Genomic DNA, 54,040 nt, shown 5'->3' with positions numbered 1-54,040 from the left:
CGCTGGAGCACGGCGAGGGCGCGCCGGCCCTCGTCGCGGGCGACGAACAGGTGGTCGTGGAAATAGCCGGCCATCACGTTGCAACTGATCCCGGCTTCGGCCAGCGCCGTGGCGAAGGCGGCGGTCAGGCCCACCGCCGCCAACGAGGAGTGCACCGTCAGGGTGATCCAGGCCGCCACGTATTCGTAGGGCAGGCCCAGGCGTTCGGCCTGCCGGCGTTCGAGCACCAGGGTCAGGCCCTCGCGCTCGCGGAAGCTGGCGAGCGGCTCGGCGCCGTTCGGCAGCGCGCCAGCGGCGCAGGTACAGAACACATAGTCGCCGGGATTGAGTTCGGGAGTGAGCGTGCGCAGCAGGGTGCGCAGCGAGGTTTCGCCAGCCATGGTCGGTCCGCGTCGGGTGGATCGGAAAAGTGCTGGCGAGTGTGGCCGCGGGCGGTTTATAAGGAAAACGAATCCTGCTGATCTCTCATTAGGAAAACTGATTTTGTTCGACTACAAGTTGCTCGCCGCGCTGGCCGCAGTGGTGGAGCAGGGCGGTTTCGAGCGCGCCGCACAGGCGCTGGGGCTGTCGCAGTCGGCGGTATCGCAGCGGATCAAGCTGCTCGAGGCGCGGGTCGGCCAGCCGGTCCTGGTGCGCGAGACGCCGCCGCATCCCACCGATCTCGGGCGCCGCCTGCTCAACCATGTGCAGCAGGTGCGGCTGCTGGAGGGCGACCTGCAGCGCTGGGTGCCGAACCTGGATGAGGGCGGTGCCCCGGAACGCCTGCGCATCGCTCTCAACGCCGATAGCCTGGCGACCTGGTGGGCCGCCGCGGTGGGCGATTTCTGCGCCGAGCGGCGGGTGCTGCTGGACCTTGTGGTGGAGGACCAGGAGGTCGGGCTCAAGCGCATGCGCGCGGGCGAAGTGGCGGGCTGCGTCTGCGGTAGCGCGCGGCCGGTGGCCGGCGCGCGTTCGCTGCTGCTCGGAGCCATGCGTTATCGCGGCCTGGCCAGCCCGGATTTCATTGCCCGGCACTTTCCCCGCGGGGTCGAGGCGGCCGCCCTGGCCGGCGTGCCGGCGATCGTGTTCGGCCCGGACGACCTGCTGCAACACCGCTTTCTCAAGGACCTCGGCGTCGAGGGCGGTTTCATCCACCACCTCTGCCCGTCCTCGGAAGGTTTCGTCCGCCTCACCGCCGGCGGTCTCGGCTGGGGCCTGGTGCCGGAGCGCCAGGTGCAAGGCGAGCTGGCGCGCGGTGAACTGGTCGAGCTGCTGCCCGGCCAGGTCATCGACGTACCGTTGTACTGGCACTACTGGCGCAACGGCGGCGAACTGCTCGCGTCGCTCACCGAGCACCTGCTCGCCCGCGCCGGCGACGGCTTGGTGCGGGTGTCAGGCTGATCAGCCGATGACGGTGATTCGTCCGGAGCCGGGCAACGATTCGACGCAGCGCGCGCCGAGCAACCGCGATGGCGTGAAATAGCCGCCGGGACCCTGGTAGTCCAGCAGGTGGCGCACTGCCAGGAGCACGCCGTGCAGGGTCAGGTCGTACACGTTGGCCGTCTCCAGGCGCGCCGTGCGGCGTTCGCCGCGGGCGTTGCGCGCCTCGCCCCAGACCCAGGTGCGCAGGCGCTCGCGGGCCGCCTGGTCGGGGCCGGCGATGCGTTTGTCGACCTGCCCCTTGAGCCAGTCCTGGACCCGTTGCCGACCGAGCAGCGGACGCAGCGGATCGATCAGGCGCATGCCCAGGGCCAGCAGCGGCGGCGCCGGCAGGTAGACCTCGATGTCCGGGATGCCGGTGCTGTAGTAGGCGGTGGCCACGTCGCCCCAGGGAATCGTCACGGCGTGCCGCAGGCCGCGGCCGAAATCGATGTCGCGGCGCTTGTAGCCCAACGGCACGTCGCGCAGGCGGCCATTCTCGCGGATCTTGCCGCCGAACTTGAGGCCTTCGACGCTGGTCTTCGCGGTTCCCGTCGAAAGCCCGCTGCCGGTGACGAAGCCCAGCGCCAGCCGTTGCGCGTCCGGCAGCGCCTCCTTCAGGCAGGCGGCCAGGCAATCGGTGGGGATCACATCGAAGCCCACGCCCGGGCAGACCACGATGCCGGCCTCGCGGGCCTCGGCGTCGCCGGCGTGGGCCTGCTCGAACACCGCGATCTCTCCAGTGATATCCACGTAGTGGGTGCCGGCGGCGCGGCAGGCGGCGATCATCGGCGTGCTGGTGGCGGAGAACGGACCGGCGCAATGGGCCACCACCTTCACCTGGTCCAGGGCTTCGCGGCAGGCCTGCGGATCCCCCAGGTCGAAGACCCGGCACTCCAGCCCGAGCTGACTGCCGAGGGCGTGCAGGGCGGCCGGGTTGCGTCCGCCGAGGAGCGGCGTCAGGCCCTCGCGCTGCGCCTGTTCAGCGACCAGCCGGCCGGTGTAGCCGTTGGCGCCGTAGATCATCCAGTGACTGGCCATGGTGCGTCTCCCAGCGTGCAGGTGGCTTTCAGGTTAGACCTTGTAGCGCGCAGCGCCGCTTCTGTCGCCCAACGCAAGTCGTGCCGGCGGCCCGCAAGGTCGTTGTTCTGGCATGCTGTGCCAGTGGTGGCGCGGCTCCGGGTTGCTAGAGTCGCGGCACAAGAAGAACAACGGGAGAAACGCAATGCGGATTCTGGTAACGGGGGCGACGGGCTTCATCGGCGGGCGTTTCGCTCGCTTCGCCCTGGAGCAGGGCCTGTCGGTACGGGTCAGCGGTCGTCGTGCGGACGCGGTGGAACATCTGGTGGCGCGGGGCGCCGAGTTCGTTCCCGGCGACCTCGCCGACCCGGCGCTGGTCCTGCGCCTCTGCGAGGATGTCGAGGCGGTGGTGCATTGTGCCGGCGCGGTCGGAGTCTGGGGACCGCGCGAACGCTTCCTGGCGGCCAACGTCGGGCTTGCCGAGAGCGTCGTCGAGGCCTGCATGCGGCAAAAGGTGCGGCGCCTGGTGCATCTGTCGTCGCCGTCGATCTATTTCGACGGGCGCGACCACCTGGACCTGAACGAAGAGTACGTACCCCGGCGTTTTTCCGACCATTACGGGGCGACCAAGTACCAGGCCGAGCAACTGGTGCTCAGCGCCCGCGACCTGGGCCTGGAAGTGTTGGCGCTGCGTCCGCGCTTCGTGGTCGGCGCCGGCGACACCAGCATCTTCCCGCGAATGATCCAGGCCCACCGCAAGGGACGCCTGCGGATCCTCGGCAACGGCCTGAACCGGGTCGACTTCACCAGCGTGCACAATCTCAACGACGCGCTGTTCAGTTGCCTGCTGGCCGGCGAGCCGGCGCTGGGCAAGGTCTACAACATCAGCAACGGGCAGCCGGTACCGTTCTGGGATGCGGTCAACTACGTGATGCGCCAGCTCGACCTGCCGCCGGTCGGCGGTCACCTGCCGTATGCCGTCGGCTATGGCCTGGCGGCGCTCAACGAAGGCGTCTGCCGGATCCTGCCGGGGCGCCCGGAGCCGGTGCTGTTCCGCCTGGGCATGGCGGTGATGGCGAAGAACTTCACCCTGGACATCAACCGCGCCCGCGAATACCTCGACTACGACCCGCGGGTCAGCCTGTGGACCGCGCTCGACGAGTTCTGCGCCTGGTGGCGCGCCCAGGGACTCTGATCAGCCGCGCAGCGGGCCGGCGTATTGTCGGCTCGGCGCCTGCGCGGGCAACAGGGAAGGTTCCGCCGGCGGCAGCGCGACCCCGCTGAGCCTGCCGAGGCGCTGTCCCAGCTCCCGCGTCGTCGCATCGCCGGAGCGGGCGCAGGCCGCCTGCATCGCGGCGATCGCATCGCGTTGCTGGAAGTGGATATCCAGCGCTTGTTCCTCGCGTAGTCGTCGGCGCACGGCGCGCATGCAATCCAGCAAGGATTTGTTCAACTCCATGCATCCTCCGGCTCTCGAATCTGCCCGGCAATGCCCAAGCAAGCGACGTGCCATGCGGGCCGCGGACCAGCGCCGGCGTGCGGGGCGGGGAACCGCTGGCGGCCTGCGGCGGTCTGTGCCGGACAGCGTTCGCTCCGTCTTGGGGCGCACGGCTTCGCGGTGGAGCGCCCCGGTCCGGCAATTTGCTTCGAGCAGACGCTGAAGGGGCGGGGCCGAACCGATATAATGCGCCATTCGGCCCTTTCTCCAGGCCTCCGGCAGGATGCCGTTCCCCTTCACAGGTTTTCACCATGCGTAACGATGCTTTCGACGAACTCGACGATGTGCCCAGCCTGACCACCGATGCTGCCGACCGTGATGAATTCGGCCACCACCCGCGGCACGTCTACGAACCGGAGCAGCGCCGGGTCGTCGACACCAAGGAGCGCCGTCCGGCCTCTACCGGCCCGCTCTGGGCCCTGCTCGGGGCGATGCTGATCGCCCTCGCCGGGGTGGGTTGGTGGAGCCACCAGCAAATCAGCCTGATGGAACAGCAGTTGGTGGCGACCCAGGAAAGCTTCGTAAGGATCAGCGAAGAAGCCGCCGGGCGCCTCGACGACATTCGCGGCAAGGTGGTCGCCAGCGAGTCCAGCGTCACCAGCGAACGCGAGGCGCTGCGCCTGCAGGTCAAGCAACTGCAGGAGAAACTCGGCAGCCAGGAACGCCAGCAGGCCGATGTGAGCAACCAGTTCGGCGGCCAGGGCAAACGCCTCGACCAACTGGCCAGCGATCTCAAGGCCCAGCAGGAAAGCGCGGCGCAACTGGTCGCGCAACTGGACGGCAAGCTGCAGACACTGGCCGCCGAACAGGAGAAGCTGAAAGCCCTGCAGGTCGAACTGGGCAAGACCAACGAGCAACTCAAGGCCCTCGGCGGCGATGTCGCGGCGCTGAAGAAGCAGGGCAACCCGAGCCAGACGATCAAGGGTATCCAGGATGACCTGCTGGTATTGCGCAGCCAGCTCGACAACCGCCCGGCCCAGGGCGGCAATACCGCCGAGTTCGACGCCTTCCGCACCCAGGTGATGCGCAACATCAACACCCTCCAGGCCCAGGTGCAGAACCTGCAGCAGCAGCTCAATACCCGCTGACCCCTTGCGCCGCCAGCCGCCCGTCGCACCGGGCGCTGGCGGCGACAGTTCGCCGCGCCCGGCGAAAATCCCCGCTTCCATTGCTCTGGATCAGCGAATCCGCTGCTCCTCCACTCCGATACTGCGTCCTTAAGCGAGCCTTAAGTGAGAGTCGTTTAGATTCTCGGTCACCGGCCAGGGAGGCCATTGGTCCCTTCCTCTGCCTGGAATCCGCCATGAGCGCATTGCAACCGTCCCGTTCCTACCGCATCACCGGTTATTCCCCCGCCATCAGCAACGGCTATCGCCAACGCCTGTTCTCCATGGGGCTTCTGCCCGGCGCGGCGCTGCGCGTGGTGCGCATCGCCCCGCTGGGCGACCCGATCCAGGTCGAGACCCGCCAGACCAGCCTGGCGCTGCGGCGCAAGGACCTCGCCCTGCTGACCCTCGTCCCGCTCGACTGACCCCGCCCGGAATCCCCATGACCGCATTGACCCTCGGCCTGATCGGCAATCCCAACTCCGGCAAGACCACCCTGTTCAACCAGCTCACCGGCTCGCGCCAGCGGGTCGGCAACTGGGCCGGCGTCACCGTGGAGCGCAAGGAGGGTGCGTTCCATACCGTCCGTCACGCGGTACGCCTGGTCGACCTGCCCGGCACCTATTCGTTGACCAGCGTTTCCGCCCAGGCCTCGCTGGACGAGCAGATCGCCTGCCGCTACATCGCCAGCGGCGAAGTGGACGTGCTGGTCAACGTGGTGGATGCGGCGAACCTGGAGCGCAACCTGTACCTCACGGTGCAACTGCGGGAGATGGGCATCCCCTGCATCGTCGCGCTGAACATGCTCGACATCGCCCGTAGCCAGCGCATCCGCATCGATATCGACGGTCTGGCGCGGCGTCTCGGCTGCCCGGTGGTGCCGCTGGTATCCACCCGCGCCGATGGCATCGACGAACTGAAGGCGGCCATCGACTCCCTACAGCTCCCGCAGGCGGCGCTGGCGGTGGATTACCCACCGGCCATCCAGGCGCAGGTCGGCTACCTTCTGGAAACGCGCGCTCCGGCGGCCTCGGCCATCGAGCCGCGCTGGCTGGCGTTACAGGCGCTGGAAGGCGACATCTTCAACGGCCCGGCGCTGGGCTTGCCGCCCGCCACCCTGGAACAGGCGCGCCAGGGCTGCGGCGAGGAGCCCGAGCTGGCGATCGTCGATGCGCGCTACCGACTGATCGGCGAGATCTGTGCGGCGGTCTGCGACCACCAGCAGGCTCAGCCGCACCGGCTGACCCAATGGCTCGACCGGGTCGTCCTGAATCGCTGGCTGGGTCTGCCGATCTTCCTGCTGGTGATGTACCTGATGTTCTTCTTCGCCATCAACATCGGCGGGGCGCTACAGCCGATCTTCGACAAGGGCTCGTCGGCGATCTTCATCGACGGCATCCAGTGGCTGGGTATCCGCTTCGGCCTGCCCGATTGGCTCACGGTGTTCCTCGCCCAGGGCATCGGTGGCGGGGTCAACACGGTGTTGCCGCTGGTGCCGCAGATCGGCTTGATGTACCTGTTCCTCTCGCTGCTCGAGGATTCCGGCTACATGGCACGCGCGGCCTTCGTCATGGACCGCCTGATGCAGGCGCTGGGCCTGCCGGGCAAGTCGTTCGTGCCGCTGATCGTCGGTTTCGGCTGCAACGTACCGTCGATCATGGGCGCGCGGACCCTGGACGCGCAGCGCGAGCGGCTGATTACCATCATGATGGCGCCGTTCATGTCCTGCGGCGCGCGCCTGGCGATCTTCGCCGTATTCGCCGGGGCCTTCTTCGGCCAGGGCGGCGCGCTGGTGATCTTCTCCCTGTACCTGCTCGGCATCGTCGTGGCGATCCTCACCGGGCTGTTGCTCAAGCACACCTTGATGCGCGGCGAGGCCTCGCCGTTCGTCATGGAACTGCCGCTGTACCATGTGCCACACCTTAAGAGCCTGCTGCTGCAGACCTGGTCGCGCCTGCGCGGCTTCGTGGTGCGGGCCGGCAAGGTGATCATCCTGGTCAGCCTGGTGATCGGCGGCCTGAACAGCATCACCCTCGACGGCAAGCCGGTGCAGGGCGACATCGGCCATTCCGCGCTGGCCAGCGTCAGCCAGCGTCTCACTCCGCTGCTGGCGCCGCTCGGGGTGCAGCCGGACAACTGGCAGGCCACCGTCGGCCTGGTCACCGGGGCGATGGCCAAGGAAGTGGTGGTCGGCACCCTGAACACCCTCTACACCGCCGAGCAGATCCAGGGCGAGGCCTTCGACTACGAAGGCTACGACCTGCCCGGGCAACTGCGCGAGGCCCTGGTCGAGACCTGGGACGGCCTGGTCGATACCTTCAGCCTCAGCGTGCTGGCCAACCCGGTGGAGGCGAGCATGGCCGACGGCGACATGGAGACCGGCTCGATGGGCACCATGGCGAGCAAGTTCGGCAGCCCCATCGCGGCCTACAGCTATCTGGTCTTCGTCCTGCTCTACGTGCCCTGCGTGACCGCCATGGGCGCGATCGCCCGGGAAAGCAGCAAGGGCTGGATGGCTTTCTCGGTGCTCTGGGGGCTGAACGTCGCCTACTCGCTGGCGACCCTCTGCTACCAGGTCGCCACCTTCGCCGCGCACCCCGAGCGTAGCGTCCTGACCATCGCCGTGGTGCTGCTCTTCAACCTGATCCTGATGACCTGCCTGCGTCTGTTCGGCCGTGAGCAGGTACTGCAACTGCCAGGCCGAATGGCCGATGCCCCGAGCGGGCAGGGAGGATGTCACTGATGGCGACACTCATGCAGCTCCGCGCCGCCCTGGAAGACGGCCAGGCGCGTGGGCTGAAACAGCTCAGCCGCCAGGTGGACGCGCCGCCGGCGCTGGTGGAGGCGATCCTGGAGCGGCTGATCGCGCTCGGCAAGGTCGAGCGGGTGGCTGCGCAAAGCTCGGGCGGTTGCGGCGGCGGTTGCAAGGGCTGCGCCCAGCGCGATCCGTGCGCGGAGCCGGAGCCGTATTTCCGCCTGCGCTAGACGGGCAAAGCACAGAGCCCGCCACGACAAGCGTGGCGGGCTCTTCCTGGCTGGCGCGATCAGGCCAGGGTCGGATAGTCCAGGTAGCCTTCGGTACCGCCGGTATAGAAGGTTTCCGGGCGCGGCGGGTTCAGTTCGGCGCCCTGGCGCAGGCGTTCGACCAGGTCCGGGTTGGCGATGAAGGGGACGCCGAAGGCCACCGCATCGGCGTCGCCCTTGGCCAGGATGGCGTTGGCGCTGTCGAGGGTGAACTGCTCGTTGGCGATGTAGGGTCCGCCGAAGGCTTTCTTCAGGGCTACGCCGATGCTGTCGTCGGCCTGCGCTTCGCGGGCGCAGATGAAGGCGATGCCGCGCTTGCCCAGCTCACGGGCGACATGGCTGAAGGTTTCCAGGCGGTTGGAATCGCCCATGTCGTGGGAGTCGGCACGCGGCGCCAGGTGTACGCCGACGCGCTGGGCGCCCCATACGGAGATCGCCGCGTCGGTGACCTCCAGCAGCAGGCGCGCGCGGTTCTCGATGGAGCCGCCGTAGCGGTCGGTGCGCTTGTTGGTGCTGTCCTGGAGGAACTGGTCGAGCAGGTAGCCGTTGGCGCCGTGGATCTCCACGCCGTCGAAGCCGGCGGCCTTGGCCCGCTCGGCGCCCTGGCGGTAGGCCTCGACGATGTCGGCGATCTCCTCGGTGTCCAGCGCGCGCGGGGTGACGTAGGGACGCTTCGGGCGCACCAGGCTGACGTGCCCCTCGGCGGCGATGGCGCTCGGCGCCACCGGCAGCTCGCCATTCAGGTAGAGCGGATCGGAAATCCGCCCGACGTGCCAGAGTTGCAGGAAGATGCGCCCGCCGGCGGCGTGCACCGCCTTGGTCACGTTGCTCCAGCCACGGACCTGGTCATCGGACCAGATGCCGGGGGTGTCGGGGTAGCCCACGCCCATCGGCGTGACCGCGGTGGCCTCGCTGAGGATCAGGCCGGCATCGGCGCGCTGGGCGTAGTACTCGGCCATCAGGGCGTTGGGCACGCGGCCTTCATCGGCGCGGCAGCGGGTCAGCGGCGCCATGACGATGCGGTTGGGCAGCTCGAGGTCGCCGAGCACGATGGGATCGAACAGAGTAGCCATGGAACATCCTCCACTAGGGAATAGACGGACAGGGGATCAATCGAGGACCGGCTGCGCCTGGGCGCGGCCGTTTCCGGAAAAGGCGATCAGGGTGGCCAGCAGCGCCAGCGCGGCCAGCGCGGCGGCGGCCAGCGGCACGCGGGTCAGGCCCAGGCCGTGGTCGATGACGCTGCCGCCGACCCAGGCGCCGAGCGCGTTGCCGACGTTGAAGGCGCCGATGTTCAGGGTCGCCACCAGGTTCGGCGCGGCATGCCCGACGCGGACCACGTTGACCTGCAGTGCGGGCACCGCGGCGAAGGCGGCGGCGGCCCAGAAGAACAGGGTGATTTCCGCCGGCAGCAGGGCCTGGCTGGTCCAGCTGAACAGCGCCGAGACCAGCGCCATGGCGGCGAACACCGCGGCCATGGTGGTGCCCAGGCGCCAGTCGGCGAGGCGGCCGCCGATCACGTTGCCGACGGTCAGGCCGACGCCGATCAGCAGCAGGGTCCAGGTCACGCCGCGCGGGCTGACCCCGGTGACTTCGCCGAGCAGCGGCGCGACGTAGGTGAACAGGGCGAACATCGAGGCGGCGAACAGCACGGTGGTGCCCAGGGCCAGCCACAGCGACGGGTTCTTCAGCGCGGACATTTCCTGGCGCAGGTCGACCTTCTCTTCCTCGCGGTCGTTTGGCAGCACCCTGGCCAGGCCGACGAAGGCGACCACGCCGATCAGGGTCACCACCCAGAAGGTCGCGCGCCAGCCGGCTTCCTGGCCGAGCGCGGTACCCAGCGGCACGCCGAGCACGTTGGCCAGGGTCAGGCCGGTGAACATCAGGGCCACGGCGGAAGCGCGGCGGTTCGGCGCCACCAGGCTGGCGGCGACCACCGAGCCGATGCCGAAGAAGGCGCCATGGCAGAGCGCGGTGACGATCCGCGCCAGCATCAGCAGGCCGTAGTTGGCGGCCACCGCGCAGAGCAGGTTGCCGACGATGAAGATGCCCATCAGCGCGAGCAGGGCTTTCTTGCGTTCCAGGCGGGCGGTGGCCATGGCCATCAACGGGGCGCCGAAGGCCACGGCGAAGGCGTAGCCGCTGATCAGCCAGCCGGCGCTGGGAATGGATACCCGCAGGTCGCCGGCGACCTGCGGCAGCAGGCCCATGATGACGAATTCGGTGGTACCGATGGCAAAGGCGGATAAAGCGAGGACGAGAAGAGACGCCGGCATCGGTCGAGCTCCTGGACTGCGAGGTGGTGGGGTGGAAGCGAGTGCTGCTTACAGCTCGTCGCCGAGTTGGTCGAGGAAGGCCTGGATGGTCTCCTCGTTGCGCTTGAAGAAATTCCACTGGCCGACCCGGCGGCTGGTCACCAGACCGGCGCGTTGCAGGGTGGCGAGGTGTACCGACACGGTGGACTGGGAGAGACCGGTACGCTGGTCGAACTTGCCGGCGCAGACGCCGATCTCGAACGGGTGGTCCTGCTCGACGAAGTACTTCTCCGGTTCCTTCAGCCAGCGCAGCATGTCGCGTCGCACCGGGTGGGAGAGAGCCTTGATGATTTCGTCGATGTCCAGTGGCATGGCGGTGGTCCGTTGGCCGTCCATATCGGGTTGGGACGAACTATATATCGGTGTGGGACGATATGGGGATCGATTGCGACGATAGTCGCTATCGACAGGGCTGATGACGATGATCGAAACGACGGTTCCGTCCCTGGGGTAAGCTAGCCCGCATGAACTACCTCGCGCATCTCCACCTCGGCGGCCCGCAACCGGCCCAACTGCTCGGCAGCCTGTACGGCGACTTCGTCAAGGGCCGCCTGCAGGGACAATGGCCGGGCGAGATCGAGCGGGCCATCCAGTTGCACCGGCGCATCGACGCCTTCACCGACAGCCATCCACTGGTGCATGCGGCCAAGCGGCGCTTCCCGCTGGAGCGCCGGCGTTTCGCCGGCGTCCTGCTGGACGTGTTCTTCGACCACTGCCTGGCGCGCGACTGGAACGACTACGCCGACGAACCGCTGCCGCAGTTCGTCGAGCGGGTCTACGGCACTCTGCGCACCGCCTCGCCGCTGCCGGAGCGCCTGGCGCGCATCGCGCCGCGGATGGCGGCCCAGGACTGGCTGGGCAGCTACCGCGAGTTCGCGGTCTTGCGCGAAGTGCTGGGCGGCATGTCGCGGAGGCTGTCGCGACCGCACCTGCTGGACGGTTCCTGGGAAGAACTGGCCCAGCGCTACGATGACCTGAGCGCGGATTTCCGCGCCTTCTACCCGCAACTCCAGGCTTTCGCCCTGAGCCAGCGCTGAGCCTGGCGCAGCGGCCATTGGCCCGGCCGGCGGAATCACCTATCAATTGTTTCAGTCCGAAGCATCCGCTTGATGCACATCAACCGGCAGCGGTCGCGTCGATCGTTCAATGGGGCCGACGTTCAACGCTCTGCCAATGGAGGTGGAAGATGAAACGAATCCTGGTGGCGACCGACCTGTCCTCGCGTTCCGAGCTGGCGGTCATGCGCGCCGCGGCGCTGGCCAAGGCGAGGAATGCCGAACTGACCGTGCTGAACGTGCTCGACGACGACCAGCCGCCGGTGCTGATCGCGCCGCAACGGCTGGCCATCGCCAACCTGCTGGAAGTGAACGGACAGGCCCTGAAGGAGCGCCTCGGCGTCGAGTCCAAGGCGATCGTGCGGGTCGGCGATCCGGTGGTGGTGATCAACGCGGTGGCCGAGGAGATCGGCGCCGACCTGCTGGTGATGGGCGCGCACCGGCACACGCCGCTGCGCGACCTGTTCATCGGCACCACCCTGGAGCGGGTGGTACGCAATGCGAAGATCCCGGTGCTGCGCGCGGCCGGTGCGCCGGAAGAGGAGTACCGCCGGGTGCTGCTGGCGCTGGACTTCTCGCCGACCTCGACGCGCGCGGTGCAGATGGCCGGCCAGCTCGGCTTCCTCGACGCCGCCAGCCTCACCGCGCTGCATGCCTTCGAGCCGTTCGCCAAAGGCATGATGCGTTATTCGGGGATCAAGGAAGACCGCGTCGAGCATTACGTCGACCAGGAGGAACTCAAGGCCAACGTCGAGCTGCGCGACTACGTCGCCGGCCTGGGGCTGGGCCGCGAGGACATCCAGTTGCGCGTCGGCGAAGGCTTGCCGATCAACGTGATCATGACCGAGGTACGCCGCCAGGCGCCGCAGTTGACGGTGCTCGGCACCCAGGGCCTGACCGGCTTCCGCCGCGCGCTGATCGGCAGCGTGGCCGAGGCGGCCCTCGGCGACCTGCCGTGCGACGTGCTGGCGGTGCCGCCCAAGCGCGACTAGGCGGCGCGCCGGGTTTGCGTAGTGGCGGCAGTGCCGAACAGCGCCAGGCGCACCGCCTGCTGGGCCTGGCGGGCCAGTTCGGCGCGGTCCAGGCCCTGGCTGGGGATCGGTTCCAGCAGTTGGATATGCACGCTGCCGCGCTCGCCGCGCAGCAGGCGGCCGAGGTGGCTGAGCAAGTCGTCGTCGCCGATGAACGGCGCCTGCGCATCGGGCACGCCGTCGCGGCGGTAGCTGATCGCCACCGGCTGCACCGCCACGCCGGCTTCCAGGGCGCTGGCCATCAGGCGACCGTGGAAGGTGCGCAGGCTTTCGCCGTTGGTGGTGGTGCCTTCCGGGAAGATCAGCAGGTTGCGTCCGCGGTGCAGCTGTTCGGCCAAGCGCTGGTTGATCAGCCGGCTGTCGCCCGAGCCGCGGCGGATGAACAGGGTGCCGGCCTTTTCCGCCAGCCAGCCGGCCAGCGGCCAGGCACGCACCTCGGCCTTGGACAGGAAGGTCAGCGGCGCCAGGGCGCCGAGCAGCGGGATATCGGTCCAGGACACATGGTTGGCTACCCACAGCATGGGTTGCCGGGGCGCTTCGCCGCTGACCCTGACCTCGAAGGGCAGGGCCGCGCAGAGGCGCGCCAGCCACCAGCGGGTCAGGCGCTGGCGCAACGGCGTGACGTCGGCGCCGGGCAGCCGCTCGCGCAGGCTGACCCAAGCGGCCAGGCCCAGTCCGAGCGCGACCAGCCCGAGCAGGCGGGCGCTGCGCAGCAGCAGGCGCAGCCGCGCCATCAGACCGCTGCCTTGAAGTGGCGGGCGTAGCGCGGGCAGAGTTCGTCTCGCTTGAGCAGGATGAACACGTCGGCGACCTGGAAATCCGGGTCCCAGCAGGGCTCGCCGCAGATCTTGGCGCCCAGGCGCATGTAGGCCTTGAGCAGCGGCGGCAGCTCGGCGGTGAGGTTTTCCGGGACGTCCAGCGGCGGCAGCGGGTTCTTCGGCTCGGCCTGCAGGTAGTCGGTGCACAGGTAGCGTTCGCGCAGCCGCTGCATCACCGCCTTGGCCTGCATACCGCCGTCGCGCATGGGAATGCTGGCGCAGCCCATCAGGTAGCGGTAGCCGCCCTCGTTGAGGACCTCGGCGAGTTCGCCCCAGAGTACCGCGATGGTGGCGCCGTTGCGGTATTCGGGAGCGACGCAGGTGCGGCCGATCTCCAGGACCGGGCCGTGCAGGGCGTCGAGGCCGGAGAGGTGGAACTCCTCTTCGCTGTAGAAGCGCCCGAGGCGTTCGGCGGCGCGATGGTCGAGCAGCCGGGTGGTGGCCACCAGGGCGCCGCTGTCGAGGTCGCGGACGCCGATGTGCGCGCAGTGACGGTCGTAGTCGTCGCGGTCGAGGCCGTCTTCGGCGCCTTCGAGCTTGGCGTCGAACTCGGCGCTGAATACGCGGTAGCGCAGGGCCTGGGCCTCGCGCAGGGCGCGGGCGCCGTTCAGGCGCTCGGCCTTCAGGCGGCGTCCGGCGACGGGTTCGCGGGTAATGGCGGTCTGGGTCATGCCTGGGCCTCCTTGGGCCGGCGCCGCGGGTTGCGGCCGCTCGGCTTTGTTGTGCAAGCTCAGGCTAGGAAGGCGCGGTGTCACCCCTGTGACAGGGGCGTGATGCTTGTATGACATTGTCGCCGGATGTAACGCGCCGTTGTTCAACGCTGGCACCCTCGGCAGGATGCCGGTTCCGACACATTCCACACTGGAGTCCGCCATGTCCTGGCAACGCTTGCTCGGCCCGCTCGACCGCCTGCCCACCGAAGGCTCCCTGGAAGACTGGCACGCCGCCGCCCTGGCGCGCGCCGACGGTCTTGGCACCCTGGAGCGGGCGGTGCTCGGCGGACGATTGGCCGCGAGTCCGGGCCTGGCCTTCCTCGCCGGCTACCAGGCGGCCCTGCGCGCGCTCTGGCCGGCGGCGCCGGAAGGTCTCGGCGCGCTGTGCGTGACCGAGAAGCGCAGCGTGCGCCCGGCGGACCTGCAGACCCGCCTGGAGGGGCTGGTCCTGCATGGACAAAAGGATTTCGTCACCGCTGGCGACAGCGCCTCCTGGTGGCTGGTGGCCGCCCGCGACGAGGCGCCGGGGCAGCCGCCGCGACTGTCGATGACGGTGGTCCTGGCCGGCGCCCCGGGGGCGCGCCTGGAGGCGTTGCCGGCGCTGCCGCTGATGCCGGATGTGCCGCATTCCCGCCTGTTGCTCGACGGTGCCCATTGCGAGCGCCTGCCCGGCGATGGTTGGGACGACTACGTCAGGCCGTTCCGCCTGCTGGAGGATGTCCATGTGCTGGCGGCGCTGGTCGGCTGGCTCTATGGGGTCGGCCATGAATGCGGCTGGCCCTCGCCGCTGCTGCTGCGCCTGGCCGGCATCCTCGGCGGCTGCGCCGAGGTCGCGCGGCATCCGGTCGCCTGCGTCGGCACCCAGGCGGTACTGGCTGGGCTGTTCGAACAGTTCTCGGCGCTGGAGGGGCAACTGGATGCCGCCTTCGCCGCCAACGCCTCGACCTGGGAGGCATTGTGGCAACGCGATCGCGGCTTGCTGGCGATTGCCAACGGGGCCCGCAAAGTTCGCCTGGAGAAGGCCTTGACCCGCCTCGGGCTTGACCCAGGTCAGTGAGGCGCCGCGCCGCAGGCGCTTACCCTGCGCAGCATCCGGCGAGGAATGCTCCTCGGCGCCTGCACAGAGTAGATTTCACCGACCATGCGACGCGAACCGATCGTGCTGTTCGACAACGGCAGCCACCAGTGCCTGTGTTTCGATGACCTCGTCAGCGGCGAAGGGGTCCAGTCCAACCAGTTCCTGATCGTCGACAACGGCCAGTACCTGCTGCTCGATCCCGGCGGCGACCTGACCTACACGCCGCTCTCGCTGGAATTGTCGAAACGCTTTCCGCTGCAGGAGCTGGACTACATCTTCGCTTCGCACCAGGACCCGGACATCATCGCCGCCCTCGACAAGTGGCTGCTGCACACCCGCGCCCGGGTGATCTGCTCCAAGCTGTGGGCGCGCTTCCTGCCGCACCTGACGGCCAACTACCTGGCGGTCAGCCATGGCATCAACACCTACGACCGGGTCATGCCGTTGCCCGACCGCGGCCAGGCGATCGCTCTCGGCGACTGCTCGTTGAAGGCGATCCCCGCGCATTTCCTGCATTCGGTGGGCAACTTCCAGCTCTACGACCCGGTGAGCAAGATCCTTTTCTCGGGCGATATGGGCGCCTCGCTGGTGGACGACGCGGCGCCGGTCAGCGATTTCGCCGCGCATATCCAGTACATGGACGGATTCCATCGCCGCTACATGGCGGCGAACAAGATCTGCCGCCTGTGGGCGCGGATGGTCCGGGACATGGATGTGGAGATGATCGTGCCGCAACACGGGCGGCCCTTCGTCGGCAAGGAAATGATCAGCGCCTTCCTCTACTGGATCGAGAACCTCGAGTGCGGCATCGACCTGCTCGGCCCGGACGACTACCGCATGCCAGGCTGAGTCCGCGCTTCCTGGCGTCATCGAGGCCATGCTAGGGTTGCCCCTCGACCGTCGAGAGGGCCCGCCGATGCCCGCTTTGCCGTTGTCCCGCCGCGCCCTCGCCGCGCTGGCCCTGGTATTCGCCCTCCCTGCCCTGGCCGAAGACTGGCCCGACACCGACTGGCCCCGTGCCCAACAGCCCGCGGGGCCGGCGCTGGAGGCATTCGAGCGCTATGCCTTCGGTCGTCGCGACGATGTTCGTCGTAAAGGCATCCGCACCGACGCGGTAGTGGTGATCCGCGACGGTCGTCTGGTCTATGAGCGCTACGCCGGCCCGAGCCGTGCAGAGACCCCGCACCTTACCTGGTCGGTGAGCAAGAGCCTGCTCGCCACGCTGCTTGGCGTCGCCGAGGGCGAAGGGCGCTTCCAGCTCGACGACCCGGTGGCGCGCTACTACCCGCCGTTCGCCCGTCATCCCGAGGTGACGTTGCGCCACCTGCTGAACTGGTCTTCCGGGCTGGACTGGCAGGAGGACTACGAGTTCGCGCCATTGAAATCCTCCGTGGTGGCGATGCTCTACACCCGTGGGCGTGACGACATGGCCGGCTTCGTCGCCGAAACCCCGCAGGCCCGGCCGCCGGGCCGGCGTTTCCGCTACTCCAGCGGCGACAGCAACGTGCTGGCGGCGGCCCTCCACGGCATGCTCGGCGCGGACTATGCCGAGTACCCCTGGCGCGCGCTGTTCGAGCCGCTGGGCATCCGTTCGGCGGTATGGGAGCGAGACGCCGCCGGCACGTTCGTCGGCTCGTCGTACGTCTACATGAGCGCCCGCGACCTGGCGCGCGTCGGCCTGCTGATGCAGCGCCACGGGCGCTGGCGCGAGCGGCAACTGCTGCCGCTGGCATGGGTCGAGTTCAACCTGACACCCTTCGCCCGCTACCGGCCGAGCGCGGAAGAGGAGGGCGAGGCGGTGCCGGGCGGCCAGTGGTGGTTGAACCGTGCGGTGAAAGGCGCGCCGGCGCCCTGGCCGGACGTCGCCGAGACCGCCTTCGCCGCGCTCGGCCACTGGGGCCAGGCGCTCTACGTGCTGCCCGAGGAGAAGCTGGTGATCGTGCGCTACGCCGACGACCGCGACGGGCGTTTCCGCCACAACGAATTCCTGCGCCTGGCACAGGCGGCGTTCGCCGGGGAGGCGCGGCCATGATCCGTCGCCATCCCTTGCTCTTCCTGTTCGTCCTGGGGCTGCTCGCCGCCCTCGCGTGGGCCTGGCAGAACCGCATCCACCTGGCGGCCTTTCCCGCCATCATCGGCGCCTATACGGCCAAGGAGTACTGCTCCTGCCGCTACGTGATGGGGAACTCCGCGGACTATTGCCGGGCCTATACCCAACAGTACGTGCCGATCAGCGGCTTCTTCGACGACGAAGCCCGCCGCCGGGTGACCGCCCGCGGCCTCGGCAGTACGCAGACGGCCGCCTGGCTGGGCCCGCGCGAGGGATGCCGGCTCATGCCCGAGGCGGACAGGCTGCCGGACTGACCGGCGGCGCATGTCGGGGCGCGGGGCGAGGGACGGCGCCGGCCCGAAGCCGGAGGTGGAATGCCTGTTGTATTGTGTGTCCTGTTGTTGCTCCTCAGCCCTCTGCTGTCGGCGGCGGAATGGCAACTGGAGCCGGATTACTCGCGGATCAGCTTCGTTTCCGTGAAACGCGCGAAGATGGCCGAGGTGCAGCGCTTCGATCGTCTCAGCGGCCAGATCGACAAGCAGGGCGTCGCGCGCATCGTGGTGCCGCTGGGCACCCTGGACAGCGGCCTGGCCCTGCGCGACGAGCGAATGAAGGACAACTTCTTCGAAACCTCGCGCTTCCCCGAGGCCACCGTGGAGAGCCGCCTGGACATGGCCGGCTTCGACGACCTGCGGGTCGGCCAGTCGCGGGTCGAGAAGCTCGACTTCACCCTCGACCTGCACGGCCAGCAGCGCCGCCTGAAGGCCGACGTGCTGGTCACCCGCCAGGGCGAAGGGCTGGTCCAGGTGGCGACCCTGGAGCCGGTGCTGCTGAAGCTGCTCGACTTCGACCTGGAAGAGAAGCTCAAGCCCTTGAAGGAGATGGCCAATATTCCCTCGATCACTCCCGAGGTACCGGTGTTCGCCGTGCTGAACTTCCGCGAAGTGCCGCCGGAACAGTTCTGACGTACCGGCGGAGGGCGGCGCGGGCCTTGGGTTCCACCCAGTGGAACCGCCTTCCGTTGTCCTTCGCCGCGTGCCGCGCTTAGCTGTGACCACGCCCGGCCGGCCTTGCGTCCGGGCCTCCCGCCAACAAGACCGGAGCGCAATCCGGCCAGAGGAGAGACGGCATGGCTCGACATCGACACATCGTGGCCTGGCTCGAGGAGGTCGCCGACGACCTGCGTAGCCTGCGCCAGGACATCCACGCCCATCCCGAACTGGGCTTCGAGGAGCGACGCACCGCCGCGCTGGTCGCCGAATGCCTGCGCGGCTGGGGCTACGAAGTGCACGAAGGGATCGGCCGCACCGGCGTGGTCGGCGTCCTCCGCCAGGGCGACGGCACGCGGCGGCTCGGCCTGCGGGCGGACATGGATGCGTTGCCGATCGTCGAGGCCACGGGGCTCGGCTACAGCAGCTGCCACGGCGGGCGCATGCACGCCTGCGGCCACGACGGACACACCGCGATGCTGCTCGGCGCGGCACGCTACCTGGCGGCGACGCGGCGTTTCGACGGCACCCTGGTACTGATCTTCCAGCCCGCCGAGGAAGGCCAGGGCGGCGCCGAGGCGATGCTCGCCGACGGGCTGCTGGAGCGCTTTCCCTGCGATGCGCTGTTCGGCATGCACAACATGCCGGGACTGGAGGCCGGGCACCTGGGCTTCCGCGCGGGACCGATGATGGCTTCCCAGGACCTGCTGAGCGTCACCCTGGAGGGCGTCGGTGGACACGGTTCGATGCCGCACCTGAGCGTCGATCCGTTGCTCGCCGCGTCGAGCGCGGTGATGGCCCTGCAGAGCGTGGTGGCGCGCAACGTCGATCCGCAGAAGGCCGCGGTGGTCACGGTCGGCGCATTGCAGGCCGGCGAGGCGGCCAACGTCATACCCCAGCGCGCCGTGCTGCGCCTGAGCCTGCGGGCGCTCGACGGCCAGGTGCGCGAGCAGGTGCTGCAGCGGGTTCGCCAGATCATCGAGTTGCAGGCCGCCAGCTATGGGTGCCAGGCCAGCATCGAGCACTACCCGGCCTATCCGGTGCTGGTCAACAGCGTCGAGGAAACCGAGTTCGCCCGCCAGGTCGGGGTCGAGCTGGCCGGCGCGGAGCAGGTCGACGGCGACACGCCGAAGCTGATGGGCAGCGAGGACTTCGCCTGGATGCTACAGCGCTGCCCCGGCAGCTACCTGTTCATCGGCAACGGCAGAGGACGGCCGATGGTGCACAACCCGGCCTATGACTTCAACGACGACATCCTGGTCCGGGGCGCGGCCTATTGGGGCGCGCTCGCCGAGACCTGGCTGGCCGCCCCCGCGGCGTCCGGCCTTCGACTGACTGCCGCCAATAACGGCGCGGCCTGAGCCGCGCCGGCATTCCCCCGGTTACCAGGAGATTCCCATGCACGCTTGCCCGAGCGGTACCTCGCGTACCCGCCAGGTGGCGGCTGCCGTGATCGGCAACGCCCTGGAGTGGTACGACTTCATCGTCTACGGCTTCCTTTCCAGCCTGATCGCCAGGCTGTTCTTCCCTTCCGGCGACGAGTACACCTCGCTGTTGATGGCCCTGGCCACCTTCGGTGTCGGTTTCTTCATGCGTCCGGTCGGTGGGGTCCTGCTCGGCCTGTATGCCGACCGCAGGGGACGCAAGGCGGCGATGCAACTGATCATCCTGCTGATGACGCTGTCCATCGCGATGATCGCCTTCGCCCCGACCTACGCGGCGATCGGCGTCGGCGCACCGTTGCTGATCGTGATCGCGCGAATGCTGCAGGGTTTCGCCACCGGCGGCGAGTACGCCAGCGCCACGGCTTTCCTGGTGGAAAGCGCGCCGCCGCACCGGCGCGGTCTCTACGGTTCCTGGCAATTGTTCGGCCAGTGCCTGGCGGTGTTCGCCGGTGCGGGGATGGGCGCGCTGGTCACCCATTGCCTGGACGCCGAGTCCCTGGAGAGCTGGGGCTGGCGGGTGCCGTTCCTGTTCGGTCTGCTGATCGGTCCGGTGGGATTGTGGATCCGCCGCTACATGGGCGAGACCGAGGCCTTCCTCGAAGCCATCCGTGAGCCCGGCGAGCGCCAGGGGCTGCTCGGCGTGCTGCGCGAATACCGGCGCAGCGTGCTGGTGAGCATGGGCCTGACGGTGATCGGCACGGTGTCCTTCTACGTGGTGCTGGTGAATATGCCGACCTTCGCCCACAAGCAGTTGGGCCTGCCGCTGGACGAGGTGTTCATGGTGCAGATGGCTGCGGTGGCGCTGATGACCCTGGTGATCCCGTTGGCTGGGGGACTCTCCGACCGGGTCGGGCGGCGCCCGGTGCTGCTGGTCGCGACCCTGGCCTTCATGCTCATGGTCTATCCGCTGTTCGCCTGGGTCGCCGCGGCGCCGAGCCTGGGGCGCCTGCTGCTGATGCAACTGTTGCTGTGCACGGCGATCGGCGGCTTCTTCGGCCCGGCGCCGACCGCGGTGGCCGAGCAGTTTCCGGTGCGGGTGCGTTCCACCGGCCTGGCGGTGGCGTATAACCTGGCGGTGATGCTGTTCGGCGGTTTCGCTCCGTTCATCGTCACCTGGCTCACCGAGGTCGGCGGCTCGCCAGTGGCGCCGGCGTTCTACGTGCTCGGCGCGGCCTTCCTCGGGCTGCTCGCCACCCTCTATCTGCGGGAGGGCGCGACGCCCGCCCCGCGCCCCCGTGAACCGGCCCTGGGCAAGCCGGCAAGGAGTCTGTGAATGAGCGCCACCCGCCATCGAAGCGACGGCCACGAGGAAATCGTCGCGCTTGACGCGCTGCCGCTGTCCGCGGCGATCCGCCGACGCGAACTGTCCTGCCGCGAGGTCATGCAGGCCTACCTGGCGCAGATCGAACGGTTCAACCCGCGGGTCAACGCCATCGTCTCGCTGCAGGCGGAAAGCCGCCTGCTCGCCCAGGCCGACGAGCGCGACCGGCAACTGGCGCGCGGCGAATGGCTGGGCTGGATGCACGGCATGCCGCAGGCGATCAAGGACCTCGCCGCCACCTCCGGCATTCCTACCACCCTGGGTTCGCCGCTGTTCGCCGGGCAGGTGCCGGAGCACGACGCCATCGTCGTCGAGCGGGTGAAGAGCAGCGGTGCGATCGTCATCGGCAAGACCAACGTACCGGAGTTCGGGCTCGGCTCGCAGACCTACAACCCGCTGTTCGGCACCACCCGCAATGCCTACGATCCGGCGCGGATCGCCGGCGGCAGCAGCGGTGGGGCGGCGGTGGCGCTGGCGCTGCGCATGCTGCCGGTGGCCGACGGCAGCGACATGATGGGTTCGCTGCGCAACCCCGCCGCCTACAACAACGTCTACGGCTTCCGCCCGTCCCAGGGACGGGTGCCGCACGGCCCGCAAGCGGAACTGTTCGTCCAGCAACTGGCCACCGAAGGCCCGATGGGGCGCAGCGTGGCGGACCTGGCCCGGCTGCTGGCCACCCAGGCCGGCTACGATCCGCGCTGTCCGCTGTCGTTGCGCGACGATCCGCGCAGGTTCGCCGACGACCTCGGGCGCGATTTCCGCAGAGCCCGGCTCGGCTGGCTCGGTGACTACGCCGGCTACCTGCCGATGGAGGAGGGCGTGCTGGAGCTTTGCGAAGCCGCGCTGGGCGATTTCGCCGAGCTGGGCTGCGAGGTCGAGGCGTGCCTGCCGGACTATCCCCTGGAGCGCCTGTGGCGCACCTGGCTGGTCCATCGCCAGTGGCTGGTGCAGGGCTCGCTTGGCGAGCTTTACGCCGATCCCGCACGGCGCGTCCGGCTCAAGCCGGAGGCGCAGTGGGAAGTGGAGTCCGGGCTCGGCCTCGGCGCCACCGAGGTCTATCGCGCCTCGCTGGATCGCAGCGACTGGTATCGGGCGCTGGCGCGTCTGTTCGAACGTTACGATTTCCTCTTGCTGCCCAGCGCCCAGGTGTTTCCTTTCGATGCAGAAACGGCGTGGCCGCGGCAGGTCGCCGGGCGGCCGATGGACACCTATCACCGCTGGATGGAGGTGGTGATCGGCCCGACCCTGGCCGGTTTGCCGGCGATCAGCGTACCGATCGGCTTCGGCGCGGCGGGCCTGCCGATGGGATTGCAGATAATCGGCCCGGCGCAGGCCGACCTGGCGGTGCTGCAACTGGCCCATGCCCACGAGGGCCTGACCCGTTGGGTCAGCCGCCGTCCGCCGGCGATGCTCGAGGCTCCAGGGGGCATCGACTAGGCCGCGGAGCAATGCTGGCGTATTCGCAGATTCTTCCTACATGACCTGGGCCTGCATCTTGCTTTGCCATAACGGTCTGTCGACGGTGGAGGTGTCGTCATGCCGGAAAGAGAAGAGGCGGGAACCGTGCGTTCGGTGGAGCGGGCGCTGGCGATCCTCGATCTGCTGGGCCAGCACCAGGCGCTGGGGCTCGAGGAACTGCATTACCTGACCGAACTGCCCAAGGCCACGGTGTCGCGGCTGCTGCATACCCTGCTGGAGCAGGGCTGGCTGTACCGCGGCTTGACCGACCGGCGCTACCGGCTGCGTTCCACCCGCCTCTACGGTGACGCCGCCGAGCGCTTCCGTTGCCAGGTGGTGGAGCGTTCCGCGCCGCTGCTGGTGGAGTTGAGCGAGCGCACCGGGCTGGTCGCCGATTTGTCGATTCTCGACGGCGACCGCCTGCTGGTGGCGGAAAGCTCGGTGCCCGGCGTCCTGCGCAAGCGCTACCCGGCCAACCGGCTGGTGGTCGGCCAGCACGCCAGCCTGTTCCATTCGGCCATGGGCAAGGCCTGCCTGGGCGAACTGGCAGACAGCGAGGTGCGCCGCCTGGCGCGCCAGCACCAGGTAGACGAGGACCTCTGGTTGCGCACCCGCGAGCAGGCCCACGGCCAGGGCTACGGCGAGCGTACCGAGGGACACTGGGAGTATCCGGTGCGCCTGCCGTTCCTGATCCGCGCGGTGGCCTTGCCGGTACGCGCCCAGGGTCGCCTGCTCGGCAGCGTGGCGCTGCACTGGCCGCGCGACCAGGATTGCGTCGAACGGGTGCGCCGCCGGCACCTGGGAACCCTGGCCGATACCGTCAGTCAGTTGCAGCACGCGCTCGACTGACGCGGGAGTTTGCCTGCTCCCAGGCGGCCGGTTTAAGGTGGCGCCGGACGCAAAGGGAGCCCGCATGCACAAGTTGATCTGCCTCGGCCTGGCCCTCCTGGCCTTGCCGGTCCAGGCCGCCTGGTACCTGGACTACGAGTCGTCGCGACTCAGTTTCATCTCCACCAAGAACGCTACCCTTTCGGAAGTCGGCCGCTTCCTGGTCATGCACGGCAAGGTCGACGACAAGGGGCAGGCGCGCCTGCGCGTCGAGCTGGACTCGGTGAGCACCGACATCCCGCTGCGCGACGAACGCATCCGCGAGCATCTGTTCGAGACCAAGCGCTTCGCCGAGGCGGAGATCACCGCCCAGCTCGACCTGGCGCCGATCGTCGAGCTGGCCGACGGCGTGCAACTGGAAATGCGCCAGCCGGTGACCGTCAGCCTGCACGGCAAGCGCAAGAGCTACGCCAGCGACCTGTTGGTGACCCGCCTGGACGAGCATCGCTTCCAGGTGGTGACCCTGTCGCCGCTGGTGCTGGACGCCGCCGACTTCGACCTCGCCCCCGGCATCGAGACCCTGCGCAAGCTGGCCGGCGCCGGCAGCATCGGGCTCTCGGTGCCGGTCGGCGCCGTGCTGATCTTCACTTCGCGGTGAGCGGCCCGGTCTTTCCCTGGCGCAGCGACAACCGCTTCGCCCTGCTCAATGACGGCGTGCGGTTCTTCCCGCGCATGCTGCTGGCCATCGAGGCGGCGCAGCGGAGCATCGAGCTGGAGCTGTACCTGGTGGAAGACGGGCATTGCGCCGAACTGTTTCTCGTCGCCCTGCTGGATGCCCGCCGCCGGGGCGTCGCCGTGCGCTGCCTGTTCGACGGCTTCGGCTGCCTCGGCCTGGGCAGCGCCTGGATCCAGCGCCTGCGCGAGGCCGGCGGCGAACTGCGGCTGTACAACCCGCTGCGCTGGAAGCTGACTGGCGGCAATCTCTACCGCGACCATCGCAAGCTGCTGCTGGTGGACGGGCGCCTCGGTTATGTCGGCGGCGCCGGGATCACCGACGAATTCTGGGAACCGGTCAGCGACGTCAGCGCCTGGCGCGAGGTGATGGTCGAGATGGACGGCCCGGTGGTGGCGGACTGGGCGGCGCTGTTCGAGCGGCAATGGCTGGCCTGTCTCGAAGAGAAAGCCTGGAAGCCCCGCGAGGGCATGACCCTTACCCGCCTTCCGCCGCAGCCGGGGGCGGCCCGTGGGTTGGGCCGGGTGGCCTACGCCGACGCCCGCCAGCACCGCGACATCCTGCAATCGCTGGTCCGCGCGCTGAACGGCTCGCGCCGACGGATCTGGCTGGCGACGCCGTACTTCCTGCCGACCTGGAAGGTTCGCCGGGCCCTGCGCAAGGCCGCCCAGCGCGGCGTGGAGGTGCGCCTGCTGCTGGCCGGGCGGCTCACCGACCACGCCCCGGTGCGCTATGCCGGGCAGCGCTACTACCCGCGCCTGCTGCGCGCCGGCGTGCGCATCCACGAATACCAGCCGCGCTTCCTGCACCTGAAGATGGTCATGGTCGACGATTGGGTGAGCGTCGGCTCCTGCAACTTCGATCATTGGAATCTACGCTTCAACCTCGACGCCAATCTCGAGGCCCTCGACCCGGACTTCACCAATGAGGCGGCGGCGAGCCTGCTGGCGGACTTCGCCGACAGCCGCGAGGTGACCCTGGCGATGTGGCGCGCGCGACCCCTGTGGATGCGCCTGCACCAGCGCCTGTGGGGTTGGCTTGACCGGGTAGTGGTGAATTTCCTCGACCGCCGGCGCTAGGGAGCGGCCGTTCGTAGCCGCTGGCCGGCCCGGTGAAACTTGCCGGGGAGCTTGCGGGTCTACCCCGGACCGCCCATTACAATGACAAAGGAGAGATGCGTGGCAACGCCCGACTCCAAGGAACGTTTCATCGGACTGGAATGGTTGCGCTTCCTGCTCGGCCTGTACGTGGTGGTGTACCACACCCTGCATACCTATCCGAAAGAGCAGAAGTTTCCCGGTCTCGACGAACTGACCAGCCTGGGGTTCTTCGCCACCAGTACCTTCTTCGTGCTTTCCGGCTTCCTCCTGGCCCATGTCTACGCACGCAGCGGCCGGTTGCGCGAAAGCGCCCGCAGTTTCTGGACCAAGCGACTGTCCAATCTCTATCCGTTGCACCTGTTCTCCCTGCTGCTGTCGATCCTGGTGTTGCTGGCCCTCAGCCACCTGGGAATCGGTCCCGAGCTGGACAAGGCCACCCCGCGCTTCGTCATCTACGACACCAACGAAGTGCTCGGCCGCACCCACCCGGAACTCTTCCTGCACTGGATGAGCAACACCGAACTGTTCGTCAACAGCATCCTGCAGATCCTCCTGCTGCAGGCCTGGAATCCCTATTACCTGACCTTCAACGCGCCGTTGTGGTCGCTGTCGACGCTGATGTTCTTCTACCTGGCGTTTCCCTTCGTCGCCCCGCGGCTGATGCGCAGCCGGCACAAGTGGAAGGTGCTGGCGCTGGTCTGGCTGGTCTACCTGATCCCGCCGGCGCTGGTAGTGGCCAGCGAGAGCTACGGGATCCCCTGGACCGGCCTGCTGCACCGCAATCCGTTGCTGCGCCTGCCGGAATTCCTTGGCGGCATCCTGGCCTACGGGTTGTTCCGCGGCTACCGCGACCGTGGCATGGTGCCGGGACGCGGCCTGCTGGCCGCGCTGGTGGCGCTGGTGGTGGCGGCCTTCCTGGTGGCCGACTACCTGTTCACCCAGGGCGCCAAACATTGGTACTTCCTGCTGCACAACGGCCTGCTGCTACCGGCCCAGTTGCTGCTGGTGTGCCTTTGCGCGCTGCCCGCCGACCCGAAGAGCGCTTTCGTCCGCCACTGGTCGCCGCGCCTGGGGGCCGCCTCGCTGTCGCTGTTCGCCCTGCATGTGCCGATGTTCACCCTGTTCTCCCGTAGCGAGCGCCTTATCGCCGTGCCGGGGCGTTGTCTCGACGACTGGCGCGCCTGCACCGAGGCGGCGGCCGCGCTGCCATCGTCGCTGCTCTACTACCCGCTGTTCCTGGTCCTGCTGGTGGCGTTCTGCGTGCTGTTCCAGGAGCGCGGCGTGGTGCCGGTGCGCAAGTGGCTGGTGCGCCGGCTGATGCCGGCGCCGGCGCCGGCGCTGGCCAAGGTGCCGCGCCCGGCCTGAGGCCGTTCTCCCGGAGAACCGGACTTTCGACGGGTGGCAGGCCCGGCCCGGCTGGTTATGCTGCGCGGATAACCATAAGAAGAGGGATGGAGCATGCTGCGCAGCCTGTCGCTGGCCCTGTCGATCGTCGCGAGCCTGGTCGGCTGCAGCACGCCCGGCGCGTTCTTCGGTGCGGTGGACGGACCGGCCTTCGTCGCCCATCCGAGCGCCGATGCCAGCCACGCCACCGTCTACCTCTACCGTCCGCGGAGCCAGTGGGCGGACGAGGAACTCGAGGCGCCGGGGATCTTCCTCAACAACGAACTGATCGGCAGCCTGCCGAGCAACGGCTACCTGGCGTTCGAGTTCGAGACCGGCAGCTACAAGCTGGAAATGCGCCGGCCGCTGGCGGGCAGCTTCTGGACCCTGTTCGCCGACGGTCCGATGGATTTCACCCGCATCGCCAGCTTCATGCTCGAGGCCAGGGCCGGCTCGGTCTACTACCTGCGCTACGACGAACTCAACCCGCCACCGAAGAGCGAGCACCCGGCGGGTGAGGGCGATGGCCCGCTGCAATTGGTGGCGGCCGATCTCGGCGCTGCGGAAATCGGCGCTACCCACCAGGTCCAGGAGCCCATGCAGTTCGCCGCCAGCGGCTACCGGAAACGCGTGCAGCGCTCGTTCTGGGAAGGCGTCGGGCGGGCCCTGGACAAGATCGGCATCTGAACCCGGCACGCGTGTAGTAACCGTCTATTACCCGCGTCCCCCTGCGGATTGGCTACCTTAGGTGCATCCCCGGTATGACCGGGCCCTGCCCGAAGGAGTGCGCGTGATGGCTGCGAAGAAGATCCTGATGCTGGTCGGCGACTATGCCGAAGACTACGAAACCATGGTCCCGTTCCAGGCCCTGCAGATGGTGGGCCACCAGGTGCATGCGGTGTGTCCGGACAAGCGGGCCGGGCAAAGCGTGCGCACCGCCATCCACGATTTCGAAGGCGACCAGACCTACAGCGAGAAGCCGGGCCACAACTTCACCCTCAATGCCGACTTTGCCCAGGCCCGCGCCGAGGATTACGATGCCCTGCTGATCCCCGGCGGCCGCGCGCCCGAATACCTGCGCCTGAACGAGCAGGTGCTGGCTCTGGTGCGTGACTTCGATGCCGCGCGCAAGCCGATCGCCGCGGTCTGCCATGGCGCCCAGCTGCTGGCCGCCGCCGGCGTTCTGCAAGGGCGGGCGTGCAGCGCCTATCCGGCCTGCGCCCCGGAGGTGCGGCTGGCCGGCGGCGAGTACGTCGACCTTCCGCCGGACCAGGCCCACGTCGACGGCCACCTGGTCACCGCGCCGGCCTGGCCGGCGCATCCGGCGTGGCTGGCGCGCTTCCTCGAGGCGCTCGGCACCCGCATCAGCCACTGAGACCCAGGAGCCCCCCGCGCATGTGCGAACTCTATGTGAAAGCCGATCCGATCCTCTATGAATCGCGCTCGCGTTCCTTGCGCATCCGCGGGGTGGTGACCACCCTGCGCCTGGAGAACCAGTTCTGGGACATCCTCCGGGAAATCGCCGAAGGCGAGGGCCTGAGCACCAACCAGTTGATCACCAATCTCTACGAGGAAGTGATGGACTATCGCGGCGAGGTGCTCAACTTCGCCTCCTTCCTGCGTGTCAGTTGCACCCGCTACCTGGCGCAGCGGCGCGAGAAAGTCGCCGAGCTGAGCCTGGTCGGCCAGCGCGCCCAGGCCTGAGGCGAGGGAAGACGCGACCGGGGTGAAACGTTTAGGCTGGTCGCACTTCCTCCCCCGATCCGGCGTCGCCTCGTGAAATACTCCCTGCCCACCACGGCCACCGCGCCGTTCTGTCCCTCGGCGGTCAGCCACAGCGTGGCGGTGCCGGCCGACGCCTCGCCGCTGCGCAAGCTGGCGCTGTTCATCGGCCCCGGCCTGCTGGTCTCGGTCGGCTACATGGACCCCGGCAACTGGGCCACCGCCATCGAGGCGGGCTCGCGCTTCGGCTACGCGCTGCTGTTCGTAGTGGTGCTGGCGAGCTTTTCCGGGATGCTCCTGCAAAGCCTCTGTTCGCGCCTGGGCATCGCCACCGGCCGCGACCTCGCGCAGCTCTCCCGGGAGCGCTACCGCCCTGGCGTGGCGCGTGGCCAATGGCTGCTGGCGGAACTGTCGATCGTCGCTACCGACCTTGCCGAGGTGCTCGGCGCGGCGCTGGCCTTCCACCTGCTGCTGGGCGTCTCGATTACCACCGGGGTGGTCCTCACCGCCTTCGATACCCTGATCGTGCTGGCCCTGCAGGGCGCCAACTTCCGCCGCCTGGAGGCCATAGTGCTGGGGCTGATCGCGACCATCGGCGCGTGTTTCTTCGTCGAACTGGTGCTGATCGGCCCCTACTGGCCGGATGTCGCCGCCGGCTTGCGGCCGTCCTGGGACACCCTGAGCAGCCAGGAGCCGCTGTACCTGGCGATCGGCATCCTCGGCGCGACGGTGATGCCGCACAACCTCTACCTGCATTCGTCCGTGGTGCAGACCCGGGTCAGCGGCGACGACGCGGCGAGCAAACGCTCGGCGATCCGCTTTTCCCGGCTCGACACCATCGGCTCGCTGTCCCTGGCGTTGCTGGTCAATGCGGCGATCCTGATCCTCGCCGCCGCGGCTTTCCACGGTAGCGGCCATACCGAGGTGGTGGAGATCCAGGACGCCTACCACCTGCTCGACCCGTTGGTGGGCGGCGCCCTGGCCAGCTTCCTGTTCGGCTTCGCCCTGCTGGCGGCGGGGCAAAGCTCGACCTTCACCGGCACCATTGCCGGGCAGGTGGTGATGGAGGGTTTCCTCCGGGCGAAGATTCCCTGCTGGCAGCGGCGCCTGATCACCCGCGGCCTGGCCCTGGTGCCGGCCTTGATCGGCGTGCTCTGGCTGGGCGAAGCCGCGGTAGGCAAGCTGCTGGTGCTCAGCCAGGTGGTGCTCAGCCTGCAATTGCCGTTCGCCCTGTGGCCGCTGATTCGCTTCAGCAGCGACCGGGGCCTCATGGGGGAGTTCGTCAACCCGCGCTGGGTCAGCGCGCTGGCCTGGTCGTTGTTCGGCCTGATCTCGGCGGCGAACCTGACCTTGCTGTATTTCTGGTTCGGCTGAACCAAGGCGCCTGCGGCGCTGCCAGCCCAGGCTCCGGCCAGTGGCCGTACGAAAAAGCCCGGCGCGGGGCCGGGCTTTTTCAGGGACGGAGCAGGCTTACTTGACCTCGATCGCCAGGCTTTCGGCGATCTTCTTCTGCCAGACCGCCGGGCCGGTGATGTGCACCGACTCGCCGTTGGTATCGACCGCGACGGTGACCGGCATGTCCTTCACCTCGAACTCGTAGATCGCTTCCATGCCCAGTTCGGCGAAGGCCAGCACCTTGGACTTCTTGATCGCCTGGGCGACCAGGTAGGCGGCGCCGCCGACGGCCATCAGGTATACCGCCTTGTTGTCCTTGATCGCCTCGATGGCGATGGGACCGCGCTCGGACTTGCCGATCATGCCCAGCAGGCCGGTCTGTTCGAGGATCTGGCGGGTGAACTTGTCCATCCGGGTGGCGGTGGTGGGACCGGCCGGGCCGACCACCTCGTCGCCGACCGGATCGACCGGGCCGACGTAATAGATGAAGCGGCCTTTCAGGTCCACCGGCAGCGTTTCGCCCTTGTTCAGCATGTCGACCATGCGCTTGTGCGCGGCGTCGCGGCCGGTGAGCATCTTGCCGTTGAGCAGCAGGGTCTCGCCCGGTTTCCAGCTTTGCACCTCTTCCGGGGTGATCTTGTCCAGGTCGACGCGGCGCGCGGACGGGCCGGCTTCCCAGACGATCTCCGGGTAGGCGTCGAGCGACGGCGCTTCCAGTTCGGCGGGGCCGGAGCCGTCGAGCACGAAGTGGGCGTGGCGGGTCGCGGCGCAGTTGGGGATCATGCACACCGGCAGCGAGGCGGCGTGGGTCGGGTAGTCCATGATCTTGACGTCGAGCACGGTGGTCAGGCCGCCCAGGCCCTGGGCACCGATGCCCAGCTGGTTGACCTTCTCGAACAGCTCCAGGCGCAGTTCCTCGATGCGGTTCTGCGGGCCGCGGGCCTTCAGTTCGTGGATGTCGATCGGGTCCATGAGGACCTCCTTCGCCATCACCGCTGCTTTCTCCGCGGTACCGCCGATGCCGATGCCGAGCATGCCCGGCGGGCACCAGCCGGCGCCCATGGTCGGTACGGTCTTCAGCACCCAGTCGACGATCGAGTCGGACGGGTTGAGCATGGCCATCTTCGACTTGTTCTCCGAGCCGCCGCCCTTGGCCGCGACATCGACCTCGACCTTGTCGCCGGGAACGATGGAGTAGTGGATCACCGCCGGCGTGTTGTCCTTGGTGTTCTTCCGCGCGCCGGCCGGGTCGGCCAGGATCGAGGCGCGCAGGACGTTCTCCGGCAGGTTGTAGGCGCGGCGCACGCCTTCGTTGATCATATCGTCGACGCTCATGGTAGCGCCGTCCCAGCGCACGTCCATGCCGACCCGGACGAACACGGTGACGATCCCGGTGTCCTGGCAGATCGGGCGGTGGCCGGTGGCGCACATGCGCGAGTTGATCAGGATCTGCGCCATGGAGTCGCGGGCAGCCGGCGATTCTTCGCGCAGGTAGGCCTCATGCATGGCCTGGATGAAATCGACCGGGTGGTAGTAGGAGATGAACTGCAGGGCATCGGCGACGCTCTGGATCAGGTCGTCTTGCTTGATCACGGCCATGGAGCACGGTCCTCTTCAGGCGGGTAATTCGGATGCGGGGCAGGGTCACGGAGCCGGCCGCAGCCGAGGAGCGCGCCGGTCAGGCACCGGCGCAAAAAAGGCGCGACAGTATAGCCGTTCCGGCGAGACGGGCGCACGCGCCGACGATCAGACCTTGGTCGGCCAGCCGGCTGGTCGGCCGATAAATCCGCGGTCCGCTAGCTGGCAGTTCGTTCGACTAGGCAACCCGCAGGGGGCAGGGTACATTGCGGCCAGGTGCCATTACGGGACGGAGCCCATGCGCACAGACAAGCCTCCTCTGAAACAGCGTGCGCTGCAAAAGCTCTTGCTCCGCCGGTTCGGCATGGCCGCAGGCACCTACCTGCTCGGCCTGGTCCTGCTCTGGCTGGCGCTACTCAGCGGCTTCTACCGCGCAGCGCCGACCACCGCGGCGGCCAGCACCACCCTGGTGGTGGCTTGCCAACTGGCCTTCCTCTGGCTGTTCGCCAGTGGTCGCAACCTGCGTTACGCCGATCCCAGCCTGACCGAGCCGCAGGTGCTGGTGGCGATCGCCTGGCTGACCTATTTCCTCTACCACGTCGACAGCCTGCGCGGCACCTTCATGGTGTTCTACGTGCTGGCCCTGCTGTTCGGCGTGTTCCAACTGCCGCCGCGGGTCTTCGCCCGCTGTGCGGCGCTGGCGTTCATCGCTTTTTCCGGCATCTACCTGGTAGAGGCCTTGCAGCAGCGTCTCGAGCTACCGGGCCGGGCTGCATTGCAGGTGCTCGTGATGTTCATCGTAATGGTCTGGCTGAGCCTGTTCGCCAGCTACATACAGGCGATGCGGCAACGCATGCGCCAGCGCCGCTATGCCTTGCAGGCGCACCAGGACACGCTGCGCGGCATGATGCGCCAACTGGAAGACCTGGTGGCCACCGACGAACTCACCGGTCTGTTCAACCGCCGGCATTTCATGCGCATGGCCAGCCGGGCGCTGGAAGACCTGCTGCCGAACCGGCAGCACGGCCTGGCGCTGATCGACCTCGATCACTTCAAGCGGATCAACGACCGCCACGGCCACGCCGCCGGCGATCGGGTCCTGCAGACCTTCGCCGCGGTGGCGCGTTCCTGTCTGCGTGATGGCGACGTCCTGGCCCGTTACGGCGGCGAGGAGTTCGTCCTGCTGCTGCCCCACGCCGACGCGGAACAGCTGGAAAGCTGTTGCGAGCGCCTGCGCCTGGCGTTCCAACAGGCGGAACCGGTCGGGGTCACGGTGGATACCCTGAGCCTTTCGGTGGGCATGACCCTGCTGTATGCCGACGACGATCTCGACGAGGCCTTGCAGCGGGCCGACCAGGCGCTCTACCGTGCCAAGCGCGGCGGACGAAACCGCTGCGACGCCACCTGGGAGGTCACCAGTGCCTGACATACGGGTCGGCGAGCGACGCCTTGCCGTCGCCGCCGGCAGCAACCTGCTGGATGCGCTGCTCGCCGGCGGCATCGCCGTGCCCCATAGCTGCCGCGCCGGCAGTTGCCACGCCTGCCTGGTGCATTGCCTGCAGGGCGAGGTGGACGACACCCTCCCGGAGGCGCTCGATCCGGCACGGCGCGAAGCGGGCTGGCGGCTGGCCTGTCAGTGCCGGGTGCTCGGCGACCTCGTGTTGCAGCCTTTCGATCCTGAGCGCGACGGGCTGCCGGCCAGGGTCGTAGCCTGCCACTGGCTGGGCGATGTGCTGCGCCTGCGCCTGGAGCCGGAGCGGCCCTTGCGCTATCGCGCCGGGCAGCACCTGCTGCTGTGGAGCGACGATGGCGTGGCGCGTCCCTATTCGCTGGCCAGCCTGCCTCACGAGGACCCATGGCTGGAGTTCCACATCGACTGTAGCGCTCCCGGCGCGTTCTGCGACCGCGCCCGGCGCCTGGCGCCTGGCGCGCTCCTGCGTCTGGGCGAGTTGCGCGGCGGGGCGTTGCGCTACGAGCCGGACTGGCAGGAGCGACCGCTGTTGCTGATGGCCGCCGGTACCGGGCTGGCGCCGCTCTGGGGGATACTTCGCGAGGCCTTGCGCGCGGAACACCAGGCGCCGATCCAGTTGCTGCACCTGGCGCGCGACCACTACCTGGCGAGCGAGTTGGCGGAGTTGGCCGGGCGTCATCCGCAAGTGCGCGTCAACCTGGTGTCGGCGGCGCAGTTGCCCTCTGCCTTGGCCGATCTCCGCCTTGTTCCGCGGCGCAGCATGGCCTTACTCTGCGGCCAACCCGCCAGTGTCGAACGCTTCGCCCGGCATCTCTACCTGGCCGGCGTACCGCGTAGCCAGACCCTGGCGGACCTGTTCCTGCCCCACGCCTGACGCGGCGCGGTGGCGGTGCCTTGCAGCCATTGCCGCGGCCCTGCGCCGCATCCCTGGAGTGACGATGAGCGAGCTGATTCGGGTCGAACGCGAAGCGGGGCTGCTGACCCTGCGCCTGGACCGCCAGGACAAGAAGAACGCGCTGACCCGCGCGATGTACAGTCGGATGGCCGAGGCGCTGCTGGAGGCGCAGGCCGATACGGCTGTGCGGGTAGTGCTGATCACTGGCGGCGATGCCTGCTTCACCAGCGGCAACGACATCCTCGACTTCCTCGAGCAACCGCCATCCCTGCGCGACAGCCCGGTCGGCCGCTTCATGAGCGCCCTGCTGGAATTCCCCAAGCCGGTGATCGCCGCGGTGAACGGACCGGCGGTGGGTATCGGCACCACCCTGCTGCTGCATTGCGACCTGGTCTTCGTCGGTCGCAACGCGCGATTGAAGATGCCGTTCGTCAACCTCGGCCTGACACCGGAGTTCGGCTCGAGCCTGATCCTGCCGCGCATGCTCGGTCATGCCAGGGCTGCGGAATTGCTGATGCTCGGCCAGGACTTCAGCGGCGAGCAGGCGGCGGCCTGGGGCCTGGCCAATGCGGCGCTGGAGGATGGCGCCACGGTGCTGGAGCACGCCCGCGATGCGGCCCGGCGCTTCCTGCACCTGGCGCCCTCGGCGGTAGTGGAGAGCAAGCGCCTGATGAAAGCGCCGTTTATCGAGGAGCTTCGCCGGGTGATCGCCGAGGAGGGCGATATCTTCAGCACCCGTCTGCGCTCGCCCGAGGCGATCGAGGCGCTCAGTGCCTTCATGCACCGGCGCCAGCCGGATTTCTCCAGGTTCGCCTGAGCACACCGCTGTTGGGCCAGCGGAGCGACGATCCGTAGGGCGGATAACGCCATAGGCGTTATTCGCCGTGAGGCGTCTGAAACGGCGGATAACCGCGTAGCGGTTATTCGCCCTACACCAGGTTGGGCCAGCGGAGCGCCGGTCCGTAGGGTGGATAACGCCCCAGGCGTTATTCGCCGTGAGGCGTCTGAAATGGCGGATAACCGCGTGGCGGTTATTCGCCCTACACCACGTTGGGCCAGCGGAGCGCCGGTCCGTAGGGCGGATAACGCCGCGGGCGTTATCCGCCGCGACGTGCGCTTATACCAGCAGGTCGCCGACGTGCAGCACCTTCATGGTGTTGGTGCCGCCCTGGGCGGTGTAGCTGTCGCCCTTGGTCAGGATAACCCAGTCGCCCTTGGTCACCACGCCGCGCTTGAGCAACTCGTCGACCGCGGCCTGGCTGACCTTCTCCGCCGGCAGCGCCGCCGGGTCGAAGGGGATGGTTTCCACGCCGCGGAACATCGCCACGCGAGCCTGGGTCTCGCGGTGCGGGGAGTAGGCGTAGATCGGTACCGACGAGCGGATGCGCGACATGATCAGCGGGGTGAAGCCGCTTTCGGTCAGGCAGATGATCGCCTTGATCCCCGGGAAGTGGTTGGCCGTGTACATCGACGCCAGGGCGATGCTCTCGTCGCAGCGGTCGAAAGTCTGGCCGAGGCGATGGCTGGATTTCTGGCTGGTCGGGTGCTTCTCGGCGCCCTGGCAGACGCGGGCCATGGCTTTCACCGCTTCCACCGGGTACTCGCCGGCGGCGCTTTCCGCCGAGAGCATCACCGCGTCGGTGTAGTCGAGCACGGCGTTGGCCACGTCGGAGACTTCCGCGCGGGTCGGCATCGGGCTGTGGATCATCGACTCCATCATCTGGGTCGCGGTGATCACCACTTTATTGTTGCGGCGGGCGTGCAGGATGATCTTCTTCTGGATGCCGACCAGCTCGGCATCGCCGATTTCCACGCCGAGGTCGCCACGGGCCACCATTACCGCGTCGCTGGCACGAATCAGGCCGTCGAGTGCGTCGTCGTCGGCGACCGCCTCGGCGCGCTCGATCTTGGCCACCAGCCAGGCCTTGCCACCGGCCTCGGTGAGCAGGCGGCGGGCGTATTCCATGTCCTTGGCGTCGCGCGGGAAGGAAACGGCCACGTAGTCCAGGTCCATGTCCGCGGCCAGCTTGATGTCTGCCTTGTCCTTGTCGGTCAGCGCCGGCGCGGTGAGACCGCCGCCGCGGCGGTTGATGCCCTTGTGGTCGGACAGCGGGCCGCCGATCAGCACCCGGCAGCGCAGTTCGTCGGCGGCGACTTCCTCGACCACCATCACCACCCGGCCGTCGTCCAGCAGCAGCTCATCGCCGACCCCGCAGTCCTTCACCAGGTCCGGGTAGTCGATGCCGACCACTTCCTGGGTACCGGCGTCGCGGGCGTGGCTGGTGGAGAAGCGGAACTTGTCGCCGACCTGCAATTCGATGCGCTTGTTGGCGAACTTGGCGATGCGGATCTTCGGTCCTTGCAGGTCGCCGAGCAGGGCGACGAAGCGGCCGTGCTTGGCCGCCAGTTCGCGCACCAGCCTGGCGCGGGCGCGGTGTTCATCGGGGGTGCCGTGGGAGAAGTTGAGGCGGGCGACGTCGATCCCGGCCAGGATCAGTTGCTCCAGCACTTCCGGGGAATTGCTGGCTGGGCCGAGGGTGGCGACGATTTTGGTGCGGCGAACGGACATGCAAAGGACTCCTTGGATAACGCTGGCGTGCAGGCTACCACCGGCGAGGCTCGGCGGCGACTGCGGAGTCATACTATCTGCATCAGATGTCATTTGTCGGTTTGAGCACCAGCAGGTCGCATTCCACCTCCTCCAGGACGCGTTCGGCGGTCTGCCCGATCAGTGCGTTGTCCAGGTGCCCCCGGGCGACCGCGCCCATCAGCAGCAGGTCGATGTCGTTGGCCCGGACGAAGTCGGGGATCGCCTGCTCGGCATAGCCGGCCAGCAGGTGGCGGCGCTCCGCGGCGATCTCCGGGTAGGCTGCCAGCAGGTCGTCGAAGGCCTGGCGGTGACGTTCCTCATGTTGCAGCACGAAACGCTCGTAACCGGCGAGCATTTCCGCGTCGAACAGCAGGCTGCGCGGCATCGCCGCGTGGGTATGCAGGTAGTCGGCGCGCAGCCCCAGGCTGGCTTCGAGCTGGCGGGCGGCGGCGATCAGCCGGTGATCGAGGGCGGCCGGCTTGTCGCTGGCATGCAGCGGGTCGAGCGCCGCGCACAGGCGCTGGCCGCGCCAGGCGTCGTGATGGACCAGCCAGAGCGGCTGCGGGCAGTGGCGGATCAATTGCCAGTCGCTGTTGCCCAGTAGCAGGCGGCGCAGCAGGTTGTGCTTGCGGGTGCTCTTGAGGACCAGGTCGGGCCGGGTTTCGCCGACCCGTTGCAGGACCATCCGGTCCAGCGGCTTGCCCCACTGGGCCTCGACCTGAGTGCGGATGCCGGCCTGCTGCAGCGGCATGGAAAGCTGCTCCAGCCAGGTGACCCGTTCGTCCAGGTAAAGGTCGCGGGCACGCTGCAGCGAGTGACTGTCGAAGAACAGCCCGCCGTCCAGCGCCGGGTTGAAGTCGCACAGCAGCAACTCGACGCTGGCGCCGCTGCGTTCGGCGATCCACTGGGCACGGGAAAGGGCCGGCTGTTCGTCGCTGCTCGGGTCGACGACCACCAGCAGGTTATGCAGGTTCATGGCAACGCTCCTGGCATTGGGCGGGAATGCCATTGCAGACCAGGCGCCGCGACGGGCGCTTGATCTGGGTCAGTCCGGCGGGGATCAGCGAGGTTGCACGTTGAGCGCCTGGTCGAGGTGCCGGCCGGCCTTGTTCGACAATTCGCCTTCAGGATAGTCGAGCAACTGGCGACGCAGGTATTCGATGGCCTTGTCGCGGTTCGGGTGCGGGTTGTCCGGCGCCAGGTACATCAGGCCGAGCTGGTAGAGGGCTTTTTCCTTTATACCGGCAGGAATCGCCGGATCGTTGACCGCCAGCAGGTAGAGCTCGGCGGCTTCGTCGACCCGATCCTTGAGCACCGCGCGGCGCGACAGCAGGGTCATGTCCGGGTCGAGGCTGGTCTTGTAGAGATCGAGGTTCTGCTGTGGCTTCCAGGTGGCGAGCAATTCGCGAGCGCTCTTCTGCACCGGCTCCCTGGCCCGCTGGCGCATTGCCAGCAGGCGCGCCTGGGCATGCTCGGCGGCGTGGGTGCCGGGGAACTCGCGGACCACGCGCTGGAAGTAGTCGGTGGCCTTGGCGTCGTCGCGCTGGTCGTTGTAGCGGCTCATGTAGATCAGGCCGATCTGGTACAGCGAGATACCGCGCACTTCGGCGCTGTAGCGGCTATTGTCGTAGCCGGTGAGGTAGAGCTTCTCCGCCTCGGCGCTCCTGTTGTCGCGGATCGCCATGGCGCTGTAGGTCAGCAGGTCGCCTTCCTCCTCGATGGCGGCGGTCATGCGGTTGCTCTTCATCTGCTTGTATTCGGCGACTTCGCCAGTGGTCACCTGGGCGACGAACAGCGGCGTGGTCGGCGAACAAGCGGCCAGCAGCGACAACAATGGGAGCAGGACGAGACGGCGGGCGAAGCGCATGGCATCTCCTTGGCGCCAGGGCGAGAGCCACCTCAGTCTAGTCAGGCCCTTCAGTCACGCCAATACGCGCCGATACAGTTCCCAACGGAGGATATGCCTATGCGAAGCTTGATCGTTGCCTGCCTGGCGCTGAGTGCCACCGGTTGTAACAGCTGGTCGCTGAACAGCGACCTGAACGGGGCCTACCGCGCCTACGACAAAGGCGATTGCGCACAGGTGATGCTCGACCTGTCGCGGGCCGAACGGCGGATTCGCGCGCGGCCCTACCTGCAGCCGGAAATCTCGCTGCTGCGCGGCCAGTGCCTGGAACGCCAGAGCCTGTTCGTCGACGCAGCGCAGACCTACCACTTCATCATCGCCCGTTACCCCACCAGCGAATATGCCTACCGTGCCAAGGCGCGGCTGGAGACCTTGCGCCAACTGGGCCGGCTGAGCGAGACGCCGGCCTCGGCCAGCGCCGTGCCGACCCGCCTGTAGGCGGCCGGGAGACTGGACGGGCGTTCAGGCTGACCGTCGGTCGCATGGGACCCCGGTCGATCCGGTAAGCTTCGTCCTGGATTTCACGGAGGAGGTTCGCATGCGTGCCCTGTGGTTCTGTGTCGCCCTGATGCCCGTGCTGGCGCAGGCGGACATCTATCGCTGGACCGATGCCCAGGGCAAGGTACACTTCTCCGCCACGCCACCGGCCGGCGCGCAACGCGTCGAAGTCAGGCCGCAGGTGGTGGAACGCACCGCCGCCGCCGAACGTGCCGGCCAGCGCCAGGCTGCGCTGGCCGAGGAATGCGGGCGCTTGCGGCAACAGTTGTCCCAGCTCGAACGCGGCGGCCGCTTCTATCGGCAGGACGCCGGCGGCGGGCCGGTTTACCTGAGCGATGCCGAGCTGGACGCCATTCGTCGCGAACTGGCCTCGCGGGAGTCCGAACGCTGCCGCTGAGCTTGTTCCCCGAGCGCCGGCATCGTCATACTGGACTGCAAATCATAGCGAAATGCCATTATGGGTCTTCAACGACATATCCAGCGCCATCAGTTGCCCAGCTACCTGAAGGTGTTCAATCGCATCACCGATAAGCCGATGGGATACATCGGCAACGTCTCCGAGGACGGCCTGCTGCTGATCAGCCAACTGCCGATGCTGGTCGGCGCGCGTTTCGAACTGCGCCTGAAGGTTCCGGGACTGGGCGGTCGCCCGCAATGCATCGATTTTTCCGCCGACTGCCGGTGGACCTGCGAGGACGTCACGCCCGGTCATTTCGATTCCGGCTTCCACCTGCTGGCGCCGCCCGCCGAATTCCTCGAACTGGTGGAGGCGCTGCGCCGCTACTTCAGCTTCCCCCGCCAGCCGCAGTCGGTCTGATCCGTCAAAGCACGCCGGCGCGCTTCCAGCCCAGGTAGCGGCTGATCAGCTCCGGCCCGAGTTCGCTGGGACGCGCATCGAGCACTGGCACGCCGTGGGCCGCGAGCTTCTCGTGGAGGCCGTTGCGCGCATTCAGGTAGTCGATGGTGCCGGTGTAGGCGAGCGCCTGCTCGTAGCGGGCGACCGGCTCGTGGCGCAGGGTGTCGAGCACTTCCTCGCGCAGGCTGGCGACCAGCACCCGGTGCTGGCGGCCCAGGCGTTTCACCGCGCCGAGCAGTTCTTCGTCGTCCTCGTCGCGCAGGTTGGTTACCAGGATCACCAGGGCCCGCCGCCGCTGGCGGGACAGCACCGCCTGCACGGCTTCCGGGAAATCGGCGGGACGCTGGCTGGTCTGCAGGTCGTAGACGGTGTTGAGCAGCGCGCCGAGCTGGGCGCTGCCCTTGCCCGGCGGGAGATGCCGGCGGTCGTCGCCGGCGAAGGTCATGGCGCCCACCGCGTCGCCCTGGCGCAGGGCCACGTAGGCCAGCAGCAGGCTGGCGTTGAGGGCATGGTCGAAGTGCGACAGGTCGCCGTCCTGGCTGCGCATGCGGCGGCCGCAGTCGAGCAGGAAGAGGATCTGCTGGTCGCGTTCGTCCTGGTATTCGCGGGCGATCGGCGTGCGTTTGCGAGCGGTGGCCTTCCAGTCGATCTGGCGCAGGGTGTCGCCGTCGCGGAATTCGCGCAACTGGTGGAACTCCAGGCCGAGGCCGCGGCGCTGGCCGCCGCGTACGCCGATCTGGTTGAGCCAGTGGTCGACCGCCATCAGTTCGGCGCCGTAGAGGCGGGCGAAGTCCGGGTAGACGCGGGTCTCGCCGCGTGCTTCCAGGTAGCGGCGCTGCCGCCACAGGCGCAGCGGGCTGGGCAGTTCCAGCTCGCAGCGGGGAAACACGAAGTGACCGCGGTTGAGCGGCCGCACCCGGTAGCCGACCTCGGTGCTTTCGCCCGGGCGCAGTTCGACCTCCTGCGGCAGGTACTCGAAATCCATGCCGGCCGGCAGGTGATCGAACAGGGTCAGGCGAACCGGACGCCGATAGGTGTGCTGCAGATGCAGACGCACTTCGCTCCAGCGCCCCAGCGGCAGGTTGCCGCTGAGCTGGCGGCTCAGCTTCGGCACCGCCTGGCGGCGCGCCCACAGGGCGTCCAGCAGGCCGAGCAGGAGCAGCGCGGCGAGCGCCGCCCACCAGAATGTATGCAGTTGCGCAGGCAACCGCTGGCCGAGCGCCGACAGGCTGCCCAGGCCGATGGCCAGCAGCAGGAGCGCGGCGAACAGCGCCAGCAGGGCGCGCGATGGCTTCATACGCGGGGGGCCGGTACCTGGTCGAGCAACTGTTGCAGGACCTGGTCCACCGACAGCCCCTCGATGTCCAGCTCCGGAGACAGCCGGACCCGATGGCGCAGGACCGCCAGGGCACAGCCCTTGATGTCGTCCGGCACCACGAACTCGCCGCCGCGCAGCAGCGCCCGCGCCCGGCCGCAACGGACCAGGGCGATCGACGCGCGAGGTCCGGCGCCGAGGGCCAGGCCCGGCCAGTTGCGGGTGGTGCGGGCCAGGCGCACGGCATAGTCGAGGACCTGGTCGTCGATCGGCAGGTCGCTGGCGATCCGCTGCAGGGCGAGAACGTCTTTGTCCTTCAGCAGCGGCCGCAGGTTGGCCACGTCGAGCATGTCGCTGCGCGCGGAGCGGGTCACCTGGCGCACCAGGGTCTGTTCCTCGGCTTCGGCCGGGTAATCGATGCGCAGCTTGAGCATGAAGCGGTCGAGTTCGGCTTCCGGCAGCGGATAGGTGCCTTCCTGCTCGATCGGGTTCTGCGTCGCCAGCACCATGAACGGCTGCGGCACCGGCAGGGCGCGTCCTTCCAGGGTGACCTGGCGCTCCTGCATCACTTCCAGGAGGGCGGCCTGGGTCTTGGCCGGCGCGCGGTTGATCTCGTCCGCCAGCAGCAGGTGGGTGAACACCGGCCCCTTGCGCAGCTTGAACTGCTCGCTGGCGAGGTCGTATACGGCGTGGCCGGTGACGTCGCTGGGCATCAGGTCGGGGGTGAACTGGATGCGCGCGAAGCCGCCGTCGAAGCAGCGCGCCAGGGCGCGTACCAGCAGGGTCTTGCCGAGCCCCGGCACGCCTTCCACCAACACGTGGCCGCCGGCGAGCAACGCGGTGAGCACGTCGTCGATCACTGCGCCCTGGCCGATCAGGGCTTTCTGCAGTTCGGTGCGCAGGGCCTGGGCCAGCTGGCTGGCGCGCTGGCGCTGGAGCGCCGGGTTGGGCGCGGTGCTCGGTTGTTCGGGCGTCTGTTCGCTCATAGGGCATTCCTGAGGCTTTGCAGGTGGGCGACCTGGCGGGTGAAGTCGGCAGCGGAAAGGCGCTGCGCCGGATATGGGCGCATGGCCTGGCTGATGGCGCTGGGTGGCAGGCGGGTCATGCGCCCGAGGATCTGCCATTGCTCGGCGACGCCGAGCTGTTCGAAACCGGGGTGGCGACGCCGCGCCCTGCGCAGGATGTCGCGTTGCAGACCGTGCAGCAAGGCGACGTGGCCGCGCTGGCGGAGGAGGAAGTCGGCGCCGGCGCGCAGGTGTTCCTCCAGTTGCCGGCGCGAACGGCTGGCCACCGGCTGCAAGGGACCCTGGCGCAGCCCTGCGCGCCACAGGCCGGCGAGCAACAACAGCAGCGCTGCCGCCAGGGCCTCGGGGAAGTGGCGGGCGAGCAGGGTGGCGAGGCTGTCGCGTTCGGCGCGGTAGAGCAGGGTCACCTGGTTGTCCTGGGTCAGGTACCAGAGCAGCCAGGCGTTGTCGTACTGCTCGATGTTGCGGTTCTGCCAGATCCAGGCGTCGGTGAGCACCGTGACCAGGCCCTTGCCGTGCTGCATCTGCAACAGGTGGGTGGCGTCGCCGCTGTTGGCCCAGGCGTAGGCGTGGTTCTGCGGATCGTAGAGGTGGTAGTCGGGATCGAAGCCGATGTAGGCCGGCGAGCGCTCGTTTTCCAGGTACAGGCGGGTCAGTGCGGAATAGTCCGGCACGCTGTCGGCGGGCTCTTCTTCCTCGCCGGCGGCTTCCTCCGGCGGCGCTTCGGTCGCATGGTCGTCGACGCTACCTTCGTCGGCGTCGGCGTCGGCGGTTTCCTCGCTGGCCCGGTCCTGGCTGTCGTCGAAGTCCTCGGTCAGGTACTGGCGGATATCCAGGCTGTCGAGCAGCAGGTCGCCGCTCTTCTTCTCGTCCTCGTCCCACAGGCGTTCGGCGATCAGCACCAGGTGCCCGCCCTGCTCGCTCCATTGCAGCAGGCGGCGAGCCTGGCCGGGAGTCATGCCGGAGCGGCTGCCGAGCAGGAGCAGGGTATGCCCGGAGGGCGGCAGCTCCTTGAGGACCTCAAGGCCATCGGCGCGGCTCACCGTGACCCCCTGCTTGCGCAGGAACAGTTCGGCGGCCAGGTAGGGATTGCGCCGGGCCTCCGGCGATGGGCCGAGGTCGATCGTCTCCGTATAGGGTTGCAGGCGGCTGGCCAGGAAGATCGCCAGCAGCCCGGCCAGCAGCAGGAGCACGGCAAGCAGCAGGAAGCGCGCGCGCCGGCTCATCATGGCTTGGCTCCCGCGGCGAAAAGGCTGCGCCAGCCGTCGCAGAGGCGCTGGCGAGCGTCGTCTGCCGGCAGCCGGTGGCCGTAGGCGAGCGCCTGCCATTGGGCGGTCAGCAGTTGGCTGTAGTGCAGCAGCGGCCGTTGTTGCTCCAGTCCTTCGACCAGGCGCAGGACCTCGCCCTCGGTATGGGAGCCCTTCAACGGCAGGCGGTAGTCATGCAGCAGTCGGCTGAGCAGCCCGCGGTAGAGCAGGCCGAGGGCTTCCCGTGGTTTCTCGTTCCAGAGCCGTTCGGCGTTGCCGGCGATGTCGTCGGGCAGGCTTTCCGGACTGAGATCGAGGCCGAACATCACCGTCGGCGCTTCGCGGCGGGCCCGTTGCGGCAAGCCCAGGTTGCCGACGAACAGGCGCAGCCATTCACGGTAGCGCCAGACCAGCAGGAACACCGCGCTGAACAGCAGCGCCCAGAGCAGCACTTCGATGACCTGCGCCGCGTGACGGAACGGCACCCAGTTGGCCAGGGCCTCGAAGAATGCCTTGAGCCGCTCTTCGTCCTCCTTGCGGCTGTCCTTTTTCTCGGTCTTGTCGCCGAAGCGCCAGCCCGTAACGGTCTCGCTGTTCTTGAACGGCGCGCCGTCGACGATCGCCCGGATCTGCTTGCCGGCCTGTTCGCTGTTGAGTTTCTGCCGCAGCAGGCGGGCCTGCTCGGGCGGCAGCTCGGCTTCGCCGGCGCTGGTGGCGGCCGCCGGCTCGGCATAGGCGGAAGGGGCGGGCAGCCAGGCCAGCGAAGCGGTCAGGCCGAGCAGCAGGACATAGGCGCTGCCGACCAGACGCTGGCGCAGGCGGCGGAACACCAGCTCGATGTCCCAGGCCTCCAGTTCGGTGCGCCGGTTCAGGTAGAGGGTGAAGCCGCAGGCCACGTAGATCGGCTCCCAGACTACCAGCACCAGGACGTAGAGCAGGTTCGACAGGTGCTCCAGCCAGAGCCACTCGCCGGCTTCCGGGTCGAGCAGGCTCTGCCAGTTCCAGTCGATCTCGTTCTGCGCCGGGATCAGCAGGTAGAGAAGCATGGCGAAGCCGGCCCAGAGCGCCATTTCCAGGTGCACGCCGACCACTGTCAGCCAGGTCGCGCCGCCGGCGTTGCGCTGGGACAATACGATCAGGCGCTGGCTGCGGGGCTCCCCGGCGAGTCCTTCCAGTTGCAGGACCGGCAGGTCGAAGCTGCGCGTCGGACTGAAGCGGCGCCACAGCAGGCTGGCCGGCAACTGCTTCCTCAGCAGGGCGGGATAGGCGCGCAGGGCCTGCCTCAGGGTTGGCGTATCGCCGAACAGGGCGTGCGAGAGAATATACAGCGGCAGTCGTTCGAAGGCCGGCTTGAGCCACCAGAAGATCAGGATCGCCAGGGTCGGATGCTGCCACAGCAGGAGGCTGAGCACGGCGAACAGCGGCAGGGTCAGCAACGCCCAACTGCCCATCAGCAGGCGCGCATGGCGATGCGCCAGGAGGATGCCGAGGTCGAGCGCTTCCCAGGCGCTGCGCGGGCGGATCGCCACGCTGGCGTCAGTCAGGCGCATGGCGGCTCCGTCCGGCGAACAGGAAGTAGCTGCCGACCAGCAGCCAGAGGACCGCGCCGACCGCGTACTTCACCCGCGGCTCGAAATGACTGATGGAAGACCAATAGGCCTCGGTGAAGGCCGCCAGCAGCAACAGCACGATCACCCCGGCGATCAGTTGCACGCTGCGCCGGGCGGCCAGCCGCAGGGCTTCGCCGCGGGTCAGGCGACCTGGCGCGAGCAGCGCCCAGCCGAGCTTGAGGCCGGCGGCGCCGGCGAAGGTGATGGCGGTCAGTTCGAACGCGCCGTGGCCGATGACGAACGGCCAGAAGGTCTGCACGTAGCCGATCTGCGTCAGGTGGCCGGCCACCGAACCGATCATCAGGCCATTGAACAGCAGGAAGAACAGGCTGCCGAGTCCCAGCAGCACGCCGCTGGCGAAGGTCTGAAAGGCGATGCCGATGTTGTTCATGATGTAGAAGCCGAACATTTCCCAGTCGTCGCTGGTGTCGCGTGCCCCCAACGGACCCAGGCGGGTGGTTTCCGGGGCGTACATAGACTCCATCTCGCTGACCTTGTCCGGGCTGACCACGCTGTAGATCAGGTCGGGAAAGTGATAGACCAGCAGCCCCATGAGCAGGGCGCTGCCGTAGAACAGCAGGCTGGCCACGGCGATGCTGCGCCACTCCTCGCGGACCAGGCGCGGCAGGCCGGCGAGCAGGAAGCCGAGGATGCGGCTGCCGAGGTGGCTGCGGTGCCGGTAGAACTGCTGATGGCCGCGCATCGCCAGTTGCTGCAACTGGTCGATCAGGTGACTGCTGTAGCCGCGCTCCTGGGCCAGCGCCAGTTGCTGGCAGAGGCGCCGGTAATCGGCGGCGAAGTCGTCGCTGGAGCCTTCCAGCTTCTTGCCTTTCTCGAGGAAGGCGAGGCGTTTGTCGAAGCGTAGCCAGGCGGCCTGGTGGCGCTGTTCGAAGAGGCTCTGTTTCATGCGCTCTCCTGACGCAGGCCGAGAAAGCCGCGGGCGATGCCGTTGATCTCGGCCTGGGCGCGTACCGGCTCGACGCCCAGCGGTTCGGCGAGAATGCCCGCCAGTTCCTCGCGGCGTGCCGAGGAAAGCGCCGCGCCGCGTTCGGCGAAACCGAGGAAGGCGCGCTGTTCTTCCAGGCTCATGGGGAAGGGCGGCAGTTGCGGCTCGACGTCAGGCAGGCTGGGCCGGCTCAGTTCGGGTTCGCGGTAGACCACCAGGGTGCCGGCGGCGATGTCGCCCAGGCGCTTGAAGGCCGGATGGTTCAGGCAACAGAGCAGACCGAGGGCGTAGCCGAAGGGCAGGATGTCGGCGAAGCGCAGCAGGTTGCGCAGCAGCGACGCGGCCCAGCCCACCGGAGTGCCGTCGTCGTGGACGACGCGCAGTCCCATCATCTGCTTGCCGGGCGAGCGGCCCTGGTTGAGCACCTCGAAGAGGACCATGTACCACCAGGTCATGATGAAGGTCAGCAGCAGGCCGAGGCCGGCGCCGAGCTTGCCGAGGAACGCCAGGCCGAGCATCAGCACCAGCATGATCAGGCCGCGGATGCAGAGGTCGATGGTATAGGCCAGGGCCCGGGGGACGACGCCGGCGGGACGCAGGAGCAGGTCGATGCCTTCCGGCGTTTCCACGTGGTAGTGGGTGTCGAGGACCTCGGCGCCTGGCCGGGAGGTGGGCGCGACGAGGCGGGCGGCTGCGTTCGGTGGCATCGGGGGGCCGTGTCGGGGAAAGTCAGATGCTAGCCAGCGTGGCGTCATCAGGCAACCGGGCCGCCGCGACGGCCCGGTCTGCACCTCAGTTGCCCAGCGGGCGAACGCCGAAGATGGTGCGGTAGAGAATACCCATGGAGACGACGAACAGCGGGCCGGTCCAGATCAGGCCGATGAACAGCGGGATCATGCTCACCAGCATCAGCAGGCTCAGCACCAGCAGCAGGCCGAACACCTTGAACCAGTGGCGGCTGATGGCCTTGCGCGAGGTTTCCAGGGCCTGCCAGGGCGTCAGGCCGCGCTCGGCCACCAGCGGCAGGGCGAGCATGTAGGCGACGCTCAGGTAGAGACCGGGGATGATCAGCAGGAAGAAGCCGACGTAGACCATCAGCATCATCAGCAGGCCGGTGAGCAGCAGCGGCACCAGCATGCCGAAGTAGTTGAACATTTCGTTGAAGGTCGCCGGCTGGTCGGCGGCGCGGCGGATGCCGATCATGGTCAGGCCGGTGAAGAACGGGTAGCCCACCGCCGTGGCGACCAGGCTGGCGATCATCTGGCCGACCGCGAAGGCGATGGGATCGGCCTCGCTCATCAGGCCGATACCGCCGAAGAGCAGGGTGAGGATGAAGGTGATGGTCTGGATCACCACGCTGTAGACCACGAAGGCGCCGATCAGGATGCCTTTGACGCCCTTGATCTTGGCCCAGGCTTCGCTGATCACGTCGCCGATGCGGAAGTCGTAGTCGCCGATGACCGGCGGCACCGCCTGGGTCGGTTGCAGGGCGCTGGCGGGGGTGGCGTAGGGATTGCTGGTGTCGTTCATGGTGCTGTCCTTGTCAGTGAAACGGGCATCCGTGCGAGCGGAATGCTAGCGAGGGCGGAGGGGACAACGCAAGGTTCGGATGGCAGATATGCGCACTGACGCGCCCTGGCGGGCCGTGCCTACGGCGCTTTCCGTGAGTTCGTTGGAAAACCTGGAAATCCCCGAAGTGGGTCGCGAGCTTCGCGGCAGTCACTGGTAGACTGCCCGGTGCCGCCAGAAAGGGAATGACCGTGAACGCGAGTATTTTTTGGTACGACTACGAAACCACCGGCATCGACCCTCGCCGCGACCGGCCGTTGCAGATCGCCGGGATCCGCACGGACGAGGCGCTGAACGAGATCGGCGAGCCGATGAACCTGTATTGCCGTCCCAGCGACGATATCCTGCCCCACCCTATGGCTTGCCTGATCACCGGCATCACTCCCCAGCGGCTGGCCGAGCGGGGGCTGTCCGAGGCCGACTTCATGACCCGGGTACACGCCCAACTGGCGCAGCCGGCGACCTGCGTGGCCGGCTACAACTCCCTGCGCTTCGACGACGAAGTGACGCGCTACAGCCTGTACCGCAACTTCTTCGATCCCTACGCCCGCGAGTGGCAAGGCGGCAATAGCCGCTGGGACCTGATCGACATGGTCCGTACCGCCTATGCCCTGCGCCCGGAGGGCATCCAGTGGCCGCAGCTGGACGGCCGGCTGTCGCTGAAGCTGGAAATGCTCACCGCGGCGAACGGCCTGGAGCATGGGCAGGCCCACGACGCGCTTTCCGATGTCCGCGCCACCATTGCCCTGGCCCGCCTGATCCGTCAGCGCCAGCCGCGCCTGTACGATTACCTCTACCAGTTGCGCAGCAAGCACAAGGTGCTCGACCAGGTGCGCCTGCTGCAGCCGCTGGTGCATGTCTCCGGACGCTTTTCCGCGGAGCGCCATTTCCTCTCGGTGGTCCTGCCGCTGGCCTGGCACCCGCGCAACCGCAATGCTCTGATCGTCTGCGACCTCTGCGCCGATCCCGCGCCGCTGCTGGAGTTGTCGGCCGAGGACTTGCGCAGGCGCCTGTATACCCGTCGCGACGAACTGGCCGAGGGCGAGTTGCCGGTGCCGCTGAAGCAGATCCAGGTCAACCGTTGCCCGGTGGTGGCGCCGCTGTCGGTATTGCGCGCCGAGGATCGCCAGCGAACCGGCATCGAACTCGAGGAGTGCCAGCGAAAAGCCGAGCTGTTGCGCCAGCATCAAACCGTCTGGGCGGACAAACTGACAGCGCTATATGGCGAAGAAAGTTTCTCCGCCAGCGACGACCCCGAGCAACAGTTGTATGACGGATTTATTGGCGATCGGGATCGACGCCTTTGTGAACAGCTGCGCCTTGCCGAACCGGAGCAATTGGCCAAAGAACAATGGCCCTTCGACGATGCCCGTTTGCAGGAGTTGTTCTTCCGCTATCGTGCGCGAAATTTCCCGGAAACTTTAAATGCAGCCGAGCGCCAACAATGGGAAAGCTTCTGCCGCAATCGTTTGTCCCATGAAGAATACGGCGCACCGAATACTTTGCCGGCCTTCGAGGCGGCGCTGGAGGCTTGTCGGCAAGAGCAGGGCGGCACATTGCCGGCGGTACTTGCGGCCTGGCGCGATTACGCCGCGGAACTGCGTCAACGCTATTCGCTGGAGACTTGAGGGCGCAGGCAGAGGAGCCGATACAATCCGGCGGAAATGAAAAACGCCAGCACTGGGCTGGCGTTCTTCGTGGAACTGACTGGTTTAGCCGAGCAGGGTGGCCCAGCTCTCGACGGCCTCGGGGCCCCACTTGGCTTTCCACTCTTTCAAAGTCTTGTGGTTGCCGCCCTTGGTCTCGATGACTTCGCCGGTGTGCGGGTTCTTGTACTGCTTGACCTTGCGCGCGCGCTTGCCGGCAGGTGCCTTGGCGGTGCGGGTGCTCTTGCCGATCTTGGCGTCCGGATCGAGCAGGGAAATCACGTCACGCAGGGACTTCTGGTAAGTGCCCATCAGCGTGCGCAGCTTCTCTTCGAATTCCAGTTCTTTTTTCAGTTTGTCGTCTTGTTCCAGGGACTTCAGGCGCTCCTGAAGTTCCTTGATGGCTTCTTCCGTGGCGCGATATTCGTTGATCAGGGACATGTCAGGTACCTTGTCTGTGCTGAGTGGCGGTGGCGGGCATGTAAGTAGATTCAATAATAGTCAGGGCGAAACTGTAAGTAAACCGCGATGAAAACTTTTCTCGATGAAATTCAAAGTAATTAATTCCGCATCGGGATTGCCCTGTTGTGCGGGTTTATTCTCTCGCGCAACAGCCTGTCGAAAGACCTTCGCCGAGGCTGAACTTTTCCCGCCATGCCGCTAGAATGGCGGCCTTTCGCGATGTTTCTGGAGTATACCCATGCGCACTTTTCGGCTGGTGATCGCCTGTCCCGACGGGGTCGGGATCGTTGCCAAGGTGAGTAACTTCCTGGCCACCTACAATGGCTGGATCACCGAAGCCAGCCATCATTCCGACAACGATAACGGCTGGTTCTTCATGCGCCACGAGATCCGTGCCGACTCTCTGCCGTTCGACCTGGATGGCTTCCGCCAGGCTTTCGCCCCGATCGCCCGCGAATTCTCCATGGAATGGCGAATCACCGATTCCGAGGTGAAGAAGCGCGTGGTGCTGATGGCCAGCAAGGAGTCCCATTGCCTGGCCGATCTGCTGCACCGCTGGCACAGCGGCGAACTGGACTGCGAGATTCCCTGCGTGATCGCCAACCACGACGACCTGCGCAGCATGGTCGAGTGGCACGGCATCCCGTATTTCCACGTTCCCGTCGATCCGCAGGACAAGCAGCCGGCCTTCGATGAAGTTTCCCGGCTGATCGACGAACATGGCGCCGACTGCATCGTCCTGGCTCGCTACATGCAGATCCTGCCGCCGGACCTGTGCCGCAAGTACGCCCACCAGGTGATCAACATCCACCACAGCTTCCTGCCGTCCTTCATCGGCGCCAAGCCGTATCACCAGGCGTCGAAGCGCGGGGTCAAGCTGATCGGCGCGACCAGCCATTACGTGACCGAGGAACTGGATGCCGGTCCGATCATCGAGCAGGACGTGGTGCGGGTCACTCACCGCGACAACGTCGAAGACATGGTGCGGCTGGGCAAGGATGTGGAAAAACTGGTGCTCGCGCGCGGACTGCGCTATCACCTGGAAGACCGCGTACTGGTACACGGCAACAAGACGGTGGTGTTCGACTGAGTCGGCTTCCCTGGAATGCCGGCCAGGGCCGGCACCCGGAGGAACGAACATGAGCGATCCCAGGTCGGCGGGCACCGCCAGCCCGCCACCGACCCTCGGCGAGGGTTGCACAAGCCGTTACGACATCGACGCCCTCGGCGACGAGGACGGAACCGAGTTTCCCGGCGCGGCCGAACTCTGGCGGCGTATCCAGGAGAGCGCCAGCGAGACGGGCGAGGCTGACGCCGAGGATACGCTCAGGAAGAAGCCTCGCGACTGCTGATCAGCTTCTTCAGCAGCGGGCGTCCGGCGAGCACTGCGAACACCGGGCCGCCGGCGACGAGGTAGAAATAGAAGGTCACCGCTCGCCAGATGACGATGGCCGCCGCCGCCGTCGACTTGCCGATCATGGGGGCCAGCAGGGCCGCCGAGGTCAGCTCGGTGCCGCCGGCGCCGCCGGGGATCAGCGAGAGCTGTCCGGCGCTGAGCGAGACCATCTGGATCAGGAAGGTCCAGGCCCACTGGATGTCCACTCCCAGGCCGCGCAGGGTCAGGTCGAGCACGCTGAAGCGCAGCAGCCAGTGCGTACTGCTGAGAAGGAAGACCGCCAGCAGGCGTCGTTTCGGCAGGCGCAGGCTGTCGTGCAGGGCAATGCGGAAATGCAGGATCTTGCGGCCCCAATGCAGGCGCTTGCGCGATGACACGCCGAGCCGCGCCAGAACCCGTCCGTTGAAGCGGATCACCTGGTGCAGGTAGCGGATCAGCATTACCGCGCCGACGAACAGGCCGATCAGGAATACCGCGCTGAAGATCAGGCTCGATTCCATGTTCGGGCTCAGCGAATGGCTGAGGGCATAGATCAGGATCGCGCCGAGGGCGCAGAGGAAGAACGTCAGGTCGGCCAACTGGTCGACCGCGAACACCGCGCTGGTCTGTGCCGGGCGCAGGCCGCGCCGGGCCAGCAGCGCCATCAGGGTCAACGGCCCGCCGCTGCCGCCCGGAGTGGCGCAGAAAGCGAATTCGCTGGCCATGATGATGCCGACGCTCTGCAATTGCCCGAGCTTGCCGGCGCGCCCGGCGAGCAGCAGGCGCAGGCGCAGGCCGTTGATGAACCAGCAGACCACGATCATGCCGAACATCAGCAGCAGACTGTCCAGCGGGAAGGCGCGCAAGCGCGGGAACATGTCGCTGCCGCCGAGCACCAGCGGAATCAGCGAGGCACCGATCAAACCGAACAGCAGTAACCAGCCTCGACTCATGCCGCGCGGTCCAGGGCGAGGTGGCGCTCCAGCCAGTCGATCTTGGTCAACGGCTGGCGCCCCTCGGATAGCAGGGTGCGCAGGGTACGCAGCCAGTATTCGCGGGAAAAGCGATGGCGCATGTCGACCGGATGGAGTCCGAGACGGATCACCGGCGCTGCGCGCCAGGCCCGGCGGCGCTGCTCGCTGAGCGCCCAGGAGAGGCCGCGACGCCAGGCACTGCGCGCGCTCCAGACCAGGCCGGGGGCCTCGATCGGTTGCAGGTGGGGAAGCAGATACAGGTTGGACGGGTCGCTGGTGTAGCGCAGCCCGCTCTCGCCGAGCGCCTGGCGGGTGCCGGCGCTCATCAGCCAGGCCGGCGCGACGAAACCGTGCAGCGGCCATCCGCGGCGGCGGAACAGCTCGATGCCGGCGGCCAGGCGGGTCTTGGCCTCGGCGTGGTCGAGGGCATAGAACTCTCCCTCCCAGGTGTAGATGCGACGCATGAAGTATTGCCCTGGAGTACGCGGTGGTGGGGCGTCATCGTAGTGATAGAAGCCGTGGAGAGCCAGTTCGTCACCCCGGGTTACCCGCCGCGAGAGCAGTTTGCAGAACTTTTCGTCGGCTTCCAGCGGGTTGCGATGGTGGAAGTCGGGCACTACCAGCCAGGTCATGGGGACCTCACCGAGCGCGTCCACGGCCTCGACGAAGGGCCGGTAGTCCGGCCAGGTTTCCGGGGCCACGTCGTGCAACACCAGCAGCAGGCTGCGTTCAGCCATAGCGCGGGAACCTCGCCTCGCTGTCGCCGAGTACCGCGTGGTAGTGCAGGAGCAGACCGGCGACCACCGCGTCCCAGGCATGCTGGCGCTCGACGTGACGGCGGGCGCGCTGGCCGCGCAGCTCGACGTCGTGGCTGAACAGTTCGCGCACCGCGCAGGCCATGGCGTCGCCGTTGTTCGGTGCGCAGAGCACGCCGCAACGCTCCGGGACTATTTCCGCCAGTGCCCCGGCGCGCACCGCCACCACCGGAATGCCGCTGGCCATCGCTTCGAGTGCGACCAGGCCGAAGGTCTCCTGGTCACCGGCGTGCAGCAGCGCGTCGCTGCTCGCCAGCAGGCGGGCGACTTCGCGGCTGTCGCAGAAATGGTCGACCACGCTGGTGTTGCGCGGAACCCGGGTCGGCATGTTGGAACCCACCAGCAACAGGTGATAGCCGTCGCCGAGGCGCTGGATGGCGTCGAGCAGTACCGGCAGGTTCTTTTCCCGCGAACCGCGCCCGGCGAACACCAGCAGGCGGGTTTCCTCGTCCAGGCCGAGTTCCTGGCGCAGCCCCGGATCGCGGTTGCTCGGATGGAAGGTGACCAGGTCGACGCCCAGCGGTTGTACATGCACGTCGGCGACGCCCAGGCGCATCAGCTTTTCCGCCATTACCCGGCTGGGGGCCAGGACCCGGTCGAAGTGGCCGTACAGCTTGCTGACGTAGTTGTCCGCGTTGGTGCCGAGCCAGGCGCCCATGCGATTGCTCACCAGCAGCGGCAGGTCGGAGTGGTAGAAGCCGATCACCGGCACGTCCAGCCGACGTCGCGCGTCGAGCGCCGCCCAGGCGGTGAGGTAGGGGTCGCCGACCTCGATCAGGTCCGGTTGCAGATTGCGCAGCACCTTGCGCCAGGGGCCGCGACGGAGAGGGAAGCGGTAGCCATTGCCGAATGGCAGCGGCGGCGCCGGCACCTCGTGGATGCCGTTCGCCTGGCGGTAGCTGGCGCCGGGAACCAGCACGCTGTGGCGAATGCCGGGATAGTGCCAGAGATGGCGATGCTTGGCTTCGAGATAGGTGCGTACCCCCCCGCTGGCAGGCGCGTAGAACATGGTCATATCGGCGATGTGCACGATGGGCCTTCCTCCGTTGAGCTTGTTCCTTCTGCCACTCAGTGGACCACCGGCACCGGCAGTCGTTCGAACGGTGTGCGGGAGCCGTGGGTAGCTTCAAGTCTAGGAAAGAAAGCGCGAGCCGGCGCGCTTGCGGCAGCCAGCGCGGGAATAGGTCGCAGAGGGAGCGGGCGGAGAGGAAGGCATGCCTCGGGAGGCATCCTGGCAGGATAAGGGTGAACAACGCCGTTGGCGTTGTTCACCCTACGAATGGCCGGGGGCAGGGCGGATAGCCGCGGCGCGATTATCCGCCGGTTCGGCTACGGCTCGGGCAGTGCTCAGATCTTGAAGCTGTCCACCAGCTGGCGCAGGCGCCCGGCCTGGGTTTCCAGCTCGCCGCAGGCGCGCAGGGTGGCCTGGAGGTTCTCCACGCCTTCCTGGTTGAGGGTGTTGATCTCGGTGATGTCCATGTTCAGCGAATCGACCACCGCGGTCTGCTCCTCGGTGGCGGTGGCCACCGACTGGTTCATCCCGTCGATCTCGGCGATCCGTCCGGTGACGCTGCTCAGGCGTTCGCCGGCACGGTTGGCGATCTCCACGCTTTCAAGGCTGTAGCGCTGACTCTCGGTCATGGTGCTGACCGCTTCCTGGGCGCCGATCTGCAGTTCCTCGATCATCTTCTGGATCTGCTGGGCCGACTCCTGGGCGCGGTGGGCCAGGTTGCGCACCTCGTCGGCGACCACCGCGAAGCCGCGTCCGGCCTCGCCGGCGCG

Annotated in this window: 57 protein-coding genes (1 of these 57 cut by a window edge); 33 read left to right on the top strand and 24 right to left on the bottom strand. The window is 67.8% G+C overall.

Annotation, left to right across the window (positions count from 1 at the left end; all coding sequences use genetic code 11):
• Window positions 1-380: the 5' portion of an ACT domain-containing protein gene (locus ACTJJX_RS07120; RefSeq protein ID WP_003103830.1), read on the bottom strand. Its footprint begins 22 nt before the window's first position; 380 of the gene's 402 nt are visible here — the first part of the coding sequence; it begins with the start codon at window positions 378-380; its stop codon lies beyond the left edge, outside the window.
• A 97-nt stretch (window positions 381-477) separates the two neighbouring features.
• Between ACTJJX_RS07120 and ACTJJX_RS07115 the strand changes: the two genes are divergently transcribed.
• Complete coding sequence (locus ACTJJX_RS07115; RefSeq protein WP_003120877.1) at window positions 478-1,380, top strand: LysR family transcriptional regulator ArgP; 903 nt, start codon at window positions 478-480, stop codon at window positions 1,378-1,380.
• Here the strand turns inward: ACTJJX_RS07115 and ACTJJX_RS07110 are convergent, their stop codons facing one another.
• A complete protein-coding gene (locus tag ACTJJX_RS07110; protein ID WP_016852100.1) occupies window positions 1,381-2,439 on the bottom strand; it encodes a saccharopine dehydrogenase family protein in 1,059 nt (352 codons plus the stop codon).
• 184 nt (window positions 2,440-2,623) lie between these two features.
• Between ACTJJX_RS07110 and ACTJJX_RS07105 the strand changes: the two genes are divergently transcribed.
• Window positions 2,624-3,613 (top strand): NAD-dependent epimerase/dehydratase family protein, encoded by a 990-nt coding sequence (locus tag ACTJJX_RS07105; RefSeq protein ID WP_003103823.1) that lies wholly within the window; start codon window positions 2,624-2,626, stop codon window positions 3,611-3,613.
• On the opposite strand, the gene ACTJJX_RS07100 is transcribed toward ACTJJX_RS07105, so the two are convergent.
• Window positions 3,614-3,877 carry a hypothetical protein gene (locus tag ACTJJX_RS07100; protein WP_003103821.1) on the bottom strand — a complete coding sequence of 88 codons (264 nt, stop codon included), beginning with the start codon at window positions 3,875-3,877 and terminating at the stop codon, window positions 3,614-3,616.
• A 290-nt stretch (window positions 3,878-4,167) separates the two neighbouring features.
• Between ACTJJX_RS07100 and ACTJJX_RS07095 the strand changes: the two genes are divergently transcribed.
• The 4 genes from ACTJJX_RS07095 (at window position 4,168) to ACTJJX_RS07080 (ending at window position 8,007) form a co-directional block, all read left to right on the top strand.
• A complete protein-coding gene (locus ACTJJX_RS07095) occupies window positions 4,168-5,004 on the top strand; it encodes an ATPase (RefSeq protein ID WP_003093989.1) in 837 nt (278 codons plus the stop codon).
• A gap of 215 nt (window positions 5,005-5,219) precedes the next feature.
• Window positions 5,220-5,447: a ferrous iron transporter A gene (gene feoA / locus ACTJJX_RS07090; RefSeq protein ID WP_003103819.1), complete on the top strand. Its 228-nt coding sequence runs from the start codon at window positions 5,220-5,222 to the stop codon at window positions 5,445-5,447.
• 17 nt (window positions 5,448-5,464) lie between these two features.
• Window positions 5,465-7,765, top strand: a complete 2,301-nt coding sequence (gene feoB / locus ACTJJX_RS07085) for a Fe(2+) transporter permease subunit FeoB (RefSeq protein WP_003103814.1) — start codon at window positions 5,465-5,467, stop codon at window positions 7,763-7,765.
• The gene (locus tag ACTJJX_RS07080; protein WP_003103812.1) at window positions 7,765-8,007 is read left to right on the top strand and encodes a FeoC-like transcriptional regulator; all 243 of its coding nucleotides are present in this window, start codon (window positions 7,765-7,767) and stop codon (window positions 8,005-8,007) included. Before feoB ends, ACTJJX_RS07080 begins: the two co-directional genes overlap by 1 nt.
• Window positions 8,008-8,066: 59 nt before the next feature.
• Here ACTJJX_RS07080 and ACTJJX_RS07075 read toward each other — a convergent pair whose 3' ends face one another.
• From ACTJJX_RS07075 to pyeR, 3 genes are read right to left on the bottom strand one after another with little or no spacing between them, the layout of a single operon-like run.
• Complete coding sequence (locus ACTJJX_RS07075) at window positions 8,067-9,119, bottom strand: alkene reductase (RefSeq protein WP_003103810.1); 1,053 nt, start codon at window positions 9,117-9,119, stop codon at window positions 8,067-8,069.
• A gap of 36 nt (window positions 9,120-9,155) precedes the next feature.
• Entirely contained in the window at window positions 9,156-10,322 is a 1,167-nt protein-coding gene (locus ACTJJX_RS07070) for an MFS transporter (protein ID WP_003103801.1), read from the bottom strand.
• Window positions 10,323-10,370: 48 nt separating this feature from the next.
• Entirely contained in the window at window positions 10,371-10,673 is a 303-nt protein-coding gene (gene pyeR, locus ACTJJX_RS07065) for an ArsR family transcriptional repressor PyeR (protein WP_003093978.1), read from the bottom strand.
• Between the two features lie 152 nt (window positions 10,674-10,825).
• Between pyeR and ACTJJX_RS07060 the strand changes: the two genes are divergently transcribed.
• A complete protein-coding gene (locus tag ACTJJX_RS07060) occupies window positions 10,826-11,398 on the top strand; it encodes an ACP phosphodiesterase (RefSeq protein WP_003103798.1) in 573 nt (190 codons plus the stop codon).
• A gap of 149 nt (window positions 11,399-11,547) precedes the next feature.
• Window positions 11,548-12,408, top strand: a complete 861-nt coding sequence (locus ACTJJX_RS07055) for a universal stress protein (protein ID WP_003093974.1) — start codon at window positions 11,548-11,550, stop codon at window positions 12,406-12,408.
• Here ACTJJX_RS07055 and olsA read toward each other — a convergent pair.
• Together olsA and olsB are read right to left on the bottom strand one after the other, a co-directional pair.
• Window positions 12,405-13,181, bottom strand: coding sequence for a lyso-ornithine lipid O-acyltransferase (gene olsA, locus ACTJJX_RS07050; protein WP_003103796.1), 777 nt, complete (start codon window positions 13,179-13,181; stop codon window positions 12,405-12,407). The two genes, ACTJJX_RS07055 and olsA, sit on opposite strands and share 4 nt — an antisense overlap.
• Window positions 13,181-13,936: an L-ornithine N(alpha)-acyltransferase gene (gene olsB, locus ACTJJX_RS07045; protein ID WP_003093970.1), complete on the bottom strand. Its 756-nt coding sequence runs from the start codon at window positions 13,934-13,936 to the stop codon at window positions 13,181-13,183. Before olsB ends, olsA begins: the two co-directional genes overlap by 1 nt.
• Before the next feature lie 202 nt (window positions 13,937-14,138).
• On the opposite strand from olsB, the gene ACTJJX_RS07040 reads away from it, so the two are divergent.
• The 16 genes from ACTJJX_RS07040 to ACTJJX_RS06965 all read left to right on the top strand — a co-directional run bounded on the left by ACTJJX_RS07040 (window position 14,139) and on the right by ACTJJX_RS06965 (window position 29,459).
• A complete protein-coding gene (locus ACTJJX_RS07040) occupies window positions 14,139-15,035 on the top strand; it encodes an acyl-CoA dehydrogenase family protein (protein ID WP_003093969.1) in 897 nt (298 codons plus the stop codon).
• Window positions 15,036-15,119: 84 nt separating this feature from the next.
• Complete coding sequence (locus tag ACTJJX_RS07035; RefSeq protein WP_003093967.1) at window positions 15,120-15,905, top strand: MBL fold metallo-hydrolase; 786 nt, start codon at window positions 15,120-15,122, stop codon at window positions 15,903-15,905.
• 67 nt (window positions 15,906-15,972) lie between these two features.
• Window positions 15,973-17,088, top strand: a complete 1,116-nt coding sequence (locus ACTJJX_RS07030) for a serine hydrolase domain-containing protein (protein WP_003101127.1) — start codon at window positions 15,973-15,975, stop codon at window positions 17,086-17,088.
• Entirely contained in the window at window positions 17,085-17,420 is a 336-nt protein-coding gene (locus ACTJJX_RS07025; protein WP_003093963.1) for a hypothetical protein, read from the top strand. Before ACTJJX_RS07030 ends, ACTJJX_RS07025 begins: the two co-directional genes overlap by 4 nt.
• A gap of 60 nt (window positions 17,421-17,480) precedes the next feature.
• Window positions 17,481-18,071, top strand: coding sequence for a YceI family protein (locus ACTJJX_RS07020; protein WP_003120867.1), 591 nt, complete (start codon window positions 17,481-17,483; stop codon window positions 18,069-18,071).
• 164 nt (window positions 18,072-18,235) lie between these two features.
• A complete protein-coding gene (locus ACTJJX_RS07015; protein WP_003101134.1) occupies window positions 18,236-19,456 on the top strand; it encodes a M20 aminoacylase family protein in 1,221 nt (406 codons plus the stop codon).
• A 37-nt stretch (window positions 19,457-19,493) separates the two neighbouring features.
• Window positions 19,494-20,813: a citrate-proton symporter gene (locus tag ACTJJX_RS07010; protein ID WP_003101135.1), complete on the top strand. Its 1,320-nt coding sequence runs from the start codon at window positions 19,494-19,496 to the stop codon at window positions 20,811-20,813.
• Window positions 20,814-22,298, top strand: a complete 1,485-nt coding sequence (locus tag ACTJJX_RS07005; protein ID WP_003101137.1) for an amidase — start codon at window positions 20,814-20,816, stop codon at window positions 22,296-22,298.
• Window positions 22,299-22,397: 99 nt separating this feature from the next.
• Window positions 22,398-23,168, top strand: coding sequence for an IclR family transcriptional regulator (locus tag ACTJJX_RS07000; RefSeq protein ID WP_003093951.1), 771 nt, complete (start codon window positions 22,398-22,400; stop codon window positions 23,166-23,168).
• A gap of 64 nt (window positions 23,169-23,232) precedes the next feature.
• Window positions 23,233-23,805 (top strand): YceI family protein, encoded by a 573-nt coding sequence (locus tag ACTJJX_RS06995; RefSeq protein WP_003093949.1) that lies wholly within the window; start codon window positions 23,233-23,235, stop codon window positions 23,803-23,805.
• A 74-nt stretch (window positions 23,806-23,879) separates the two neighbouring features.
• Window positions 23,880-24,959 (top strand): phospholipase D-like domain-containing protein, encoded by a 1,080-nt coding sequence (locus ACTJJX_RS06990; RefSeq protein WP_003120863.1) that lies wholly within the window; start codon window positions 23,880-23,882, stop codon window positions 24,957-24,959.
• A gap of 99 nt (window positions 24,960-25,058) precedes the next feature.
• On the top strand, window positions 25,059-26,345 hold the full coding sequence (locus ACTJJX_RS06985; RefSeq protein ID WP_016852099.1) for an acyltransferase family protein: 1,287 nt from the start codon (window positions 25,059-25,061) through the stop codon (window positions 26,343-26,345).
• 93 nt (window positions 26,346-26,438) lie between these two features.
• On the top strand, window positions 26,439-27,050 hold the full coding sequence (locus ACTJJX_RS06980) for a DUF2846 domain-containing protein (protein ID WP_003101143.1): 612 nt from the start codon (window positions 26,439-26,441) through the stop codon (window positions 27,048-27,050).
• 103 nt (window positions 27,051-27,153) lie between these two features.
• Window positions 27,154-27,738: a DJ-1/PfpI family protein gene (locus ACTJJX_RS06975; protein ID WP_003120861.1), complete on the top strand. Its 585-nt coding sequence runs from the start codon at window positions 27,154-27,156 to the stop codon at window positions 27,736-27,738.
• Window positions 27,739-27,758: 20 nt separating this feature from the next.
• Complete coding sequence (locus tag ACTJJX_RS06970) at window positions 27,759-28,067, top strand: ribbon-helix-helix domain-containing protein (RefSeq protein WP_003101146.1); 309 nt, start codon at window positions 27,759-27,761, stop codon at window positions 28,065-28,067.
• A gap of 84 nt (window positions 28,068-28,151) precedes the next feature.
• The gene (locus ACTJJX_RS06965) at window positions 28,152-29,459 is read left to right on the top strand and encodes an Nramp family divalent metal transporter (RefSeq protein ID WP_073653404.1); all 1,308 of its coding nucleotides are present in this window, start codon (window positions 28,152-28,154) and stop codon (window positions 29,457-29,459) included.
• Window positions 29,460-29,555: 96 nt separating this feature from the next.
• Here ACTJJX_RS06965 and ACTJJX_RS06960 read toward each other — a convergent pair whose 3' ends face one another.
• Window positions 29,556-31,079: a fumarate hydratase gene (locus ACTJJX_RS06960; protein ID WP_003116189.1), complete on the bottom strand. Its 1,524-nt coding sequence runs from the start codon at window positions 31,077-31,079 to the stop codon at window positions 29,556-29,558.
• 277 nt (window positions 31,080-31,356) lie between these two features.
• Between ACTJJX_RS06960 and ACTJJX_RS06955 the strand changes: the two genes are divergently transcribed.
• From ACTJJX_RS06955 to ACTJJX_RS06945, 3 genes are all read left to right on the top strand, one after another.
• Complete coding sequence (locus ACTJJX_RS06955) at window positions 31,357-32,484, top strand: GGDEF domain-containing protein (RefSeq protein ID WP_003101151.1); 1,128 nt, start codon at window positions 31,357-31,359, stop codon at window positions 32,482-32,484.
• Window positions 32,477-33,403: an iron-sulfur-binding ferredoxin reductase gene (locus ACTJJX_RS06950; RefSeq protein WP_003101153.1), complete on the top strand. Its 927-nt coding sequence runs from the start codon at window positions 32,477-32,479 to the stop codon at window positions 33,401-33,403. The genes ACTJJX_RS06955 and ACTJJX_RS06950 overlap by 8 nt, the downstream gene beginning before the upstream one ends.
• Window positions 33,404-33,467: 64 nt before the next feature.
• Window positions 33,468-34,241, top strand: coding sequence for an enoyl-CoA hydratase (locus ACTJJX_RS06945; RefSeq protein ID WP_003101155.1), 774 nt, complete (start codon window positions 33,468-33,470; stop codon window positions 34,239-34,241).
• 300 nt (window positions 34,242-34,541) lie between these two features.
• Here the strand turns inward: ACTJJX_RS06945 and pyk are convergent, their stop codons facing one another.
• The 3 genes from pyk to ACTJJX_RS06930 form a co-directional block, all read right to left on the bottom strand.
• On the bottom strand, window positions 34,542-35,993 hold the full coding sequence (gene pyk / locus ACTJJX_RS06940) for a pyruvate kinase (protein WP_003093930.1): 1,452 nt from the start codon (window positions 35,991-35,993) through the stop codon (window positions 34,542-34,544).
• A gap of 82 nt (window positions 35,994-36,075) precedes the next feature.
• Window positions 36,076-36,990 carry a universal stress protein gene (locus tag ACTJJX_RS06935; protein ID WP_003120856.1) on the bottom strand — a complete coding sequence of 305 codons (915 nt, stop codon included), beginning with the start codon at window positions 36,988-36,990 and terminating at the stop codon, window positions 36,076-36,078.
• 84 nt (window positions 36,991-37,074) lie between these two features.
• Window positions 37,075-37,881, bottom strand: a complete 807-nt coding sequence (locus ACTJJX_RS06930) for a tetratricopeptide repeat protein (RefSeq protein WP_003455444.1) — start codon at window positions 37,879-37,881, stop codon at window positions 37,075-37,077.
• A 93-nt stretch (window positions 37,882-37,974) separates the two neighbouring features.
• Here ACTJJX_RS06930 and ACTJJX_RS06925 point away from each other — a divergent pair, with 93 nt between their 5' ends.
• From ACTJJX_RS06925 to ACTJJX_RS06915, 3 genes are all read left to right on the top strand, one after another.
• Entirely contained in the window at window positions 37,975-38,358 is a 384-nt protein-coding gene (locus ACTJJX_RS06925) for a tetratricopeptide repeat protein (RefSeq protein WP_003120855.1), read from the top strand.
• 100 nt (window positions 38,359-38,458) lie between these two features.
• Window positions 38,459-38,815, top strand: coding sequence for a DUF4124 domain-containing protein (locus ACTJJX_RS06920; RefSeq protein WP_016852098.1), 357 nt, complete (start codon window positions 38,459-38,461; stop codon window positions 38,813-38,815).
• A 60-nt stretch (window positions 38,816-38,875) separates the two neighbouring features.
• Entirely contained in the window at window positions 38,876-39,235 is a 360-nt protein-coding gene (locus ACTJJX_RS06915; protein ID WP_003093898.1) for a PilZ domain-containing protein, read from the top strand.
• A gap of 4 nt (window positions 39,236-39,239) precedes the next feature.
• Here ACTJJX_RS06915 and ACTJJX_RS06910 read toward each other — a convergent pair whose 3' ends face one another.
• Genes ACTJJX_RS06910 through ACTJJX_RS06880 form a run of 7 tightly spaced genes read right to left on the bottom strand, consistent with a single transcriptional unit; the run spans window position 39,240 to window position 46,947 of the window.
• Window positions 39,240-40,571 (bottom strand): DUF58 domain-containing protein, encoded by a 1,332-nt coding sequence (locus tag ACTJJX_RS06910; RefSeq protein WP_003112779.1) that lies wholly within the window; start codon window positions 40,569-40,571, stop codon window positions 39,240-39,242.
• Entirely contained in the window at window positions 40,568-41,575 is a 1,008-nt protein-coding gene (locus tag ACTJJX_RS06905) for an AAA family ATPase (RefSeq protein ID WP_003112780.1), read from the bottom strand. The genes ACTJJX_RS06910 and ACTJJX_RS06905 overlap by 4 nt, the downstream gene beginning before the upstream one ends.
• On the bottom strand, window positions 41,572-42,843 hold the full coding sequence (locus ACTJJX_RS06900; RefSeq protein ID WP_003101165.1) for a DUF4350 domain-containing protein: 1,272 nt from the start codon (window positions 42,841-42,843) through the stop codon (window positions 41,572-41,574). The genes ACTJJX_RS06905 and ACTJJX_RS06900 overlap by 4 nt, the downstream gene beginning before the upstream one ends.
• Window positions 42,840-44,411, bottom strand: coding sequence for a DUF4129 domain-containing protein (locus tag ACTJJX_RS06895; protein WP_003120854.1), 1,572 nt, complete (start codon window positions 44,409-44,411; stop codon window positions 42,840-42,842). Before ACTJJX_RS06895 ends, ACTJJX_RS06900 begins: the two co-directional genes overlap by 4 nt.
• Window positions 44,398-45,378 (bottom strand): stage II sporulation protein M, encoded by a 981-nt coding sequence (locus ACTJJX_RS06890; RefSeq protein WP_003112783.1) that lies wholly within the window; start codon window positions 45,376-45,378, stop codon window positions 44,398-44,400. Before ACTJJX_RS06890 ends, ACTJJX_RS06895 begins: the two co-directional genes overlap by 14 nt.
• Window positions 45,375-46,172 carry an RDD family protein gene (locus ACTJJX_RS06885; RefSeq protein WP_004348090.1) on the bottom strand — a complete coding sequence of 266 codons (798 nt, stop codon included), beginning with the start codon at window positions 46,170-46,172 and terminating at the stop codon, window positions 45,375-45,377. The genes ACTJJX_RS06890 and ACTJJX_RS06885 overlap by 4 nt, the downstream gene beginning before the upstream one ends.
• A 37-nt stretch (window positions 46,173-46,209) precedes the next feature.
• Window positions 46,210-46,947 (bottom strand): hypothetical protein, encoded by a 738-nt coding sequence (locus ACTJJX_RS06880; protein ID WP_003101171.1) that lies wholly within the window; start codon window positions 46,945-46,947, stop codon window positions 46,210-46,212.
• 224 nt (window positions 46,948-47,171) lie between these two features.
• Here ACTJJX_RS06880 and sbcB point away from each other — a divergent pair, with 224 nt between their 5' ends.
• A complete protein-coding gene (gene sbcB, locus ACTJJX_RS06875; RefSeq protein ID WP_016852097.1) occupies window positions 47,172-48,614 on the top strand; it encodes an exodeoxyribonuclease I in 1,443 nt (480 codons plus the stop codon).
• 84 nt (window positions 48,615-48,698) lie between these two features.
• Here sbcB and mvaT read toward each other — a convergent pair whose 3' ends face one another.
• Window positions 48,699-49,073 (bottom strand): histone-like nucleoid-structuring protein MvaT, encoded by a 375-nt coding sequence (gene mvaT, locus ACTJJX_RS06870; protein WP_003093888.1) that lies wholly within the window; start codon window positions 49,071-49,073, stop codon window positions 48,699-48,701.
• 259 nt (window positions 49,074-49,332) lie between these two features.
• Here mvaT and purU point away from each other — a divergent pair, with 259 nt between their 5' ends.
• Window positions 49,333-50,184, top strand: a complete 852-nt coding sequence (gene purU, locus ACTJJX_RS06865; protein WP_003101174.1) for a formyltetrahydrofolate deformylase — start codon at window positions 49,333-49,335, stop codon at window positions 50,182-50,184.
• A 49-nt stretch (window positions 50,185-50,233) separates the two neighbouring features.
• Complete coding sequence (locus ACTJJX_RS06860) at window positions 50,234-50,446, top strand: hypothetical protein (RefSeq protein ID WP_003101176.1); 213 nt, start codon at window positions 50,234-50,236, stop codon at window positions 50,444-50,446.
• Here ACTJJX_RS06860 and ACTJJX_RS06855 read toward each other — a convergent pair.
• The 4 genes from ACTJJX_RS06855 to ACTJJX_RS06840 all read right to left on the bottom strand — a co-directional run.
• Window positions 50,421-51,422, bottom strand: a complete 1,002-nt coding sequence (locus tag ACTJJX_RS06855) for a lysylphosphatidylglycerol synthase transmembrane domain-containing protein (protein WP_016852096.1) — start codon at window positions 51,420-51,422, stop codon at window positions 50,421-50,423. The genes ACTJJX_RS06860 and ACTJJX_RS06855 overlap by 26 nt on opposite strands.
• Entirely contained in the window at window positions 51,419-52,180 is a 762-nt protein-coding gene (locus tag ACTJJX_RS06850) for a DUF2334 domain-containing protein (RefSeq protein ID WP_003101179.1), read from the bottom strand. The genes ACTJJX_RS06855 and ACTJJX_RS06850 overlap by 4 nt, the downstream gene beginning before the upstream one ends.
• Window positions 52,173-53,288: a glycosyltransferase family 4 protein gene (locus ACTJJX_RS06845; protein ID WP_003101181.1), complete on the bottom strand. Its 1,116-nt coding sequence runs from the start codon at window positions 53,286-53,288 to the stop codon at window positions 52,173-52,175. Before ACTJJX_RS06845 ends, ACTJJX_RS06850 begins: the two co-directional genes overlap by 8 nt.
• Before the next feature lie 317 nt (window positions 53,289-53,605).
• A partial coding sequence (locus ACTJJX_RS06840; RefSeq protein ID WP_033984907.1) for a methyl-accepting chemotaxis protein occupies window positions 53,606-54,040 on the bottom strand: 435 nt, incomplete at its 5' end.

This window comes from Pseudomonas sp. 22490 (assembly GCF_052044465.1).
GTDB lineage: Bacteria > Pseudomonadota > Gammaproteobacteria > Pseudomonadales > Pseudomonadaceae > Pseudomonas > Pseudomonas aeruginosa.
Note: the sequence above shows the minus strand (reverse complement) of the source record. Positions and strands in the feature narration are given on the sequence as shown.

What these genes read in the sequence shown, in the direction of transcription:
- ACTJJX_RS07110 (WP_016852100.1), bottom strand. Translation starts at nt 2,439, where the DNA reads ATGGCCAGTCACTGGATGATCTACGGCGCCAACGGCTACACCGGCCGG.
- ACTJJX_RS07105 (WP_003103823.1), top strand. Translation starts at nt 2,624, where the DNA reads ATGCGGATTCTGGTAACGGGGGCGACGGGCTTCATCGGCGGGCGTTTC.
- ACTJJX_RS07100 (WP_003103821.1), bottom strand. Translation starts at nt 3,877, where the DNA reads ATGGAGTTGAACAAATCCTTGCTGGATTGCATGCGCGCCGTGCGCCGA.
- ACTJJX_RS07095 (WP_003093989.1), top strand. Translation starts at nt 4,168, where the DNA reads ATGCGTAACGATGCTTTCGACGAACTCGACGATGTGCCCAGCCTGACC.
- feoA (WP_003103819.1), top strand. Translation starts at nt 5,220, where the DNA reads ATGAGCGCATTGCAACCGTCCCGTTCCTACCGCATCACCGGTTATTCC.
- feoB (WP_003103814.1), top strand. Translation starts at nt 5,465, where the DNA reads ATGACCGCATTGACCCTCGGCCTGATCGGCAATCCCAACTCCGGCAAG.
- ACTJJX_RS07080 (WP_003103812.1), top strand. Translation starts at nt 7,765, where the DNA reads ATGGCGACACTCATGCAGCTCCGCGCCGCCCTGGAAGACGGCCAGGCG.
- ACTJJX_RS07075 (WP_003103810.1), bottom strand. Translation starts at nt 9,119, where the DNA reads ATGGCTACTCTGTTCGATCCCATCGTGCTCGGCGACCTCGAGCTGCCC.
- ACTJJX_RS07070 (WP_003103801.1), bottom strand. Translation starts at nt 10,322, where the DNA reads ATGCCGGCGTCTCTTCTCGTCCTCGCTTTATCCGCCTTTGCCATCGGT.
- pyeR (WP_003093978.1), bottom strand. Translation starts at nt 10,673, where the DNA reads ATGCCACTGGACATCGACGAAATCATCAAGGCTCTCTCCCACCCGGTG.
- ACTJJX_RS07060 (WP_003103798.1), top strand. Translation starts at nt 10,826, where the DNA reads ATGAACTACCTCGCGCATCTCCACCTCGGCGGCCCGCAACCGGCCCAA.
- ACTJJX_RS07055 (WP_003093974.1), top strand. Translation starts at nt 11,548, where the DNA reads ATGAAACGAATCCTGGTGGCGACCGACCTGTCCTCGCGTTCCGAGCTG.
- olsA (WP_003103796.1), bottom strand. Translation starts at nt 13,181, where the DNA reads ATGGCGCGGCTGCGCCTGCTGCTGCGCAGCGCCCGCCTGCTCGGGCTG.
- olsB (WP_003093970.1), bottom strand. Translation starts at nt 13,936, where the DNA reads ATGACCCAGACCGCCATTACCCGCGAACCCGTCGCCGGACGCCGCCTG.
- ACTJJX_RS07040 (WP_003093969.1), top strand. Translation starts at nt 14,139, where the DNA reads ATGTCCTGGCAACGCTTGCTCGGCCCGCTCGACCGCCTGCCCACCGAA.
- ACTJJX_RS07035 (WP_003093967.1), top strand. Translation starts at nt 15,120, where the DNA reads ATGCGACGCGAACCGATCGTGCTGTTCGACAACGGCAGCCACCAGTGC.
- ACTJJX_RS07030 (WP_003101127.1), top strand. Translation starts at nt 15,973, where the DNA reads ATGCCCGCTTTGCCGTTGTCCCGCCGCGCCCTCGCCGCGCTGGCCCTG.
- ACTJJX_RS07025 (WP_003093963.1), top strand. Translation starts at nt 17,085, where the DNA reads ATGATCCGTCGCCATCCCTTGCTCTTCCTGTTCGTCCTGGGGCTGCTC.
- ACTJJX_RS07020 (WP_003120867.1), top strand. Translation starts at nt 17,481, where the DNA reads ATGCCTGTTGTATTGTGTGTCCTGTTGTTGCTCCTCAGCCCTCTGCTG.
- ACTJJX_RS07015 (WP_003101134.1), top strand. Translation starts at nt 18,236, where the DNA reads ATGGCTCGACATCGACACATCGTGGCCTGGCTCGAGGAGGTCGCCGAC.
- ACTJJX_RS07010 (WP_003101135.1), top strand. Translation starts at nt 19,494, where the DNA reads ATGCACGCTTGCCCGAGCGGTACCTCGCGTACCCGCCAGGTGGCGGCT.
- ACTJJX_RS07005 (WP_003101137.1), top strand. Translation starts at nt 20,814, where the DNA reads ATGAGCGCCACCCGCCATCGAAGCGACGGCCACGAGGAAATCGTCGCG.
- ACTJJX_RS07000 (WP_003093951.1), top strand. Translation starts at nt 22,398, where the DNA reads ATGCCGGAAAGAGAAGAGGCGGGAACCGTGCGTTCGGTGGAGCGGGCG.
- ACTJJX_RS06995 (WP_003093949.1), top strand. Translation starts at nt 23,233, where the DNA reads ATGCACAAGTTGATCTGCCTCGGCCTGGCCCTCCTGGCCTTGCCGGTC.
- ACTJJX_RS06990 (WP_003120863.1), top strand. Translation starts at nt 23,880, where the DNA reads ATGCTGCTGGCCATCGAGGCGGCGCAGCGGAGCATCGAGCTGGAGCTG.
- ACTJJX_RS06980 (WP_003101143.1), top strand. Translation starts at nt 26,439, where the DNA reads ATGCTGCGCAGCCTGTCGCTGGCCCTGTCGATCGTCGCGAGCCTGGTC.
- ACTJJX_RS06970 (WP_003101146.1), top strand. Translation starts at nt 27,759, where the DNA reads ATGTGCGAACTCTATGTGAAAGCCGATCCGATCCTCTATGAATCGCGC.
- ACTJJX_RS06960 (WP_003116189.1), bottom strand. Translation starts at nt 31,079, where the DNA reads ATGGCCGTGATCAAGCAAGACGACCTGATCCAGAGCGTCGCCGATGCC.
- ACTJJX_RS06955 (WP_003101151.1), top strand. Translation starts at nt 31,357, where the DNA reads ATGCGCACAGACAAGCCTCCTCTGAAACAGCGTGCGCTGCAAAAGCTC.
- ACTJJX_RS06945 (WP_003101155.1), top strand. Translation starts at nt 33,468, where the DNA reads ATGAGCGAGCTGATTCGGGTCGAACGCGAAGCGGGGCTGCTGACCCTG.
- pyk (WP_003093930.1), bottom strand. Translation starts at nt 35,993, where the DNA reads ATGTCCGTTCGCCGCACCAAAATCGTCGCCACCCTCGGCCCAGCCAGC.
- ACTJJX_RS06935 (WP_003120856.1), bottom strand. Translation starts at nt 36,990, where the DNA reads ATGAACCTGCATAACCTGCTGGTGGTCGTCGACCCGAGCAGCGACGAA.
- ACTJJX_RS06930 (WP_003455444.1), bottom strand. Translation starts at nt 37,881, where the DNA reads ATGCGCTTCGCCCGCCGTCTCGTCCTGCTCCCATTGTTGTCGCTGCTG.
- ACTJJX_RS06925 (WP_003120855.1), top strand. Translation starts at nt 37,975, where the DNA reads ATGCCTATGCGAAGCTTGATCGTTGCCTGCCTGGCGCTGAGTGCCACC.
- ACTJJX_RS06920 (WP_016852098.1), top strand. Translation starts at nt 38,459, where the DNA reads ATGCGTGCCCTGTGGTTCTGTGTCGCCCTGATGCCCGTGCTGGCGCAG.
- ACTJJX_RS06915 (WP_003093898.1), top strand. Translation starts at nt 38,876, where the DNA reads ATGGGTCTTCAACGACATATCCAGCGCCATCAGTTGCCCAGCTACCTG.
- ACTJJX_RS06910 (WP_003112779.1), bottom strand. Translation starts at nt 40,571, where the DNA reads ATGAAGCCATCGCGCGCCCTGCTGGCGCTGTTCGCCGCGCTCCTGCTG.
- ACTJJX_RS06905 (WP_003112780.1), bottom strand. Translation starts at nt 41,575, where the DNA reads ATGAGCGAACAGACGCCCGAACAACCGAGCACCGCGCCCAACCCGGCG.
- ACTJJX_RS06900 (WP_003101165.1), bottom strand. Translation starts at nt 42,843, where the DNA reads ATGATGAGCCGGCGCGCGCGCTTCCTGCTGCTTGCCGTGCTCCTGCTG.
- ACTJJX_RS06895 (WP_003120854.1), bottom strand. Translation starts at nt 44,411, where the DNA reads ATGCGCCTGACTGACGCCAGCGTGGCGATCCGCCCGCGCAGCGCCTGG.
- ACTJJX_RS06890 (WP_003112783.1), bottom strand. Translation starts at nt 45,378, where the DNA reads ATGAAACAGAGCCTCTTCGAACAGCGCCACCAGGCCGCCTGGCTACGC.
- ACTJJX_RS06885 (WP_004348090.1), bottom strand. Translation starts at nt 46,172, where the DNA reads ATGACGCCACGCTGGCTAGCATCTGACTTTCCCCGACACGGCCCCCCG.
- ACTJJX_RS06880 (WP_003101171.1), bottom strand. Translation starts at nt 46,947, where the DNA reads ATGAACGACACCAGCAATCCCTACGCCACCCCCGCCAGCGCCCTGCAA.
- sbcB (WP_016852097.1), top strand. Translation starts at nt 47,172, where the DNA reads ATGACCGTGAACGCGAGTATTTTTTGGTACGACTACGAAACCACCGGC.
- mvaT (WP_003093888.1), bottom strand. Translation starts at nt 49,073, where the DNA reads ATGTCCCTGATCAACGAATATCGCGCCACGGAAGAAGCCATCAAGGAA.
- purU (WP_003101174.1), top strand. Translation starts at nt 49,333, where the DNA reads ATGCGCACTTTTCGGCTGGTGATCGCCTGTCCCGACGGGGTCGGGATC.
- ACTJJX_RS06860 (WP_003101176.1), top strand. Translation starts at nt 50,234, where the DNA reads ATGAGCGATCCCAGGTCGGCGGGCACCGCCAGCCCGCCACCGACCCTC.
- ACTJJX_RS06855 (WP_016852096.1), bottom strand. Translation starts at nt 51,422, where the DNA reads ATGAGTCGAGGCTGGTTACTGCTGTTCGGTTTGATCGGTGCCTCGCTG.
- ACTJJX_RS06850 (WP_003101179.1), bottom strand. Translation starts at nt 52,180, where the DNA reads ATGGCTGAACGCAGCCTGCTGCTGGTGTTGCACGACGTGGCCCCGGAA.